Source organism: Bradyrhizobium sp. LA6.8, assembly GCF_040547935.1.
Classification (GTDB): Bacteria; Pseudomonadota; Alphaproteobacteria; order Rhizobiales; family Xanthobacteraceae; genus Bradyrhizobium; species Bradyrhizobium barranii.
Genome location: NZ_JBEPQQ010000016.1, coordinates 1 through 54,994 on the forward strand (window position 1 = coordinate 1; position 54,994 = coordinate 54,994).

Below are 54,994 nucleotides of genomic sequence, written 5' to 3' on the forward strand. Positions count from 1 at the left end.
AAGCTCGGCTGTCCCGTCCGCTTGACCGCCATCGCTACCCTCCAAGGCTTTGCCCTAGGGAATCACAATTGACGAATTACGCAACAGGCCCACAAGGGGAGAAGGAAGAAGGCGCGACCTACTCCGACATCGGCTTGTCTGAGATGTCCCAGTCCTTGCCGCTGAAGGTGGAGATGAAGAGCGTCTTCATCGGCGTGTAGTCCTCGGGCGTGTAGCTGTAGGTGACGCCGTCGAGGAAATAGGGCGAGTGGAAGCCTGCGAGCGTGGACGCCTGCTTCAGCACGTTGGCGCGGGTGAGATCGTCGCCGCAGCGGCGCAGGATCTCGCCCATGGTGACGGCCTGGCCGTAGCCGGCAAACGCGATGGTGTTGTCTTGATCGATCGCCGGCGTGTACTTCTTGCGCAGCTCCTCGAACGCCATCACGTCGGGGTCCTTCTCCCATTTGGGCAGGCCGACCTCCTTGTTGTAGCGGATGGCGACGATGCCGGTGGCGTTCTCGAGGCCTGCTGCGTTGAGGATCGAACGACCGGTCGAACCGGCTGACAACAATTGCAGCGGCTTCCAGCCGAGCTCGGCCACTTTGCGGATCGACTGCGACGACGCCTTGCCGGTGGAAATGTTGTAGAAGACGTCGGCGCCCGATTTCGAGAGATTGATGAGCTGGGAATCGACGGTCGGATCGGTCAGATCGTAGGTCTGCTCCATGATCACCTGCGCGGTGCCCCCGGCATCCGCCAGCACCTTCTTGAACGGACCGAGGAAGTCGCGGCCGAAATCGTCGTTCTGGTAGAGGATGCCGACCTTGGCATTCGGCTTCACGCTGAGGACGTGCCGCGCCAGGATGCGCGCTTCGGTCGGATAGAGCGGCAGGCCCGCCATCGTCCATTTGAACTCTTTTGGATTGTTCCACTTGGACGCGCCGGTGTTGAGCAGCAGTTGCGGCACGCCCTTGGAATTGAGATATTTGTGCACGGAGGTCTGCGGCGCGGTGCCGAGCGAGCCATAGAGCGCCAGCACCTCTTCCTGCTCGACCAGGCGCCGCGTCGCCTCGACGCATTTCGGCGCGCTGTAGGCGTCGTCCATGGTAAGGAACTTGACCTTGCGTCCGTTGATGCCGCCCTTCTCGTTCAGCATCTGGAAATAGGCCTCGCCGATGCGCCCCAACACCCCATAGAGCGAGCCGGGACCGGAATGCGGCACGGTCTGTCCGATCTTGATCTCGGTGTCGCTGGCGCCCGCATCGTATTTCTTCTCCGCGGCCCAGACATACGGCGCAGGCAAGGTGGATGCAGCGACGGTGGCGAGCGCGCCGGCGCTGAAATCGCGCCGCGATGGATTCTTGGTCATTATTTGTTTCTCCCTAGTGCGCGCATTGTGCTGGCAACGCAGCACGGCTCGCAAGTAGGAAGACGCCGCTTTGCGACGCAATGACGCTTAAATCGCGGGGTTTTTAGCGCCTAAACTCAAGTTTTCTCGGCGACGACGACGAGGCCGCGCACCGGCTCGTTGTTCTCGATGCGTGGCGATGCCGGCTCCAATGTCAGCAGCTTGAGCCCGGCCTTCGCCATCGCGTCACGCACATATTCCGCCGAATGGGCATAGCGCAGGCCTTCGCCGAGCACGATGCCGCTGCCGTCATGCGTCTCCAGCGTGAAAGCGAGCACGCCGCCGGATACGAGCACGCGCTGCGCTTCCGTGAGCACCGGCGCGAGATCGGAGAGATAGACGAACGCATCTGCGGCGACGACGAGGTTCGCGCTCGTATCGCCCTTGGTGCGCAGGCCTTCGATCATGTCGGCGACCTCGAGCTCGGCATAGAGCTCGGTGGCGCGCGCCTCCTTGATCATGCCGGTCGACAGATCGATGCCGATGAAATGATCGACCTGCTTGGCGAAGGCGGCGGCGGCGAGCCCGGTGCCGCAACCGAGATCGATGGCGCGCTTGAACAAGGCCGGCTTCTTGGCGACGACGCGCGCGGCCACCACCGCCTTGAAGATCAGCGACGGTGCGCGATAGTCGAGATCGTTGATCAGCGTGTGCTCGAAGCGCGGCGCATATTGATCGAAGAGGGCCTGCACATAGGCCTTGGGCATCTCCGCCATCTGCGCGTCGCCGAGCCGCATCAGATGCAGGCCGGCGCCGTGCTGGTCCTCGGGGTCGCAGTCGCATGCTTTCCGGAACGCCGCGATCGCCTTGTCGCGCTCGCCGAGCTGCTGGCGTATCTCGCCGAGCGTGAACCACGCCGAAGTGAAGTCAGGCGCGAGCTCGATCGCCTGCTCGATGAGGTCGGCGGCGGCGGGCAGATCGCCCTTGAGCTGGAGGTCGCGCGCGAATTCGAAACGGCGGTCGGCCATGAGATCGCCGGAGGAGTGGAACAGGCGCAGGGGCATAGGAACTCGGCTCGTCATCGTCGGGCTCGACCCGGCAATCCATCAAAAAGGGAACTGTTTAAAAGGATGGAGGCGCGGGTCCCGCCTCCGCCAATTGGCTTCGGCGGGCTTTTACACCGCCGGGCCGGCGAAGCCTAGCGGAGACGGCAAGCCCGCGAAGACGGGTTCATTTGGGGTGGCCGCTCCCTATATGACGCACATGCGTCCGCAAGACATCCTGCTGCCAACTGCTGACGGCCTGTGCTGCAAGCCCGGCAACTTCCACATCGACCCTGTCCGCCCCGTGGAGCGGGCCGTGATCACCCACGGCCATTCCGACCATGCCCGCGCCGGCCATGGCGCGGTGCTGGCGACGCAGGAAACGCTGGACATGATGCAGCTGCGCTATGGCGAGAATTTTGCCGGCTCGACCCAAGCGATCCGCTATGGCGAGGAGATCCGGCTCGGCGACGTCCGCGTGACGTTTCACCCGGCCGGTCATGTGCTGGGCTCGGCGCAGATCGCTGTGACCTGCAAGGACACCTGCATCGTCGCCTCCGGCGACTACAAGGATGCGCCCGACCCGACCTGCACGCCGTTCGAACTCGTGCCCTGCGACGTCTTCATCACTGAAGCCACCTTCGGCCTGCCGGTGTTTCGCCATGGCGATGCCGCCGGCGAGGTGAGGAAGCTGCTGGCCTCCGTTGCATTGTTTCCCGAACGCGCACATCTCGTCGGCGCCTATTCGCTCGGCAAGGCGCAGCGCGTGATCGCGCTGTTGCGACAGGCCGGCTATGACGCACCGATCTACCTGCATGGCGCGATGGAGAAGATCACCGAGTACTATCAGAGCCGAGGGATCAATCTCGGCGAGCTCAAGCCGGTGCTGGGCGTCAAGAAGGCGGCGCTCGCCGGCACCATCACGCTGGCGCCGCCGTCGGCCACCTCGGACCTCTGGACGCGGCGCTTTCCCGACCCCGTCACCGCCTTTGCCTCGGGGTGGATGCGGGTGCGTGCCCGCGCACGGCAGCGCGGCATCGAGCTGCCGCTGGTGATCTCCGACCATGCCGATTGGGATGGCCTCACCAAGACCATCGCCGCGACCGGCGCCGGCGAAATCTGGGTGACGCACGGCCAGGAAGATGCGCTGGTGCATTGGTGCAAGTCGCAAGGTCTTCGCGCGCAGCCGCTCGATCTCGTCGGCTATGGCGACGAGGAGGAGAGCGAGACGCCGCTTCAAGATGAGGCCGAAGCATGAACCGCTTCGCCGAACTGCTGGACCGCCTCGCCTACGAGCCCGGCCGCAACAACAAGCTGCGGCTGATCACCGGCTATTTCCGCGAGGTCGGCGATCCCGACCGCGGCTACGCGCTGGCCGCGCTGACCGGCGCGCTGAGCTTCAAGCATGCCAAGCCCGCGCTGATCCGCGATCTGATCGCGGCGCGCACGGATGAGGTGCTGTTCGGGTTGTCCTACGATTACGTTGGCGATCTCTCGGAGACGGTGGCGCTGATGTGGCCGCGGCGCAGCGCAAACAACGAAGAATCTTTTCCGGGCTACCCCTCTCCCCCGCCCTCCCCCGCAAGGGGGGAGGGAGCGCAGCGGGGCGCGCGGCGGCCGGTGAGCATCACGATTGACAGTGATTCAGCGAGTGATGGAGGCACCACTCTCTCCGTTCCCTCCCCCCTTGCGGGGGAGGGGCAGGGAGAGGGGTACCGCGGGCGGGATGCTCCTGAGTCCACACATCCAGGCAACCACAACAACCCACCACCCCCAACCCTCACGGACGTCGTCACCACGCTGCGCACGCTCGGCAAGACCGAGCTGCCAAAGCAGCTCGAACGCTGGCTCGACGAGCTCGACGAGACCGGCCGCTGGGCGCTCTTGAAGCTCGTCACCGGTGCGCTGCGCATCGGCATCTCCGCGCGGCTGGCGAAGACCGCGGCCGCTGCGTTCGGCGACAAGGACCCGCATGAGGTCGAGCTGATCTGGCCGGGCCTCAGCCCTCCCTATCTCGACCTGTTCGCCTGGCTCGAAGGCCGCGGCGAAAGGCCGGTCAATCGCGATCCCGCGCCGTTCCGGCCGGTGATGCTCGCGCACGCGATCGAGGACACGGATTTCGCCACACTCGATCCCGCCGACTACATCGCCGAATGGAAGTGGGACGGCATCCGCGTGCAGGCGGTGGCGGGCCGCGATGAGCGCGGGCAGATCACGGCGCGGCTCTATTCGCGCACCGGTGAGGACATCACGGGGAGCTTTCCGGACCTCGTGCCGTCGCTGCGGCTCGCAGGCGCAATCGACGGCGAGCTTCTGATTCTGCGCGAAGGCCGCGTGCAGAGTTTCAATGTTCTGCAACAGCGCCTCAACCGCAAGGTCGTTTCGCCGAAGCTGATCAAGGAGTTTCCGATCCATTTGCGCGCCTATGATCTGCTCGGCGACGACGAGAACGATCTGCGCGAGCTGCCCTTCACGGAGCGGCGCGAACGGCTGGAGACGTTCATCGGCAAGCTCGACGATCCCCGCATCGACCTGTCGCCCACCGTGCCCTTCGCAAGCTGGCAGGCGCTGACCGCGGCGCGCGCCGATCCCGCGAGTGCCGGCGCGGGCGAAGATGCCGATGCCGTCGAAGGCGTCATGCTGAAGCGGCGCGATGCGCCTTACCTGCCGGGGCGGCCAAAAGGCCAGTGGTGGAAGTGGAAGCGCGATCCGCACATCATCGATGCCGTGCTGATGTATGCGCAGCGCGGCCACGGCAAGCGCTCGTCCTATTACTCCGACTACACGTTCGGCGTCTGGACCGAGGGCGAAGCCGGCGACGAGCTGGTGCCGGTCGGAAAAGCCTATTTCGGCTTCACCGACGAGGAGCTCTTGCAGATCGACCGTTTCGTCCGCCGCAACACCACCGAGAAATTCGGCCCCGTGCGCCACGTCGTGCACGAGCGCGACAAGGGGCTGGTGCTGGAGGTGGCGTTCGAGGGGCTGCAGCGTTCCCCGCGGCACAAATCCGGCGTCGCCATGCGCTTTCCCCGCATCAGCCGGCTGCGCTGGGACAAGCCGCCGCGCGAGGCTGACCGGCTGGAAACGCTGGAAAAGATGCTGAAGGCTGACGAATCCCTACCAACAATTAAGGTTGCGGCTTCCGCCGACAGCCATTGACGAGGGAATGCGGGTTCCCCATGTGCCCCGCCGTGACCTATAATGGGGTCGAATCCCCGCGAGGAGTTTGAGATGGTCCAAGACGTCAGAGATTTGCCGGCCGGCCGCAGCGATGGGCTGAACCGCTTTCTCGGCGGCTCGCCGCTGGCGGTCGCGTTTCGCCTGGTCCTGCTCTCGATCCTGGTCGGCGTCGTGCTCGCCGCGATCGGCTTCGATCCCTGGAATATCATCTACAGCATCCGCTTGCTGTTCCAGCGCCTCTGGGATCTCGGCTTCGACGCGGTGAACTGGCTGTGGCGCTACTTCCTGCTCGGCGCCGTCATCGTGATTCCGATCTGGCTGCTGTCGCGCGTATTCGGCGCGCCGCGCAACAGGTAAGGATTTGGGAGCCCGCAGCCGATGCAATTGCGCTTTGTCGGCTGCGGCGACGCCTTCGGCTCGGGCGGCAGGCTCAACACCTGCTTCCACATCTCGGGGCGCGCGGCCAACTTCCTGATCGATTGCGGCGCGTCGGCTCTGCCGGCGCTGAAGCGGCTCGAGATCGACCGCAACGAGATCGACCTCATTCTCATCACGCATTTCCACGGCGACCATTTTGCCGGGCTGCCGTTTGTCCTGCTCGATGCGCAATTCTCGCGGCGGACCCGGCCGCTGACGATTGCGGGCCCGCAAGGCCTCGAGATGCGGCTCGGCCAAGTGATGGAGGCGCTGTTCGAGCACTCCTCGAAGACCAAGCAGCGCTTCGAGCTGAACCTCATCGAACTCGCACCCGGGCGAAGCCAAACCTTTGGCGGGGTGAATGTGACGCCCTACCCGGTGGTGCACGGCGAATCCGGCGGGCCGCATCTGGCCTACCGCGTCGAGGTTGAAGATCGCACGCTCGCCTACAGCGCCGATACCGAATGGACGGAGGCGCTCATTCCGCTGGCGCATGGCGCGGACCTTTTCATTGCGGAAGCCTATATGTACGAGAAGGTGGTCAAGAACCATCTCAGCCTGAAGACCTTGGAACAGCACCTCCCCGCCATCGGCGCCAAGCGGCTTGTCCTCACCCATATGAGCGACGACGTGCTGTCGCGCCTGGACGACGTACCGCATCTCGCCGCCGAAGACGGCATGGTGGTCGTGTTCTGACATGCACGCGCCCGTTCATCCCAGGATCGGCTCTCGCCAGGTCTTCACCATCGCCGGTCCCGCGATGGTCGCGAACCTCACCACGCCGCTGATCGGCGTAGTCTCGACCACCGCGATCGGGCGGCTCGACGATGCCGCGCTGCTTGGCGGTGTCGCGATGGCCTCCGTCATCTTCGACTGCCTTTTCTGGCTGTTCGGCTTCCTGCGCATGAGCACACTCGCCTTCACGGCGCAGGCGATGGGCGCGGGCGAGACGCGCGAGCAGACCGTGATCCTGGTGCGCGGCTTCATCGTCGCGGGCCTGATCGGCGCCGCGCTGATCGTGCTGCAACTGCCGCTGGCCGCCGGGCTGTTCGACCTGATGGGCGGCAGCGAAGGCGTCACGCGCGCGGCAAAGACCTATTTCATGATCCGGATCTGGTCGTCGCCGTTCGCCTTCGCCAACTACGTCATTCTCGGTTGGCTGGTGGGACAGGCGCGCGCCAATCCGGCGCTGCTGCTGCAGGTCGTCATCAACCTCATCAACATGGCGGCTACGATCTTGCTGGTGCTGGTCTACGACACCGGCATTGCGGGCGCGGCGATCGCCGCACTGCTCTCGGAGACGATTGGCTTCGTGCTCGGCGTGATCGTCTGCCGGCGCTATGCGGATGGCGGCTTTGCGGTGCCCCTTGCGACGCTGTTGGACCGGGCAAAACTGATGCGGCTGCTAGCGGTGAACTCCGACATCATGATCCGCACCGCGGCGCTGATCGCCGTGTTCCTGTTCTTCACCGCCAAGGGCGCACGCGCCGGTGACGTCACGCTGGCGGCGAATTCCGTGCTGAACAATTTCCTGCTGGTCAGCGCCTTCTTCCTCGACGGTCTTGCGAACGCAGCCCAGCAGCTCTGCGGCCGCACGTTTGGCGCGCGCGATTCCAGGGGCTTTGCGGACTCGACCCGGCTGGTGCTGCTGTGGGGCCTCGGCTTCGCGCTGGTCGTCGCGGTGCTTTTCGCGCTGTTCGGGCCGAACCTGATCAATGTCATGACAGCGAGCGAGGACGTCCGCCACGCCGCGCGCGAATTCCTGCCGTTCATCGTGCTTGCGCCGATCCCCGGCGTGTTCGCCTTCGGCTTCGACGGCATCTATGTCGGCGCGACCTGGGCGCGCGAGATGCGCAATCTAATGCTGTTATCGTTCACGATCTTTATCGGCGCCTGGTGGGCGCTGCAATCGTTCGGCAATGCCGGGCTGTGGAGCGCGCTGATCGCCTTCTACGTCGCCCGCGGCGGCTTGCAGGGCGCGCGCTATCCGGCGTTGTATCGGGCGACGTTTCCGAAATCGTAGATTCGTAGCCCGGATGGAGCGCAGCAAAATCCGGGATCTTCGTGCTCGCGGAAAGATTCCCGGATTGCGCTGCGCTCCATCCGGGCTACTGGACGGTGGCTACATCCCCGGCCAGTCTTCCGCCGTCAGCGTCGCCGCATCGGCACCGACGATCTCCGACAGCGAATCCCGCCCTGTCCGCAGCAGCGTCGAGGTGAGGTCGCGCTTGATCTCGTCGACGAGGCCAAGGCCCTTGTAGACCAGCGACGAATAGAGCTGGATCAGGCTCGCGCCGGCGCGGATCTTCGTCAGCGCGGCTCCGCCCGAATCCACGCCGCCGACGCCGATCAAGGGGAAGGCGCCCTCGACGCGCACATAGGTCTCCGCGACCATGCGCGTCGACAGGCGGAACAGCGGCCGGCCGGACAGACCACCCTGCTCCTTGGCGCGCATTTCCTCGCGCAGCGTGCTCGGCCGCGCGATCGTCGTGTTCGCCACGATCATGCCGTCGACCCGGCGCGAGCGCGCCACCTGCACGACGTCGTCGAGCTGGGCGAGGCTCAAATCAGGTGCGATCTTGAGCAGCACCGGCGTGTCGCCGGCCTTCTGGCGCACCCGCTCGCGCGCGTCGATCACCCTGGCGAGGAGATCGTCCAGCAGCGCGCCTTCCTGCAAATTGCGCAGGCCCGGCGTGTTCGGCGAGGAGACGTTGACGGTGAAATAGCTTGCGACCGGCGCAAAGGTCTCGATCAGCTTGACGTAATCGCCAACGCGATCCGGCGAATCCTTGTTGGCGCCGACATTGACCCCGACGATGCCGCCGTGCTGCGCACGCGCCGCGAGCCTACGCAGCGCGACTTCAGCGCCGTCATTGTTGAAGCCCATGCGGTTGATCACGGCCTCGTCGCGCTCCAGGCGAAACAGCCGCGGCCGCGGATTGCCGCTTTGCGGCTTCGGCGTCACCGAACCGATCTCGACGAAGCCGAAGCCGAGCCGCAGCAGCGCATCCGGCACCTCGGCGCTCTTGTCGAAGCCCGCGGCCATGCCGATCGGATTGGGGAAGTTGAGCCCGAAGGCACGCACTGCCAGCTTGGGATCGTCAGGCCGCGGCTTGACCGGCGGCAGGAAGCGCAGGCCCTGGATCGCGAGGCGATGCGCATCCTCCGGATCGAGCCAGCGCAGCACCGGCAGCGAAAAGGCGTCGAAGGCGCGGATCACGGCATAAGCTCCGGAACGTCGTGGCCGCCATCGGAGCGCATGTTGAGGTTCATCACCGACAGCACCGCGCCGAGATCGAGCTCGCCATAGAGGTGCGGAAACAGCTCCTCATTGCGCGAGCGCTCCCAGCGCAATGCGCTGCCGAGCGCGTCGCCGTCGACCTCGACCAGGAACAGCGCGCGCTGCCCGAAATAGTGCTTGCGCAAGGTCTCGGGAACCTGGGGCGCGGTCGAGAAATGGATGAAACCGTCGCGCGAATCGTCCGCGCTGCCCCGGTAGACACCCTGCCGTTCCGCCTCGCGCCAGGCCGAGGCCGGACAGATTTTGTAGATCTTGACCACCGCTCACGCAGCCCTGTTTGCTCTTTGAGTCTTTTGGGTTTTTTCGTCTCGTGCGGGTCCTCAAAACCCGGGCGCGACCGTAATGGCCGCCCCCTCCGAACTCAAGGCTTAGAGCCATTTCCGTTCCGATGAAATCGGAACGGGGCTTTAAATTCTTGTTTTGACGCGTTTTCTTGACGCGAACCGGTATCCGCTTCGCTTGAAAATGCTTCCCCCACCACCCCTTGCGCGAAAAACGGAAAACCGGTTGATTTGAGGACAGTTTTCCTGAGTTGCGACGGGCTGGACCTTCCATGGTCAGACAGGCCAAAGCGCAGAGGATACTGACTCACGACCAGATCTGGGGAGCGCTGGATCGGCTGGCGGAGCGTGCCGGCCTGTCGCCGTCCGGCCTCGCCAAGCGGGCCGGGCTCGATCCCACCACCTTCAACAAGTCCAAGCGCGTCACCCCCGACGGGCGTGAGCGCTGGCCATCCACCGAATCGATCGCGAAAGCGCTGGCGGCGGCCGGCTCCTCGATGGACACCTTTGCCGGATTGACCGGTGACGACGCCAGCGACGGCCACTCGGTGCCGCTGCTCGGCCTCGCGCTAGCCGGCGCGAGCGGCGCTTTCGACGAGTCCGGCTTTCCATCGGGCAAGGGCTGGACCGAACTCGCGCTTCCCACCGCCGAGGACAGTCGCGCTTTTGCGCTGGAGATTTCCGGCGATGCGCTTGCCCCGGCCTATCGCGACGGCGACGTCATCCTGATCTCGCCCCGCGCACCGATCCGCAGAGGCGATCGCGTGGTGGTGAAGACCAAGGCGGGCGAGGTGACGGTCGCGACGCTGAAGCGCCGCACGGCAAAGGCACTGGAATTGCAGCCGCTCGATGCATCGCAGGCGGAGCATACGATGGCGCCGAGCGACGTCGGCTGGATCGCGCGAATCGTGTGGGCGAGCCAGTGATTGCGTCGTGACCGGACCATGACGCCGGCCGCGCCGCTTCTCGCCTCGGCGACCTTGCGACTCACCGTCCCTCTCGCATAGGTTGCGGCCGATTTTTCCGATCAAATTCATCACAGGGGGATATGATGAATCGCCGTCACGCATTGAAGGCCCTGGCGGGTCTCGCGCTTTGTCCGCTGTGCAAGCCGGCCTTTGCCGCCGAAGGCACGCATTGGAGCTACGAGGGCGCCGGCGGCCCGGCCAAATGGGGCGATCTCGACGCGGCGAACAAGGCCTGCGCGGTCGGCCTGCAACAATCGCCGATCGACATCGAGGGGACGATCAAGTCGCAATTGCCTGTTCTGAAGCTGAACTGGGGCAAGAGCGCCGACACCATCGTCAACAACGGGCACACGATCCAGCTCAACTTCGCCGAAGGCAGCACGCTCACGCTCGGCGACGTCAAATACAAGCTGCTCCAGGTGCACTTCCACCGGCCGAGCGAGCACATGATCGGCGGCAAGAACTTTCCGATGGAAGCGCACTTCGTGCATCGCAACGATGCCGGCGGGCTCGCCGTGGTCGGCGTGCTGATGGCGGAAGGCAAGCCGAACACGGCCTTCGGCAAGATCGTCAAGACCATGCCCGCGGCGGAAGGCCCCGCGGTGAAAGCCGACGCGGCCATCGATCCCCACGCCATGCTGCCGCACAGGCTGAGCTACTTCCGCTACTCCGGCTCGCTGACGACCCCGCCCTGTTCGGAGGTCGTCGAATGGCTGCTGCTGACCGACCCGATCCAGGTGTCAGCCACCGACGTCGCCGCGTTCGCAAGGCTCTATCCGATGAACGCGCGCCCGGTGCAGAAGGACAACCGGCGCTTCGTGCTACGCTCGATCTGAGGCGCGCTTCAAATCTGTAGCCCGGACGAGCGTAGTGACATCCGGGCTACGGCATCTACTACGCGCTTCGCGCCAGCGCGCCGTCGATCATGTTCACCGCGTTCTGCACGCCGTAGACCGCGACGAAGGAGCCGAAGCGCGGGCCCTTCTCCTGGCCGAGCAGCACCTGGTAGAGCATGTTGAACCAGTCGAGCGTCACGCCCGGACGGCCGTCCTTGCCCTTCTTGACCTGGTCGAGGAACGGCTCGCGGCGGCCGATCTCGTAGACGACGTTCTGGATGTCCTCGGCCGAGGATTCCTGCGGAAGCTGCGACAGCGCATCGCGCAGATCCTGCAACGCCGCGCGCTCAACCTCGGTCGGCTCGCGGAACTGCTTCGTCGGCGCCACGAAGTCACGATAGTAGTTGATGGCATAGCCGACCATCGCATCGAGCTTCGGATGCGTCTGCGGGCTGACGCCGGGACGATAGCGGCCGATGAAGCCCCACAGCGTCTCGGCATTCTCCGCATTCGACGACGACACCAGCGTCAAGAGGAGCTGGAACGTGACGGGCACGTCGCCCTTCGGCGGATGGCCGTTGTGGATGTGCCAGACCGGATTGCCGAGCTGCTGCTTGCCATCCTGCTTCGCAAAGCCGTCGATGAACTGCTGGTAGTCGTCGACATTGCGCGGGATGACATCGAAATACAGCCGCTTGGCCGCCTTCGGCTCGCGATACATGAACAGCGACAGCGATTCCGGCGACGCGTAGCGCAGCCATTCGTCAATGGTAAGGCCGTTGCCCTTCGACTTCGAGATCTTCTGGCCCTTGTCGTCGAGGAAAAGCTCGTAGTTGAAGCCTTCGGGCGGCGTGGCGCCGAGCGCCTTGGCGATCGCGCCTGACAGCTTCACGGAGTCGATCAGGTCCTTGCCTGCCATCTCGTAGTCGACGCCGAGCGCGACCCAGCGCATCGCCCAGTCGGCCTTCCACTGGCACTTGACGTTGCCGCCCGTCACCGGCGTCTCGACTTCCTGGTTGGTATCGGGATCGACATAGGTCACGGTGCCGGCCGCGACGTCGCGGCGGATCATCGGGACCTGGAGCACGACACCGGTGGTCTTGCTGATCGGCAGGAACGGCGAATAGGTCGCGCGGCGATCGGGCCCGAGCGTCGGCAGGATGATTGCCATCACCTTGTCGTAGGCCGCGAGCATCTTCAGCAACGTCGCGTCGAAGCGGCCGGACGTGTAGTAGTCGGTCGAGCTCGCGAACTCGTAGTCGAAGCCGAAATGATCGAGAAAGGCGCGCAGACGCGCGTTGTTATGGTGTCCGAACGACGGATACTCGTTGGAGAACGGATCGGGCACCCGCGTCAGCGGCTTGCCGAGATGCGCGGCCAGCATCTCCTTGTTGGGGACGTTGTCGGGCACTTTCCGAAACCCGTCCATGTCGTCGGAGAAGGCGAGCAGGCGCGTCTTGATCTTGTCCTCGGTCAGCACGCGGAAAGCATGGCGCACCATCGAGGTGCGCGCGACCTCACCGAACGTTCCGATATGCGGCAGGCCGGACGGGCCGTAACCGGTCTCGAACAGCACCTCGTCCTTCGGGCTTTTCTTCAGCCGCGCGACAATGGCCTTCGCCTGCTCGAACGGCCAGGCGTTGGATTGTTCGGCGAGCGCACGCAGGTCGCTCGGGTTCGCGGCAAGATCGATGACAGACATTCAGGGGCCTCCGGGCCGCGGAAAATAGCGATTTCCGGGCAGAATGCAAAAGTAGCAGCGCCTTTATCGTGGAATCGTAGGGTGGGCAAAGCGAAGCGTGCCCACCACTGCCAAAGACGGTGGGCACGGCGCTAGCGCGCCTTTGCCCACCCTACGGCACTAAAACGGGCTCACCGAAAAATACCGCAGCCACAGATCGGTGTAGCGGCCTTTCTCCCAGACGCGGAACAGGGCCCAGTTCAGGGCCTGGCGCAGCACGTCGTTGCCCTTGCGGACGGCGATGCCGATGCCCTCGCCGAAGAAGCGGCTCTCGACGAAGGGACCGCCGGAGAAGGCGCAGCAATCGCCGGAATCCGTGCCGTTGATCCAGAACGCGAGCGAGATGGCGTCGCCGAAGATGAAGTCGACCTCGCCCTTGCGCAAGGCGGCGCGCATCGCGTCGTCGTTGGGATAGGGATGCAGCTCGGCGTCGGTGAACATCGCCTTGAGATACGCTTCGTGCGCGGAGCCGGCGATGACGCCGACTTTCTTGCCCTCGAGATATTCAGGCCGGATCTCCGGCATCACCGCATCCTTGCGCGAGGCGAAGCGCGCCGGCACGCGATAATAGGGGTCGGTGAAATCGACGCGGACGCGGAGCTGCGGACTCACCGCCATCGAGGCAATGATGGCATCGCCCCGGTTGGAGGAGAGCGCGTCGACCAGGGTCTCGAAGCGGCGCATCTGCACCGTGCAGGTGACCTTGATCTCCTCGCACAGCGCGCGGGCGAGATCGACGTTGAAGCCGGCCGGATTGCCGTCAGCGCCGGTGTAGTTGAACGGCGGATAGTCGGTCTCGGTCAGGAAGCGGATCACGGTCAGGCGCGACAGGTCGGGCCGCTCCGGCCGCCGCCGCGGGTCCCAGAAGCCGGGCACGGCCTGCGGGGCCGCCTGAGGCGCGACCTGTGGCGTGGCCTGGGATGCCGCCGGAGGCTGCTTGGCCGGGGCCTGGGCCTTTGCGGAGGGCAGGCCTGCGAGCAGACATGCGCAGGCGACCAGCCCGGTCAGGACGCGGCGCACGGTTTTGGACGATTTTGCCTGTCGTGACGGGGCCATCGGCGGGAAATGAACGAATTTCGTTGGGATCGGAAGGCGTTATAGACCATCCCGCCGGGAACGCGAGCGCCGATTGCGGGATGGGTAAAGGTCTCTCAGCCGTCATGCCCGGGCCCGTCCCGGGCATCCACGGACTTTCTCGCCCGCCCAAGAACGTGGATGGCCGGGACAAGCCCGGCCATGACGATGTGGAGAGGACTGCGCCCGAAAGGGCCCTCAGAGATACCGCTTCAAATCGGCCGCGGCCTCTTCCGGCGTCCGCTTCATGTTGAACGGCGATACGAACCGCCCGTCGCGGTCCATCAGGTAGATCAGCGCGGTGTGGTCCATGGTGTAGTCGCCGTCCTTGGTCGGGACCTTCTTGGCATAGACCCGGTAGGAGGTGATCACCTTGGCGGTCTCGGCGGGGTCGCCGCTGAGCCCTTCGAGGTGCGGGTCGAAGCTCGACAGATAGTCCTTTATCGTCGCCGGCGTATCGCGCTCGGGATCGACCGAGATGAAGACGGCATTGACCTTGTCGGCATCCTTGCCCATCGCGCGCAGCACCTCCGAAATCTCGAACAACGAGGTCGGGCAGACGTCGGGGCAATGGGTGTAGCCGAAGAAGATCAGGGTCGGCTTGCCCTTCAGGTTCTTGTCGGTGACGGCCTTGCCGTGCTGGTCGGTGAGCTGGAACGGGCCGCCGATCGCGGCCGGCTGCGCCACCTTGCTGACCCCGCCCATCGCCCAGAACACGATCAGCAGTCCGACGACGAGGCTTGCAGCGAAGGCGGTCGCGATCACCAGCGGACGGGCAGTGGAGCTCATGAGCGGAAAACTTCCTGTCGCAGGTCAGAAGCAGGCGGCAAAGCCGGTCCTGATCATTTCGAAGAACACCTGGCTGCCGTAGTGGAACCAGAGCGTCAGCGCGCCGAGCACGACCAGACCGCCGATCCCCGCGCCAGCCAACAGCAGCACGAACGGCAGCCGGCCGGCAGTGGGCGAATTGTCCTGTAGCGGTTGGGCCGGGTGCAGTGGTTGAGCCATAACAACGATCGGGGCGAAGGCCCCGGTTCCCTTGCCATTCAAATAGGCGTTGGCCCGGGCCCGGGCAAGCGCCGCGGGTGTTCCAAGGAATACTTCACGGAGTCAGATCGCGCCGATGACGTCAGCGAAGCAGCTGGCCCCGAGCGGACTCTAGCTCTTCCGCTTGCGGGAGAGCCCGGCGCAGGGGTCGGTTGGTCGAGGCCTGCGCGTCGAGGTAGCAGGGCTTGTACATGGCCTGGAGCTGCTTGCCCCTCAGGAAGAGCATGTGCGGGGTGAGGCCGCCGCGCTGGTTGATCCAGCGCTTCACCTGCGAGGGATACATCGCATAGAGCATCTGGGTCGCTTCGGGATTGGTGACGGCGCGGCCGTTGGTGCCGAAATCCCAGGCGGCGTGGAAGCCGAGCGTCGCGTGCGAGGTCACACAGATGCGGTCGCGCGGGATGGCGCCGAGGACGATGGTGCAGGCCGAGGCACAGAGGCCGTCGATGATGACGGTGTCGCCTGACTGGCGCAGATCCTGGTATCTGTCGACGTAGGTTCCGATCCGGCCACCGCGGTCATCCGCAATCCGAACCACTGCGTGAGAAGCCCCCATGCCCGCGATCAGGAGAACCGCCGCGAACAACCCCGTCAGAAACTTCATTGTCCCCCGCCCCAGTCGAATTCGAATCTGCGTGTCAGGTGGTGATGCGTTGCTAGCGTCTGTCGTAACCGTGGTTTTGTCTAGGCACGCCGGCTGGCTCAAAACAAATTCAAATCCAGTGTTGCGCCCGCGCTGCACCAGGCCCGACTCGGTCCCAAACCGGAACAAGTTAACGATGTCTTACGCGCCAAGCCCTTGATCTCAGTTGCAACGGCTGGCTTCAATCCGGACAACTACAGGGGGGGAACCTATGGCGGAAGAGACAGACGTCATCGTCGTCGGCGCGGGACTATCGGGACTGGTGGCCGCAACCGAGATCGCCGACGCCGGCAAGCGGGTGATCGTGGTCGACCAGGAAGGCGAGCAGTCGCTCGGCGGCCAGGCGTTCTGGTCGTTCGGCGGCCTGTTCCTGGTCAACTCTCCCGAGCAGCGCCGGCTCGGCATCAAGGACTCCTTCGATCTCGCAATGCAGGACTGGCTCGGCACCGCCGGCTTCGACCGCGACGAGGATTTCTGGCCGCGCCAATGGGCCGAGGCCTATGTGGCGTTTGCCGCAGGCGAGAAACGCGACTGGCTGCGCGCGATGGGGCATCGCATCTTCCCGGTGGTCGGCTGGGCCGAGCGCGGCGGCTATGACGCGATGGGCCACGGCAATTCGGTGCCGCGCTTCCACGTCACCTGGGGAACCGGCCCCGGCATCGTCGAGCCGTTCGAGCGCCGCGCGCGCGAGGCCATGAAGAGCGGCCGGCTGACTTTCAGGTTCCGCCATCGCGTCGATGCGCTCTCCATCACCAACGGCACGGTGGACGGCATCAGCGGCGCCGTGCTCGCCCCTGACAATGTCGAGCGTGGCAAGAGCTCGTCGCGCAACGTGGTCGGCGAGTTCGCGCTGAAGGCGCGGGCCGTGATCGTGGCGTCCGGCGGCATCGGCGGCAATCACGAGCTGGTGCGGCAGAACTGGCCGAAGCGGCTTGGCGAGCCGCCGAAGTTCATGATCTCCGGCGTGCCGGAGCATGTCGACGGCCGCATGATCGGCATCACCGAGAAATCGGGCGCGCGGCTGATCAACCGCGATCGCATGTGGCATTACGTCGAAGGCATCCAGAACTGGAATCCGATCTGGCCGCGCCACGGCATCCGTATCCTGCCCGGCCCGTCCTCGATGTGGTTCAACGCAACAGGCACGCGGCTGCCGGCGCCGTTGTTTCCCGGCTCCGACACGCTCGGCCAGCTCCAGTACATCATGTCCACCGGCTATGACTATTCCTGGTTCATCCTGACCCAGAGCATCATCAAGAAGGAATTTGCGCTGTCGGGCTCGGAGCAGAATCCTGATCTGACCGGCAAGAGCTGGCGGATGACCCTGCGCCGCGCCACCAACAAGGGCGCGCCAGCGCCGGTGGAGGCATTCAAAAGCCATGGTGTCGACTTCATCGTACGCGACAAGATCGAGGATCTCGTCGCGGCCATGAACAAGCTCGCCGGCAGCGACCTCCTCAAGCTCGAGCACGTCAGGATGCAGATCGAGGCGCGCGACCGCGAGATCGCCAATCCCTACGTCAAGGATGCGCAGGTGATGAACATCCACAATGCGCGGCGCTATATCGGCGACAAGCTGATCCGCACCGCCTCTCCGCACCGCATCCTCGATCCCGTGCACGGACCGCTGATCGCGGTCAAGCTCAACATCCTCACCCGCAAGACGTTGGGCGGTTTCGAGACCGATCTCGACTCGCGCGTGTTCGGCAGCGAGGGCAGCGTCATTCCCGGCCTCTATGCGGTCGGCGAAGCCGCAGGCTTCGGCGGCGGCGGCGTGCACGGCTATCGCTCGCTGGAAGGCACCTTCCTCGGTGGCTGCCTGTTCTCGGGCCGCAATGCCGGCCGCGCCGCGGCGAAGGCCGTGGGCTAGATCATGCGGAGGTGGATGCAGATCGGGGCGCTTCTTGCGGCATCGGCCGCAGCCTCGGCCGCATCCGCCGATACGATCGACGTCAACGGCGTGAAGCGATCCTACACCGCGCAACTGCCGGCGAAGCGGCTGGTGCCGCTCGTGGTCGTGCTGCACGGCAAGACCCAGCGCGGCGCCGACATGGTCGCGCGAACGGCGTGGCCACAGGTCGCGAAGCGCGAAGGTTTTGCCGTGGTCTTTCCTGATGGCCTCAACCATGCCTGGGCCGATGCGCGGACCAAGGCTGGACCGGCGCTGCGTGGCCCGCCCGAGGGCACCGACGACATCGCCTTCATCGCAAAGCTGGTCGAGACGCTGGTGACGAACGGCACGGCGGACCCGAAGCGTGTCTATGTCGCCGGCATCTCCAATGGCGGCGCCATGGCGATGACGCTGGTTTGCGCGCGCGCCGATCTGTTTGCGGCGGGCGCGAGCGTGATCATGAACCTCACGGATGAGGCCGCAGTCACCTGCCATCCATCGCGGCCGCTGCCGATGCTGCTCATCAACGGCACGGCCGACCCGCTGGTCCCCTACGAGGGCGGACGCGGATCGAGCTATTATGCCGCAGACGGGTTCTGGTCCACCGAAGAGACGCTGGCCTTCTGGCGCGAGCTCAATGGCTGCGAGACCGACGACGCCGAGGTGACCGATTTGCCCGAGAAGGCGCCCGCGGACCAGTCCACGGTCACACGGATCTCCTCACGCTGTCCCAAAGGGCACGACGTCGTGCTCTATCGCATCAACCATGGCGGCCACCGCATGCCCGGCTTCGCTCCGGATGCCCGCTTCCCGAAGGTTGCAACCAGCCTGCTCGGGCCGCAGAACCGCGACATCGACGGCGCCGAGACGATCTGGTCGTTTTTCAGTCAGTTTCCGTGAACGACGCGTGCGTCAGCGGGCAACGCATGCGTGCCTGGCAACGCATGCGTACCGGGCAACGCATGCGTGCCCGGGGTGGCAGAGCAGGGGGCGCTGGGTTAGACAGAGCCGCCATTCCCACCAGGAGATCCCTCAATGAGCATTCAGCGTTTCGAAACCGGCCCGCGCATGAGCCAGGTCGTCGTGCACGGCAACACCGTCTATCTCGCCGGCGTCGTCGCCAACAAGGCCGCCGGTGAAAGCGTCACGAAGCAGACCCAGGACATCCTGGCGACCATCGACAGCCATCTCGCCAAGGCCGGCACCGACAAGTCGAAGCTGCTCTCGGCCACGATCTACATCACCGACATGAAGACCTTTGCCGAGATGAACGCGGTGTGGGACGCCTGGGTCTCGCCCGGCAACACCCCGGCTCGCGCGACCGTCGAAGCCAAGCTCGCGGCGGCTCAGTACACCGTCGAGATCATGGTCACCGCGGCGAAGTAAATTCGCGCTGAAATTGTTGCGAACGTCCGAAGCGCGATGAGAGCATCATCGCGCTTCTTTTCTGCGTGCGCATGACCTCCGAGGTAATCGATCTGCGCGTGCGAACCTTCGATAGTCGAGACAGCCGAACACGGCGCCATCGAAGGAGAACACCATGACCGACCCCGTCACCATCGCCCGCCGCTACATCGAGCTCTGGAACGAGCGCGCCGCAGGCCGCCGTCGCGAACTGCTCAGCGAAAACTGGACGGCAGATGCGAGCTATGTCGATCCCCTGATGAAGGGCGACGGCCGGGACGGCATCGACGCGCTGATCGCGGGCGTGCAGCAGCGTTTCCCCGACTTCAAGTTCACGCTGATCGGCGAGCCCAACGGCTACGGCGAGCATGTCCGCTTTTCGTGGGGCCTCGGTCCCGACGGTGTCGACAGCCCGATCAAGGGCACCGACTTCGCCGTGCTTAAGGACGGCCGCATCAGGAGCATCACGGGATTTCTGGACCAGGTGCCCGCGGGCGCGTGAGGGCGTTGCCCGTTGCTGTGCCCTCTCCCCTTGCGGGAGAGGGCAACTCCGCTCGTAGACAGAGGCTCACTGGGTGAGGGATATCTCTCCGCGAGTGAATCTCTCAAATTCGAGTTTGCTGAAATAACCCCTCATCCGGCGCTTCGCGCCACCTTCTCCCACAAGGGGAGAAGGGGCAACGAGTTCGCGGCTTACGCAATCGACAACCGATACGCAGCCTTCGCATTCGCCCCGAACGCCTTCTCGCGCACTTGAGAACCCAGCTTCGCCAGGCACGCTTCCAGCGCCCCCTTGATCTCGCCATAACTCCCGGCAAGCAGGCACACCGGCCAGTCCGAGCCGAAGATCAGGCGATCCTCGCCAAAACATGTTGCGGCATGTTCGACGAACGGAAACAGCCGCTCGGCATCCCAGTCACTCCACACCGCTTCCGTCGCGAGGCCAGAAATCTTGCACCAGACATTACCGCAGGCCGCGAGAGCCGCGATGCGATCGGCCCATTCGGCGCTTCCGCCATCGGCGATCGGCGGTTTTGCGGCGTGGTCAAGCACGAAACGCGCTTGCGGAAAGGCCTGCGCAGTTGCGATCGCGGCAGGCAATTCGCGGGTGCGGACGAGAAAATCGTAGGCGAGATCGCGGGCGAACGTTGCAGTGAGGCCGCGTTGAACGTCCTCGCGCAACAACCAGTCCGAATCGGCCTCGTCATGCACCTGGTGACGAATGCCGACCAGCTTGTCGCCGCCGGGCGAAGCGCGCAAGCGGTCGAGCGTGTCGCCAAGCGCACCGTCCGTCAGATCAGCCCAGCCGACGACGCCAATCACCGAGGGCGTCGCATGCGCGATCCGCAAGAATTCCTCGGTCTCCTCCAGCGTGGAGCGGCACTGCACCACGATGCTCGCGTCGATGCCGTTTGCTTTCAACAGCGGCGCGAGATCGGCGGGGCCGAAGGCGCGGCGGATCGAGGCCAATTCCGGCGCGTCCATCCAGGGATAGTCGGCGCGCGACGGATCCCAGAAATGCTGATGGCCGTCGATGATCATGCCCTCACGCTCCGCCCGGCAACGGCGCGCGTGCGTCGACGAGTTTGCGCGCACGCAGCTCCTGCCAGAAGGCTTGTGGCACCGCCTTCTCCGACATCGCGATGTTGTCGGAAACTTCCGCGGCGTTGCGCGCGCCCAGCACGGCAATTGTGACCGCCGGATGGGCCATGCAGAACTGGAGCGCGGCGGCCTTCAGCTCGGTCCCGTGCTTGCGGCAGAGCTCGTCGAGCTCGAGCGCACGCGCGATCAGCGCCGCGTCGGCGTCCTGATAGTTGAACTTCGCGCCAGGATGCGGATTGGCCAGAATGCCGCTGTTGTAGATGCCGCCGAGCAGGATGCCGATGTTCTTCTCGCGGCAGACCGGAAGCAGCGCATCCAGCGCACCCTGGTCGAGCAGCGTGTAGCGGCCGGCGAGCAGGAAGCAGTCGACCGGAACGGCCTGAGCAAAACGGACCAACATTTCCGACTGGTTCATGCCGGCACCTATCGCCTTGACCGTACCGTCGGCGCGCAGGCGCTGGAGCGCGCGGAAGGCGCCGGCCACGGCGTCGTCATAGTGATCGTCGGGATCATGCACGAGCAGGACATCGATGCGGTCGAGCCCAAGGCGCGTCAGGCTCTCCTCCACCGAACGCATCACGCCGTCATAGGAGAAGTCGAACACCGGCCGTTCGCGCGACGTACCCTTGTAGTGCGCGTCCTCGGCGGCCGCGCCATCAGGCGCGCGCAGCAGACGACCGACCTTGGTCGAGATGACGTAGGAGTCGCGCGGCTGCTGCCGCAGGAAAGCGCCGATCCGCCGTTCGGCGAGGCCAAAGCCGTAGAGCGGCGCGGTATCGTAGAAGCGGATGCCGGCCGACCAGGCGCGCTCGATCGTGGCGAACGCATCGGTATCGCTGACGGCGGTGAACAATCCGCCGAGCGGGGCCGAACCGAGACCGATTGAGGTGACGTCGACGGAGCCGAGCCGCGATCGTTTCATTCCCATTGCCTTCCAAAAGTCTTCCTTCCAACCGTCCAAATCATCTCTCCCGCTTGCGGAAACCGCAAGCGGGAGAGGATCGCAGGAGCACGGGGCTGGCGACGCTCCTACTTCAACATCTGCGCAACGTTGTCCTTGGTCACGAGATCGAGGCCGGTATAGACGATCTCGGGTACCTTCTCGCCCTTCTTGATGGCGAGCAGCGTATCCATCGCCTTCTCGCCCATCTCGAACGGACGCTGGCCGACCAGCGCATTGGCGTAACCGTCGCGCAGCAGTTCGAGCTGCATCTTCAGCGTATCGGCGACGACCAGCGTGAACTTGCCGGAGTCGATGTCCTTCTTGTTCCTGGAGGCGAAGGCCTTGAAGCCTTCGGGAGCGAACATCGGCCAGCCGCCGATGGGAACGATCGAGGCGAGGTCGGGCGTTGCGGTGCGCATATCCGTCATCTGCTGGACCGCCAGCGCCGGATCGTCGTTGCAGAAGGTCGGCGAGCCCGCGACCTCGGTCCATTTCGAGCCCTTCAGCGCCTCGCGGACGCCGTCGACGCGCTCGGCGAGATTCTTGGCGCCCGGACCGCCCGAGACCATCGCGTATTTGCCGCCATCGGGCCGCAGCTTCAAGAGCTCCTTGCCAAGCGCGACGCCGAACTCCTTGTTGTTGGTGCCGATATAGGCGATCCGCTTGGAGCCAGGCGCATCGGCATCGAAGGTGATGACGGGGATGCCGGCCGCGGTCGCCGCCTCGATCGACTTGGTCATGGCCGCAACGTCGGCGACCGAGATGGCGAGGCCGTCGACCTTCTGGGTGACGAAGTCCTGGATGATCTGGGCCTGCGTCGCCGGCTCATGCTCCACCGGCCCCTTGTAGATGCACTCGATGTTGCCAAGCTCCTTGGCACGCTTCAGGCAGCCGTCGCGCGCGAAGTCGAAGAACGGATTGTTCATCGCCTTGGGCACGATCACGAAACGGTAGTTCGCGGCAAACGCCGGCGTCGCCATCATCGCGACCGCGATGCCGGCAAGAAGAAGTTTCCTCATTGTTTCCTCCACCCTTCTCTGGCGCCCATCCTCTTAAGATCGTCCGGGGAGCGGACAGGCGACATTTTCGGTGCCCTCCCGGAACGACGTCAGTTCAGATCATCCGCGAGCGGATGCGATCGACCAGCACCGCCAGGATGATGATCACGCCAACCAGCGTCTGCTGCCAGTACGAGCTGACCTGTGCCAGCACGAGGCCGTTGCGGATCACTTCCAGCAGCACGCAGCCGACGATGGCCCCTAACGGACCGCCGATGCCGCCGGCGAGGTTGGCACCGCCGATGACGGCCGCTGCGATCACGTTGAGCTCGTAGGACGTCGCCATGTTGGCGGGCGCCGATCCGAGCCAGCCGGAGATGATGATGCCTTGCAGCCCTGCGGCAAGCGCGCAGATCACATAGACCTCGATCTTCACCCGCACGACCGGTATGCCCGTGAGCTCGGCGGCCTTCTCGTTGCCCCCGAGCGCGAACACGTGGCGGCCGAACGAGCTGTGGTGCAGGACCACGGCCATCGCCAGCGCGAGGACCACGAGATAGATGAAGGGCACGGGCACGCCGAGCACATCGCCCGAGGTGAGCGCGTAGAAGTAATCAGCGTCCGGCCCGCCCGGAAAACTGCCGCGGCCGTTGGAGACGACGTAGCCGAGCCCACGCACGATCGAGAGCATGCCGAGCGTGGTGACGAAGGGCGACAGGCCGAGCACGGCGATACAGAAGCCGTTGACGAGGCCCGCGATCAGCGCGACGCCGAGCCCCGCGAGGATCGAGATCAGCAGGATCAGACCCGGCACGTTGGCCAGCACGGTCTTGCCGTCAGCGGCCATATGCACGAACAGCGAGCCCGCGGGCGAGCCGGGCGCCGACAGCTCGGTCATGACCATTGAGGTGATCATGGCGGAGAAGCACATCATCGAGCCGACCGACAAATCGATGCCGCCGGTGATGATCACGAAGGTGACGCCGAGGGTGGCGATGGCGATGAAGGAGAAATTCTTCGCCACGTTCTGCATGTTGCCTTCGGTGAAGAAATAGGGACTGGCGAAATGCATGACCACCAGCAGCATCGCCAGCGCGAGCAGCACATAGCCGGTCTGGGAAGCGAAGATGCCGCGCTGCCACCATTTGATCTTGCCGACGTTCGAGAAGCTGACCGGGGATTCCAATGGCATGGCCATCACGCCGCCTCCTTCGCGCCAGTGATCAGGGCGGTGACTTCCTCGGGCGACGTCTGGTGGATCGGCTTGTCGGCCCGCTTCTCGCCGCGGCGCATGACGATCACGCGATCGCACACCGCGAACACGTCGGGCATACGGTGCGAGATCAGCATGACGGCGACGCCCTGCTCCTTCAGCCGGTGGATCAGGCCGAGCACCTGCTCGACCTGGCGCACCGAGATCGCGGCGGTCGGCTCGTCCATCATGACTAGCCGCGCGTTGGACAGCCGCGTCCGCGCGATCGCAACCGCCTGGCGCTGGCCGCCAGACATCTGCTTGACGAGATCGTCGGGGCGCGTCTCCGAGCGCAATTCGCCGAACAGCTCCAGCGCACGCGCCGCCATCGCCTTGTGGTCGAGCAGTGCGAGCGGGCCGAACCTGCGCTTCAGCTCGCGGCCGAGGAAGACGTTGGCAGCAGCCGTCAGATTGTCGGCAAGCGCGAGGTCCTGGTAAACGACCTCGATGCCGACGCCGCGGGCATCGACGGGCCGGTTGAAATGGACCGCGTTGCCGGCAAAGCGGATCTCGCCATGGCTGGGACGGAAATTGCCGGCGATGATCTTGACCAGCGTGGACTTGCCCGCGCCGTTGTCGCCCATCAGGCCGACGACCTCGCCGGGCTGGACCTGCAGGTCGACGCCGTGCAGCGCGCGGATTGCGCCGAACTCCTTGCCGATGCCAGTCAGCTCGAGGACCGGTGTCGCTTCAGCCTTTGTCATCAGCGGCCTTCCTCAGACGTAGCGGTTTACCAGGGATTCCAGATATTCCTGCCGTCCCGAGCGCGGCCGCGGGTCGAAGCCGGGGCTGAGCGCACGGTCGGCAAGTTCGGCGAGCGAGCGCTGGCCGCCGAGAATGGCCCGGCCTTCGGGTGCCGCCCATCCCTCGTAGCGCTGCGCGAGCGGTGCGGTGAGGGCGCCGGCATCGAGCATGTCAGCGGCGGCGAGGAACGCGCGCGCGCAGGCATCCATCGAGCCGACATGGGCATGGATCAGATCGTCGGGGTCGATCGACTGCCGCCTGATCTTGGCGTCGAAATTGAGCCCGCCCGAGGTGAAGCCGCCGCGATTCAGGATCTCGTGGAACACCAGAGCCAGCTCCGGCACGTTCATCGCGAACTGGTCGGTGTCCCAGCCAAGCAGATCGTCACCGCGATTGACGTCGAGCGAGCCGAAGATTCCGAGCGCCTCGGCGAGCGCGACCTCGTGATGAAAGGAGTGGCCGGCAAGGATGGCGTGGTTCTGCTCGATGTTGAGCTTGACGTCGTTCAGGAGGTCGTAGCGTTCCAGGAAGCCATAGCAGGTGGCGACGTCGAAATCATATTGATGCTTGGTCGGCTCCTTCGGCTTCGGCTCGATCAGGATCGGGCCCTTGAAGCCGATCTTGTGCTTGTGCTCGACGACCAGCGAGATGAAGCGGCCGAGCTGGTCGAGCTCGCGCTTGAGATCGGTGTTGAGCAGCGTCTCGTAGCCCTCGCGGCCGCCCCACAGCACGTAGTTCTGGCCGCCGAGCCGGTGCGTCACCTCCAGCGCGGCGCGGACCTGGCCGGCGGCATAGGTGAAGATTTCGGGGTCCGGATTGGTCGCGGCACCAGCCATATAGCGGCGATGCGTGAACAAATTGGCCGTGCCCCAGAGCAAGCGGACTTTTGCGGAGGCCATCTTCGCTTCGAACAGATCGGCGACCGCGTTGAGATTGGCGACGGACTCGCTGAGCGAAGTGCCTTCCGGCGCCGCATCGACGTCGTGGAAGGTGAAGAAGGGCACGTCCAGCAGGCGGAACAGCTCGAAGGCGACATCGGCCTTGGCGCGTGCCTGCGCCATCGCATCAGCACCTTGATGCCAGGGGCGCAGAAAGGTCTCGCCGCCGAAGGGATCGCCGCCCGGCCAGCAGAACGAATGCCAGTAGCAGACCGCAAAGCGCAGATGATCCTCGAGCCTGCGGCCATGCACGAGCCGGTCCTTGTCGTACCAGCGGAAGGCGGGCGTGTTTCCCGCATCCTTGCCGCCGAAGGCGACAGGGGCGCTTGCATCGAAGAATTTGGCTGGTGCGTTCACTTAAGACTCTCCTTCAACGCAGGATAAAGTTCGCGCCATCGCCGATAGGCGTCGTCATAGGCCGCAGTGACGGATGCGCGGGGCGCAAAGCTCGCGAGCCGCCGCGGGCGCTTGCACACTTCCGCGGGATCTTCGCCGGTGGCGGCGAGCCGGCCGAGCCTCGCGGCGCCGAGCGCCGCCCCGACCTCGCCTTCCTCGACGCGGTGGACGGGAATGCCGAGCACATCGGCGCAGATCTGCGCCCACAGCGGCGAGCGCGAGCCGCCGCCGACGAGATCGACCTCCGCGATTGGCCCGCTGGCCGCGCTCAGCGCCGCGAGGTTGTCGCGCGCGGCGAAGGCGACGCCTTCCAGCACGGCCTGCACGATCTGGCTGCGCCCGGTCGCACCGCGCAGGCCGACGAAGGCGCCGCTGGCGGCGGCATCGTTGTGCGGCGTGCGCTCGCCGTCGAGATAGGGCAGGAATTTTATGGAGCTCGGTCCGTCGACACGCTCGCCGAGCGGCGCCAGGAGCGCGGCCGCCGGCGTCTCCATCACGCCCGCGAGCCAGGCCAGCGAAGCCGCGGCCGACAGCATCACGCCCATCTGATGCCAGAGGCCGGGCAGCGCATGGCAGAACGCATGCACGGCCGACGCCGGCGCCGGTGCAAACCGATCGGTGACGCGGAACACCACGCCGGAGGTGCCGAGCGACAGGAACGCATCGCCCGGCGCGATCGCGCCGAGCCCGATGGCGCTCGCGGCATTGTCGCCGGCACCGCCGGCGATCACGACATCATTCGCCATGCCCCAGCGCCGCGCGAATTCCGGCGCGAGCACTGCGCTGACCTCGCTGCCCTCGACGAGGCGGGGCATGTGGTGGAGATCGAGCCCGACGGCATGCAGCAGCAGCGCCGACCAGCGGCGCAGACCGACATCGAGCCACAGCGTGCCGGCGGCGTCGGACATGTCCTCGACCATCTCGCCGGTGAGGCGATAACGCACATAGGCCTTCGGCAGCAGCACCTTTGCCACGCGCTCGAAGATCTGCGGCTCGTGCCGCGCGACCCAGAGCAGCTTTGGCGCGGTGAAGCCGGGCATCGCCAGATTGCCGGCGATCGTGTGCAGCGACGGGCAGCGCCGCTCGAGCGCGACGCATTCGGCGTGCGAGCGGCCGTCGTTCCACAGAATAGCGGGGCGCAGCGGCCGTCCATCCTCGTCCAGCAGCGTCGCGCCATGCATCTGGCCGGACAGCCCGATGCCGCGCACCTGCGCGACCTCGCGCGGATGGCGGGCGGCGAGATCGTCGACGGCGCCAACCGCCGCGTCGACCCAGGCGTCGGGATCCTGCTCGGACCACAGCGGCGCGGGATGCGACAGCGCAAGCTCGCGCGCGGCCGTCGCGACAATTGCGCCGGTTTCGCTCACGAGCACCGCTTTCACACCGGATGTGCCGATGTCGATACCGAGATACACGCTATCCTCCCTTTCGCCTATTGCGGTGCGCGATCTCAGAGTCGCCCTTTCCGCATCGGACCGTTTCGAAATCCACCCGCCCCTAGGGCAAATTGTCCCGCATCACGATGTCGATCCTGATCTTCTCCTGTTCGCGCAAGATCGGCTCGCCGCGCGCAAGCGCGAGCAGCACGCGCACGGCGGCGCGCGCTTCATGCCCGGGGTTCTGTGAGATCGCGGCATCCATCACGCCCTGCAACAGCAGCCGGCGCGTCAGTGCGGTGACGTCGTGTCCGACGAACACCACCTGCTTGCCGCGGCCGGCATCGCTCAACGCTTTGGCGACGCCTTGCGTGCCGGCGCCGACGTTATAAAGGCCGACAATGTCAGCATGCCTGCCGAGCAGCTGCGCCAGAACCTGTTCCGAACGGCCGTCTTCGTCGCGCCCTTCCAGCGCCGGCAGCACGCTGAGATCGGGGAATTCCGACGCCATCACCTGGCTGAAGCCGAAGATGCGTTCGGAATGGTCGCGCAGGCCCTGCGAGCCCGCGACGATCGCGACCTTGCCGGACCGTTGGCCGACCAGCCGACCGACCAGCGCGCCGGCGGTGCGTCCCGCCGCGATGTTGTCGATGCCGACATAGTGGTGGCGACGCGAGGACGGCACGTCCGAGACCAGCGTCACGACCCTGGTCCCGGCGTCGACGAGATCGTTGATCGCGGCGCGGACCCCGGGATGGTCCAGCGCCACCACGGCGACGCCGTCGTAATCGCCGGACAGCGCCTCCAGCGAGGCCGCGAGCACCGACGGGTCGAACACATCCGTGGCGACCACCTCGACGCCGAGACGGCGGGCCGAGAGCCAGGCCGACATCTCGCCGAGATAGGCCTCGATCTGCTGCATGAAGGGGTTCGACCCCGCCGGCATCACGAAGGCAAAGCGGCGGGCACGGCTGCGGGCGAGCTCCGCGGCGGCAACGTGCGGCTGGAAGGCGTTGCGCTCGATCGCCGCCTTGACGCGCCGGACCGTATCGGGCCGCACGCCCGGACGGTTGTGCAGGACGCGGTCGACCGTCGCAAGGCTGACACCCGCCTCGCGGGCGATGTCCTTCAGCGTCAGCGCGGTCGCGGTGAGAGTATCGGCCATGGCTGAAGGTTATCGAGGTGTTTTGAGGTACGCAACTCATTTTGAGGCGCAGGGCGATGTTTTCGGGCCCGGGTTACACCGCGCGGCCTCAGCCGCCGGTCAGGTCGAGCGTCAGGAACAGGCTGTTGGGATCCTCGACATACCCCTCGAACGGGCCACAGAGCACAAAGCCGTGTGCCTGATAGAGCGCATGCGCGGGCTTGAAATAGTCCCAGGAGCCGGTCTCGAGGCTGAGCCGCTGCAAGCCACGCGCGCGGGCCTCAGCGATGATGCGGCGGAGCATTTGGCCACCGAAGCCGCGCCTCCGCGTGGCTTGCAGCGTGTGCATCGACTTCACCTCGCCATGGTCGGCCGAGAGCAGCTTCAGCGCGCCGGTGGCGACCAGCGTCTCGCCGTCCCAGCCGGTCCAGAACGCGACGTCGCTCGCGCGGAGCCCCGCGAGATCGAGCGCATGGGCGCTGCCCGGCGCGGTCTGCGCCCGCGCAGCCGTGACGTGATGGTCGAGCAGCGCAATGACGCGCGGATCGAAGGTATCGCCGGTGCGGACCTGCATCGTCACGGCCTCACCTCACTTGAAAGCCGCTTCTGCATGAGGACCATATCGAGCCAGCGGCCGAACTTGCAGCCGACCTCAGGCATGCGGCCAACCTCGGCAAAGCCGAACGACGCGTGCAGCCCGGTCGAGGCGGAATTCGAGGCCTCGATCGCGGCGACCATCGTGTGCTTGTTGAGCGCGGTAGCGCGCTCAATCAGCGCGGCCATCAGGCTGCGGCCGACGCCGAGCCGATGATGTTGCACGCCGACATAGACCGAATTCTCCACGGTGTGGCGATAGCCGGGCCAGGGGCGGAAATCGCCGAATGATGCGAAGCCGACGACGTCCCTGCCCTTCATCGCGACCAGCACGGGATAGCCGGCCGCTTGCCGTGCGCGCATCCACTCGCGCCGCGAAGCCAGATCAGCCGGTCCGTCGGTCCACACCGCCGTGGTGTTGATCGCGGCGTAATTGTAGATGGCCAAAATATCTTCGGCATCCTCCAGCGTGGCGTCCCGCACGATCAGCGACATCACATTTTCCCGTACGATGTGCCGCGCCGCGTGATGATGACGTAGCGCGCATCCTGTTTGGTTTCGTTCTCGAAGGTCACCGCCCGCATCACGTCGAAATCGAGACAGTCGCCATCGCGCAGCCGCACGGTCTTGGCGTCGATGTGCACGCAGACCGCCCCCTCCAGCATCAGGAGCTGCTGGGTGAACGCGTTGCGGCCCCAGGGGCTGTAGGAGACGCGCGCTCCGGCCGGCAGATCGACGACGATGATCTCGATGCCACTTGCCGCATCCGGCGGCGAGGCGTGCCGCCGACGGTAGCCGCTGTCGGGATCGCGCCAAAGCGGCTGGTCGGCAAGCCGCATCAACCGCTCCGGCGGTTTCTCGGCGAGCGCGACGACGTCACTGAGGGTGACATCGAGCGCCGCGCAGAGCTTGTTGAGCAGCGCAGCGGTGGCGCTGCTTTGCGCCCGCTCCACCCTCCCGATCATGGCCCGGCTGACACCGGAGCGCGTCGCGAGTTCGTTCAACGTCATGCCCGCCTGCGTCCTCAACGTCTTCAGGCGACGACCGATCGCGCGGTCGAGTTTCTGCTGGTCCATGGCTTTCATCCGAATATTGCCCGACAGGAGGACCGCACCCATCAGGGCGGGAGAAGCTTAAGCCGGGCGGGGCGCGCATGCCGGATGCGAAGAGCTAATATATTAGAATTTTTGCGCGGCAAATTCCCTGGCGAATTGCCACAGCCCGCCTGGACATGGCGGGCTCGGCAAAGTGTCCTTGGGGAAATTCGCTAGACAAGAAAATCCGGCGCCGCGCCATGGGCTTGCGGGATCAAGGATCCAGGCGCGAGGTGAAGTGTCATCGCATGATGATCCGCATCGGTCAGTGTCAAAATACCGGTCTGAGCGTCAAATGCCGCGTTCACCTTGGTGTCGAAGCCATCCAGCACCAACGTTGTGCCTGGCGTATAGTTTGAGATGACGCCGGATGTTTGTTTGGCATCGGGTCCGAAGACAAATGAGTCCGTACCCGTCAGAACGACATTGCTGCTTAGATTGCCAGTGACCACCAATGTCCCGTTGTTGACGTTGACAGCGCCAGTCCCGCTTAAATTATCGACCTTGAGCACGCCACTATCCAGGACAGTGCCGTTGTTGACGAGGTTGCCCGAAACATCCACCTCACTGCCGGTGTGCACATTGACGATACCGCCATTGGTCAATCCATTCTTGAAGTCGATCGTGCCGGCCTGATCGGCGGTGATCGTTCCAATGGTGTTGAAAACGGCGTCGTCGAAATCGAGCGAGCCGTGCACGGCTTCGATCAGGCCGCTGCTGGTGACGGAATTGCCGGTGTTGACCGCAAGCGGCTGGGACCCGTTCGCCTCGAGCGTGCCGGAGAAGCCGATATCCAAGGTGAGGCTGTGATCTCCGTTTCCGATCGTGCCGGCGCCGTCGATCGTGCCGCCGTCAAGGTCGAGCGTGTGATGCGCACCGCTGTTCAGGATCGAGGAGCCCGGATCGAGCTTGATCTCGCCATTGCCAATGACCGTGGCGTCGCCGGTCAGGATGACTTTCGCGAAATTGAAGAACTCGATCTTGCCGCCGTTGTTCAGCGTGCCGCTGACAAACAGACCGCTTGCGGCACTGACGTCAAACACGGCGCCGGCCTTGAGCGTCACATTGTTGAAACTGTTGGCGCTGCCTGCAACGGATTCGATGAGTCCGCCTGATGTCGCATCCAGCGACGTCCCGTCGAGATGCACATTGTCGAAGGTGATGGTGCCGCCATTGGCGACGATCGCACCGAGGGAACCGCCGGCGATCGTATCGTTCACGAACGCGAGCATCGCCTGGGTCTCGCTCAGTGAACCGAGATTGTTGATCGTGCTGTTGCTGATCACACCGGCGCTGGCGGTCTCGTGCAAATTGCCGGTCACGCTGACATTGATCGTGGCCCAGTCAATCGACGTGAAGCCGGTCGAGCCGGTGACAGTCAGAACGCCACCGCCGCCGCTGGTGTCATTCACGTCAGTGACCGTGATCGCGACGTTCTTTGTCGTGATTTCCGTCCCGTCGCTGACCGCGACGGTGACGTCATAGACGTTGTCGTGGTTCGCGTCTTTCGGCGCCTCGAAGTCGGGCGCGGACTTGAACGTCACACCGCCCGTCGCCGACACGTCGAACAGAGCCGCGTCAGTGCCGGACAGCGAATAGGTCAGCGCGGGACTGTCCACATCGGTCGCCGCGACGTGGTAGGCGACGCCAGAGCCATTCTCCGCGAAGCTTGCCGTCGTGCCCGAGCTGATCACGGGCGCATCATCGATTCCCGTCAGCGTCACGGTGATGCCCTGTGTCCCGTAGAAGCCGTCGAGGACCAAGATGAAGATGTCGGTATGGGTCTGTCCGGCCGCGAGCGGAGCGATGTTGGCATGAGAGACATCATAGCTCCACGTCACCTTGCCATCGGCAACGTCGATGGTGGCCGTGAGTGTGCCGAGATTGCCGTCTTGCGGTGCCACCGCGACCGTGTGGGCACCGGCAAAGAAACCCGCCTGCGATGTCGAAACATGGGCAGCGCCATTGTCCGTCAGCTTCGCTGCGGTGAAGGAAGGCGTAGTAAGATCTCTTACAAAGATGTCGTAGGTATGGTTGGTATCGCCCGGCACCAGAATGCTGGATAAAGACTCGAATGCCACCTTGGTGCCATCAGGCGAGAACACGGGAAGCCGGCTGCCGCCTCCGAATTCCCACGGCCTGCCCCCATTGGTCGAGACGGCCGTGATGGCACCCGTGGCCAGGTCCTTCACATAGACGACCTGATCGGCATTGACACCCGGCACGAGATTGGTGGCACTGGAATAGAACGCAATCTTGGTGCCATCAGGCGAGAACACGGGTTTCTGGGCTTCGCCGTTGTTCTGCGGGACTCCGTCGGCATCGGTCGATACCAGCGTGACCGCGCCTGTGGTCAGATCCTTAATGACGATGTTGCCGATTAGGTTGTTAGAACTACCCGGCACAAGATTGTCGGCAAAGGTATAGAACGCCACCTTGGTGCCATCTGGCGAGAACACCGGGTCGAAGCTGCCGCGATCCCCACGAGCGCCGCTGGCGCTCTCCGACACCAGTGTGGTGGTCCCGGTGGAGAGGTCCTTGATGTAGATCTCGGTGGTGTCGCCGCGCACTGTGGCCGACCCGAACACGATTTTGGTGCCATCGGGTGAGAACGAGGGGGGGAAGGTAAAGCCATTCTCAAGCCCGCCGCCGCCGGGTCCTCCGTTGTATGGACTGGGCGCCACGAGCGTTATCGCGCCAGTGGTCAGGTCCTTCACGAAGATGTCGCGCACGTGGTCGGTATCATCAGGCACGAGATTGTCGGCATCGGAATAGAACGCAACCTTGGTGCCATCAGGCGAGAATATCGGGTTGGTGGTCGATAAGCCGTCCGCCTGTTCCCCACTGGCACTCGTCGATACGCGCGTGAGGGCACCGGTGGCCAGGTCCTTCACGAAGATGTCGGCGCCCGTTGCGAACGCCAGCTTGGTGCCATCGGGCGAAAAAATCGGCTGGTAGCCACCCAGCTGAACCCCGCTGGCATCGGTCGACACGAGCGTGATCGCCCCGGTCGAAAGGTCCTTCACGAAGACGTCGGGTGCACCGTTGGTATCGCCGGGCACCAGATTGTCGGCATAGGATGCGAACGCCACTTTCGTGCCGTCGGGCGAGAACGCTGCCTGGACACTCGCGCCATCCGCCTGCGCCCCGGTTGCGCTGGTCGACACGCGCGTGAACGCATCGTCGCTGCCACCGCCAGCGGTGAAAACAGGTGCTGAATTCGTCATCAATGCCTCCGTTTGCCCGGCAACAGGCCGGGTCCGAATGTTTTGCACGACAATCAGAAACAGAAACGCGGCACCAATGAGTCCCTGCTGTCCAAGGCAAGTTTAGTGCCCCTAGATGACGAACGCTTGATGCAGCCGCGAAGGATCAGATGAAGGATCAGATTGAGCGTCGTTGGCTGCGCCGCTGCACGACAGGCAATCAAAACTGCGCCAGCAGTCTTTCACGATACGCAGCCGCGCCGAACTGCGAGAGCGCATAGCATCCCTCAGGGTGATCTCGTGTCGTCGGGATGAATAAGCCGCTCCATTCTGAAATGCAGCGCGAGCGGTGATCCGTTACATCACCAAGAATTGCCATCGCCAAAAATTGGCCACTTTAACCGACGCTGGGGAGACCGACGCCATTTGGCGGATCTTTGGCCCCTTCATGCTTCCGGCATACGCTAAAATGAACTTGGCCATGGGTCGGAGAAACATCCAACACGCCAAATCAGCGGCCATCAATTTTTGAATGGAGCGGGCGAAGGGAATCGAACCCTCGTATGCAGCTTGGGAAGCTGCCGTTCTACCATTGAACTACGCCCGCGAATGCGCGTCTCGCGCCAACCCTGATTAGCCGAGACGGCGCCGCTCGCCAAGCGTTTTGGCGCGGCCGGCCGGATGGTTGTTAATGTCCTGGCAAGATTCCAGGTGCGCCGGATTGTGGCGGTGTTATGATCGCGCGTCTGGGGAGAGACGTGCACTGAGTGGGGCGTGTGCATGGTGGGGCGTGGCTACGCGATATTCAACACGGCCATAGGGCGCTGCGGCATCGTCTGGAGCAGCACCGGCGTGGTCGCCGTGCAATTGCCGGAGGCGCGGGAGATCGATACCCGCCGCCGGATTTTCGCGGTCCATCCCGAGGCGCGCGAGCAGCAGCCTCCGCTGAATGCCGAGCTTGCGATCGAGGGCATCGCAGGCTTGCTGCAGGGCGGCGACCCTGATTTTTCCGAGGTCAGCCTGGACGCCGGCGGCGTCCCCGGCTTCCACCGGCGCGTTTATGAAGCCGCCTGCGCCATTCCGCGCGGGGAGACCCGCACCTATCACGAGATCGCCAAGGCGCTGGGCGCCTCCGGCGCCGCGCATTCGGTGGCGCAGGCGATCGCCAAAAATCCCTACATGCTGATCGTGCCCTGCCACCGGGTGCTGGAGGCCGGCAATTACGCCGACCGGCTCTCGCCTTACGGCGGGGTGATCTCCAAGCGGCGGCTGCTGGCGCTCGAGGGCGCCCATCCGGTCGCGAGCAAGACGCTGTTCGAGGTGCTGCTGCCCGTTGCCCCACCGAGGCCCAGCTAAGGCGCGATCGCAATCGCACCTTAGCTTTGTTTTTTTGGGCATGATCTTGTCGGACAAGCGCTACACACTTGTCCGGATCATGCCTAGATAGGTGGCATGGACGCGACCACGCTGCTGACCACGCAATCGATCACGGTCTCCGAGTTTCGCTGCGATGCGGGACCGGACGACAAGCCGTTCGCGGAGTGCCGCACCGGGCATTCCATTGCCTATGTCCGCTCCGGCAGCTTCGGCTGCCAGTGCCGCGCCGGCTTCTTCGAGCTGGTGGCGGGCTCGATGCTGGTCGGCGCTCCCCGCGAGGAATACACCTGCACGCATGAGCATGTCAGCGGCGACGTCTGCCTGGGCTTCTTCTTCAGCGAAGACCTGGTCGATGCTCTCGGGGGACGACGCGAGATCTGGCAGGTCGGCGCGACACCGCCGCTGCCGGAGCTGATGGTGCTGGGCGAGCTCGCCCAGACGGCGGCAGATGGCAACAGCGACCTCGGTCTCGACGAGGTCGGTCAAATTCTCGCCGGCCGCTTCATCGATGTCGTCTCGGGCAAGGCGCGCAAGCCGGCCACGCCCACCGCACGCGACCGCCGCCGCGCAGTCGAAGCCGCGCTGTGGATCGACGCCAACTCGCATGCCGAGGTCGACCTCGAACAGGCGGCGCGGCAGGCGGGCCTCAGCCCGTTCCATTTCCTGCGGCTGTTCTCGGCCGTGCTCGGCGTCACCCCGCATCAATATCTGGTGCGCTCGCGGCTACGCCACGCGGCGCGGCTGCTGACAGATGATGACATCGCGGTCACCGACATCGCCTATGACGTCGGCTTCGGCGATCTCTCCAATTTCGTCCGCACCTTCCATCGCGCCGCCGGCGTGTCGCCGACGAAGTTTCGGCAGGCGTCGAAGGGCGAGCGCAAGATTCTCCAAGAGCGCGCGACCCTCAACTGAATAGGGTCGTCTCCGGCGCGCGCCAGTTGCGGCGCGCTTTGCAATGGAGACGATCATGTACGACCACATCGGACTGCGTGTTGCCGACCTCGACGCCGCCACGCGCTTCTACACCGCGGTGCTGGCGCCGCTCGGCTACGCCCTGTGCTCGAGCGGCGACGGCTATGCGGGCTTCGGGCCGAAGGGCGAGCCGGCGCTCTGGCTGCACCTGAACAAGGGACGCAAGGCCGACGGCGCGCATATCGCGTTTCGCGCCAAGGACCATGATGCGGTCAAGGCATTCCACAGCGAAGGCTTGAAGAGCGGCGGCCGTGACAATGGCGGCGCCGGCCCGCGCAAGGACTATAGCCCGACCTACTACGCGGCGTTCCTGATTGATCCCGATGGCAACAACATCGAGGCGGTTTGCGTGTGAGCGTCGGCCGCCATCGCCTCACACGCTGTCATGCCCCGGCTTGACCGGGGCATCCAGTACGCCGCGGCTTCTCGATTCAATCACAGCGGCCTCTGGAATACTGGATCGCCCGACCAAGTCGGGCGATGACACCTGAGATGATGGCTCGCTTGTTTCTCCAAATTATAGGAATCAACCATGGCCTCCATCCACAACGACATCCCCCTCCCCGTTCCCGCCCGCGACGTCTGGGACGCCGTACGCGATTTCGGCGCGCTGCCTCAGCGACTGGCGCCGGGCTTCGTCACCGCCTGCACGCTCGACGGCGATGCACGCATCGTCACCTTCGCCAATGGATCAGTGGCGCGCGAGGTGCTGGTCGATTGCGACGATGCGCGGCGGCGGCTGGTCTACGCCATCAACAACGAGCGGCTCAGGCATTACAGCGCCTCGGTGCAGGTGATCGCCGAGGGCGAGGCGAACTGCCGCCTTGTCTGGATCATCGACATGCTGCCGAACGAGCTTGCGGCTTACGTCCAGGGGCAGACCAGGGACGCCGTCGCCGCGATACACCGCGCGTTCCCGGCTGTGGCTGCGTGATCTTTCGCACAGAGCCCCGCCCTCGCCGGCCCTAACCATGGCCGCGTGCGTCCGGTTGGCTCCGCTCTCCCGGCGGAGCCACGCACGCGAGGAGCAGGCCATGAGAGGTGCGGATAAGGTGATCTGCCAGGCGGCCGCCGTGCTGCTGCTATTTTCGATCTCGAGCGCGCCGGCAAAGGCGCAGTTCCTCGGCGGCGGAGGCGCCGGCGGCGAGGACATGATGACCCAGATGGCGCCGATGCTGGAGATGATGAAGGCGAAGATGGGCAAGCGCCGCTTCGCCATGCTGATGCAGACCATGGGTCCGATGATGAGCCGCATGATGGAGAACGGCGGCGGCGGGCTCGGCGGCATGATGGGGGGCGGCGGCAGCCTGAGTGGCGGCAATTTCGGCGGTGGCTTCGGCGCGCCGAACTACGGCGACTACACGCCGATGGGCGCAGGCGGCACCATGCCGATGGGGCTCGGCGGCATGGGCGGCGGCGATATCATGGGCATGCTCGGCGGCTCCGGTGGCGGCGACATGATGGCGATGATTCCGCAGCTGATGCGGCTCGCCAATGTCGGCGGCGGTGGCGGCCATCGCCGCCACAGGCACCGCTAATCGGCAGCCGACAGAGCCGGCCTGATCGCAGGCTTGCTCTCGCGCGGCCCCCAGCGTGTCAGCACCACGCTGGAGCACGAGAGCAGGCCGAGCACGACCATCGAGCTGGCGGCCAGCCAGAAGAAGCTCTGCGCGGTGGCGTCGTGCGTCGACAGCCACCAGCCGATCGCCGCGATGTAGATCAGGCGCGCGGTCTGCGCCAGCACCGGCCCGATCACCTTGGCCGCGCCCTGCGACGAGAAATACATCGTCGAGGCGAGCCCGATGAAGGCGTAGAACGGCGCCACCGTCGACAGATATTCATGGCTGGTCGCGCGCACGGTGGCGCTGTCGGTGAAGATGTTGACCCAGAGATCTGGGAACAGCGCGACGAGGCACGCCGGCGCGCCGACGGCGACGAACGCGCTCGCACCGGCGATCCAGGCGATGCGCCGGGCGCGCGCGATGCGGCCGCCCCCGACTGCCATGCCGATCATCGGCACCGAAGCGATGCCGAACGAGAACGCGATCGAGGTCAGCAAAAATTCCAGCCGCGCGCCGATGCCGTAGCCAGCGAGGATCGCAGTGCCGAACTTTGCGAGCATGTGGGTGAAGATCGAGATCGTCAGCACCGATTGCAGCGGCGAGAAGCAGGCGATGGCGCCGACCTTCAGGATATCGAAGAACATCGCCCATTGAACGCGCAGCCCGCGCAGTTTCGGTACGATTCGGGCGCGGCCGGAGAACAGGTACCAGCCCATCACACAGATGTTCATGGAATAGGCGATCAGCGAGCCGGCCGCGACGCCGCGCATGCCGAACTGCGGCACGGGCCCGAGCCCGAGGCCCAGCGTGCCGCCAAGCACGACCTGCATGACCGCGGAATTCAGCATCAACAGCGAGGGCAGCTTCATGTTGCCAGTGCCGCGCAACACGCCGGCCATGGTGTTGAGCAGCCACGGCAGCACGGCCCCGCCAAAAAACACCTGTGTGTAGGCGACCGCATGCGTCAGCACATCCCCGCGTCCGCCGAGCATCTCCAGCACCTTGGGCCCGAAGATCAGCATGCCCAGCATGAAGACGAGGCCGAAGGTGATGCCGATCAAGAGCGCATGCGCGGCGAGCGCGCCGGCGCGCTCGCGATCGCCTGCGCCGAGCGCCCGCGCGATGGCCGACGCCACGGCGCCGCCCATGGCCCCGCCGGACATCGTCATGGTCAGGATCACTGTCGGAAACACCAGCGCCATTGCCGCCAGCGCTTCGACGCCGAGCCGGCCGATATAGGAGGTCTCCGCGATCACCACACAGGTGCCGGCCGACAGCGCGACCACGTTCGGCCAGGCGAGGCCGAGCAGCGTGCGCAGAATCGGCCCGTCCATCAGCGCGCTTCGTACCGGCCGCGGAGGCGGCGGCAACGGACGCTCTTGTTCATCGACCGGGATTTCGGCGATGTCGGACATGTCCTCTCCCGGGCGCAGGCCATTCGCGGCGCGGCAATGCGTAGGTGTGCCAATAAATTTCTTCGCGCGGAAGGCGCGGCGACAGGCTTAGCACGGCAATTGCCGATTCCTCCTGCGCCGGATGCAGGCGTGCCCTGCGGCAGCGCATTTCAAGTGGTGGAATTACTCAATGGTCCACACCAGCGGCGGCCGACCGCCCGCTGTCGGGCGCAGGTGCACGCCGATGTGCCGCCCGCATCCGGCAGCGAGCCCCTGGAACAACCCTTCCAGCACCCTGGTGCAGGCGCGATGATAGTCGGCGACGTCATCCATCAGCTTCCAGCTCTGCTGGCGAAATTCAAACGTGCCTTCTGATGCCGTCGTCTCGGCAGAGTCATCCTGCGCGGCAAACAGCGCATTCAGGAACGCTGCGAACTCGCTGGCGCCACCGCGGCGCATGGACAGCGCTGCCGCGACCTCGTCAAAATACTGCATCCCAATCAGCTTGCCGGTGAGGTGCAGGAGATAGCCGGCGTCTTCCGGGCCGAACAATTGCACCATGACGGGCGCGGCGGTGCGCACATATTCCATCGCGTAGTTGCGGTAGGCTTTTTCCAGCCGCGGCTTCGGCCAGCTCGCGACGGGCAAGGCAGGCGCGGTCTTGGCGTCGAACAACGGCGCTTCCAGATGGCGCGCGAACACCAGGCGTTGATCCAGCTCGAGCGGGTGGTCGTACTGATGATAATAGCCTTCGAGCCCGTCCTGACCGTCGACGCTCTGCTTGGTGCAGACGAAGCCGAGCCTGGTATCGCCGAGCGCGACGCCATTGTTGGCGTGCCAGCCGCGCAGCATCGCGCGCGAGACCTCGCCCGGCACGCCGCAGATCGCGGTGCCCTTCCAGATCCAGCGCGGCGGCGGATAGCGGATCCAGGCTTTGTGGTCGCTCTCATACATGTACTCGACATGCACGCCACCGATCCAGTTGGAGAGATAGTGATATTGCGCGGCGGCCACCGCCGGCGGCAGATGACTGAGACCGAGCTTTTCGAGCCCCGGCAGGAAGCGCTCCTGCTGCTGGCGGCGAAACACGCGGAAGACGAATTCGGCGGCATCCGCCGTGCCGCGCCGCGTGACGACGGTGAGGATGAGGCCGGTGAAATAGGCGTGATAGAGGTCGGCGACCGCACGCCAGCGCTTCCATTGCGCTTCCTGTGCTGCGTCTGTTGCGGCGGTCATGTTCGCTCCCGATCGTTGTTTTGATCGAGTGTGTCACTGCGCCCTGTACGAGGCAACCTGACGCTCAAGCAGAGCGCCCTGCACGCCAGCCCGTCAATTCCGCATCACGAATTTTGCGCAAGCCTGGCCGCGCGCTCGCGCTCGACGCGTTCGGTGACGTCGCGCGCCATCGCGACCGATCCGACCACGGCACCACCGGCATCGCGCACCAGCGCGAAGGTCATCTCGATATAGAGCTTGCGTCCGCTTTTGTGCAGCGCGCGGGTCAGCGTCGGCTTGCCCGCAAGCTTCATCGCCCCGGTGGCAAGCGCAGCTTCGAAGCCCTTCCAGTGCGCGGCGCGCAGATGTTCGGGAATGATCAGATCGAGGTTCTGGCCGAGCGCTTCGGCGGCGGAGAAGCCGAACAAGGCGGTCGATGCACGATTCCAGCGCGTGATGGTGCCAGAGCGATCCGAATAGATCAGCGCGTCCGCGACGTCGTCGAGGATTCTTGCGTCGAGTTCGGATTGAACACTCATCTCGCCACCTCGCATACAGCCCGGATTTCAGCTTGCATCCCGACACACATTCGGTGTCATCGCCCGACTTGCCGCCTTCGCTAAGGCTTAGGCGGCCGAGTGAGTTCTTGGCCCGGCGAAGCCTTGGCGGAGACGGGATCGGGCGATCCAGTATTCCGAGACGGCAGTAGGTAATCGAGAGGCTGCGGCGGACTGGATGCCCCGGTCAAGCCGGGGCATGACAGTAGGGTGTGTAGCTACACCCGAAAATGCTTCGATAGTTTGAGGCCCTGCGCCTGGTAGTTCGAGCCGATGCGCTGGCCGTACATCGCGTCGGGGCGCGCCAGCATCTTCTCGTAGACGAGGCGGCCGACGATCTGGCCGTGCTCGAGGATGAACGGCACCTCGCGCGAGCGCACTTCGAGCACCGCGCGCGATCCCTGCCCGCCAGCGCCGGCATAGCCGAAGCCGGGATCGAAGAATCCGGCATAGTGCACGCGGAACTCGCCGACCAGGGGATCGAACGGCACCATCTCCGCGGCGTAATCGGGCGGCACCTGCACAGCTTCCTTGGAGGCGAGGATGTAGAACTCGCCGGGGTCGAGGATCAGGCTGCCGTCGGGACGCGCCGAGATCGGCTCCCAGAAATCCTCCACCGCATAGCCGGAGCGGCGGTCGACGTCGACGACGCCGGTGTGGCGCTTGGCGCGATAGCCGACGAAGCCGTTGGCCTTCTCGCCGGAGAGATCGACGGAGACGGCGACGCCGCCCGTGAGATCAGCATCGTCGAGATCGACGAGACGCTCGGTTGCATGCAGCGCCTCGAGCTCGTCGATGTTGAGGATGGCATCTCCGGTGCGGAAGCGCACCTGGCTCAGGCGCGAGCCCTCGCTGACCAGCACCGGAAACGTCTTCGGGCTGATCTCGGCGTAGAGCGGGCCGTGATAGCCGGCGCCGATCATGTCGAAGCGGCGGGTGCCGTCGGCGATGACGCGGGTGAAGACATCGAGCCGGCCGGTCGAGCTTTTCGGGTTGGCGGCCGCGACGATCTCCGGCGGCAGCGCCAGGCTTTCCAAGAGCGGCACGATGTAGACGCAGTTGGTCTCCAGCACCGCGCCATCGGCGAGGCTGAACTCGTGCAGCTTTAACTCGTCGATGCGCTCGGCGACGGTCGCGCCGGGCCCCGGCAGAAAGCTGGCGCGAACGCGATAGGCGATGTCGCCGAGGCGAAGGTCGAGGCTCGCCGGCTGGATCTGGCTTTCGACGAAGTCATAAGCGGGCAGGATGAGGCCCGCCTTCGCCATCGCCGCGATCATGCGGTCGGGCAGGATACCATTGGCGTCGGCGGCAACCGTGAAGCTCAACCGGGGGTCCTCGTCAGGGGTCAAATGCATCCGGACATGCGGGAAATAGCAGCCTTTTACGGCTATCCGATGGACGCCTTGACGGAAAGGCCATTGCGGAATATGAGCATCACTTATCCCGTGGTGATTTGAGCCGGCCGGCTTGCAGCCACGTTAAATAAGTCGCTAAACAGGCCGGGGACCTCTGTGATCCCGGCCCGTGGAAGTTATCCAGGCCGGTTTTTTTGTGACCATTTTCGATGGTCACGCAGAGGAGGTCCTATGTCGAAGTCCCCGGCGTCCACCACGCAATACCGTCCCGAAACCCGCCTGGTCCATTCCGGCACCCTGCGCTCGCAATATGGCGAGACGTCGGAGGCGCTGTTTTTGACCCAGGGCTACGTCTACAACAGCGCCGAGGAATGCGAGGCGAGGTTCAAGGGCGAGGACCCCGGCTTCATCTATTCGCGCTATTCCAACCCGACTATCTCGATGTTCGAGCGCCGCATGATCGAGCTCGAAGGCGCCGAAGCCGCCCGCTCGGCCGCGACCGGCATGGCCGCGGTGACGACCGCGATCCTGGCGCCGCTGAAGGCCGGCGATCATGTGGTGGCCTCCCGTGCCCTGTTCGGCTCGTGTCTCTACGTCATTCAGGATCTCTTGCCGCGCTACGGCATCGAGACCACACTGGTCGACGGAGCCGATCTCGACCAGTGGCAGCGCGCCTTGCGGCCGAACACCAAGACGTTCTTCCTGGAGAGCCCGACCAACCCGACGCTCGACGTGCTCGACATTCCAGGGATCGCCGAGATCGCGCACAGCGGCGGCGCGCGGCTCGTCGTCGACAATGTGTTCGCGACGCCGATCTGGCAGAGCCCGCTCGCGCTAGGGGCCGACGTCGTGGTCTATTCCGCGACCAAGCACATCGACGGCCAGGGCCGTTGTCTCGGCGGCATCATCCTGTCGTCGGAAGCGTTCATCGCCGAGCACATCCACAATTTCATGCGCCAGACCGGCCCATCGATCTCGCCGTTCAACGCGTGGGTCCTGCTGAAGGGCCTGGAGACTCTGGGCGTGCGCGTGCGTGCGCAGACCGAGACGGCGGGACGCATGGCCGACGTGCTGGCGAGCCATCCGAAGATTTCGCGGCTGGTCTATCCCGGCCGCGCCGATCATCCGCAGGCAGATCTCGTGAAGAAGCAGATGCGCGGCGGCTCGACGCTGGTCGGCTTCGAGGTCAAGGGCGGCAAGCAGGGTGCGTTCCGCGTGCTCAACGAGCTCAAGCTTGCAAAAATCTCGAACAATCTCGGCGATGCCAAGAGCCTCGTCACGCATCCGGCGACCACGACGCATCAGCGCCTCAAGCCGGAAGACCGCGCCGCGCTCGGCATCAGCGAGGGCTTCATCCGCTTCTCGGCGGGGCTCGAGCATGTGGATGATCTGATCGAGGATCTGACCGCGGCGCTGGAGAAGGCGTGAGGGCTTCACGAGCTCGGAATCGTAGGGGGGCAAAGCGACTTGTCCGCCGTAGCTCGAAGAGCGAAGGCGGAAGCGTGCCCACCATTCACGATCATATCGCCGATAGATGGTGGGCACGGCGCGCGAAGGGCGCGCCGTTGCCCACCCTACGGAAGCTCACATCGGCCGATACGTTCGCACGTCCGCGGGCACGTTGACGCCGAGCTTGATCTGGCCGACGGAGCGGATGATGTCGTCGCCGAGGATCTGCGCGAAGCAGGCATAGCCCCAATCGTTCATATGCAGGCCGTCGGCGATCACGAAACTCTCGACCGGGATCGATTGATTCTCGTGCCAGTCGCGCATCACCTCGAAGCGGGGGAAGATGCCGACGTGACGGAGCTCGGCGACCTTGCCGAGCAGGTGCACCATCTTGCCGGCGCTCTCCTTGCGCTGGTTGACGGCTGGCGAATATTGCGGATCGACCAGCACGATGTCGGCGCCGCCAGCGGCCTGGATGCGGGAGATGCCGTCCTCGACCATCTTGGCGGTGTCGCCGGGATCGAGATTGCGCAGCACGGCGTTGGTGCCGACCTGCCAGATCACGAGATCCGGATGCACGTCGATCACCTCCTTCTGGAGGCGCTTCATCATCTCGGGCGCGTCCTCGCCGCCGACGCCGGCGTTGATCACGGTGATGTCGGCGGTCGGATATTGCCGGCGGAGCTGCGCGGCGAGACGGTTCGGATAGTTGAAATCGGGCGAGCTCGCGCCATAGCCTGCCGTCGACGACGAGCCGAACGCAACGATCACGACGGGTTTGCCGGCGACGAGCTTGCCCGCGACATGCGGCAGCGAGCCCATCGCCTTCGAGCCACCCTTCGGCGTGAGGCAGGGCACGCGGCTGAAAATGTCCCCGGCGGATTTCGCGACCTGCTTCACCTTGTCGATGGCGCGGGCGGTCACGCCGCGCTGCTCGTGGGACGTCGCGGCGACGGTGGTCTGGGAGGGCGAAGCGGAAGCCGGACTAGCGGCCTGCTGCGGCGCGGGCGTCGCCTGCGTGGCCTGCGCCTGCACTGGTGCCAGCGACACCGGCGTCAGGAGCAGCAGAGCCGCCGCGGGCGCAGCCAGCCATGTCGTCAACCAAAAAGGGCGGAGAGAACTCATTAACGCTAGACCTCAATTTTGCTGCTGGGCCGGCCCCAGATGGGCTGCGTCGATCACAAACTGTGCCAACGCCCGGCCAAGGCAGTCATGGACCTGTTTCGCCAGCTCTGGCCCGCGGGACGGGCTGAACAGGTCGAACTGACCCTGATCATTCCACTGCCGCATGATCGCGAAACGGTCGAACAGCGGGATGTCATGCTCCTGCGCCACCACCCGCATATTGTCGAGATAGGGCGGCACCGAGATCATGGTTTCGGTACGCGGGCTGTACTGCAAGTTCATCAACACGACGTCAGCCCCTGCTTTTTGCAGCGCGGAAACCCCTTCGGTCACCGCCCCGCGAAAATCATCGGGATCAATCGCTCGGATAGCATCCACAGTCCCGGTCTGCCAGATGACCAAAGTAGGCCTTTTTGCTTCCATCAGCTTAACGAAGGTGGCGGCCGCCTCCTCGGCCGTCTTCTTGCTCTGTATTTCTACGGAGACGTGCACAGTCTCCGACGGCAGCAGCCTGTCCTGCAGGATGGCCTGCATGCGCGCCGGATAGGAGCTGTCCTCTGAGGCCGGAATCGTGGTCGAACGGCTGCCGATGACCAGGATTTCCAGCGGTTTGCCGGCCTTGATGGCATCGGCGACCCTCGGAAGCTGGCTTTCAGTGGTGAGCAGATAGGATGGCAATTCGCAGGCCGGGGGCGCGGCCGGAGCAGCCGGCACGGCATCGCCCGCGCGCGCCAGGGGCGCGGCGAGGTTACCGCACAGCAGGACCAGGCTCAGGAGAACCTTCGCCTTCATCAGCCCCCTCCCGCCAGATCGGCGTTGCCGACGGCGTTTTTGGTTTTCGCACCGCTCTTGTCAGCCACGCGCTTGTACCACGAAATCACCCAGGCAACGCCCCACATGATCAGGATTCCGGAGAGACTAATCAGCGCATGCATGGCTGCGCCGCCGGAGACTTCGGCCAGGATGAAATGGCCGGCGAAGGCGAGGAAGACACCGAGACAAAAGATCTCCAGGGAATGCTGGCCGCAGAGGATCAGCGGCCGCAGCCAGGGCGATTTCAGGCCCGGCCATTCCCGGGGCAGGAAGCGAACGGTGAGCGCGGCGAACGCCAGGAAATGCGTGAAGCGCAGCACGTCGAGATCGGCCTTGTCGATCGGATACATCCACTGCTCGAGCCGCCTCGGCATGAAGTGGGAGAGCTGCGGCACATACCAGGTCAGCGTCACGTAGAACGCCGCGACCAGATAGGCGATCGATATCCACATCGTGACGCGGGACGCCAGGATGCGCGACATGCGTCGCGCACCTCCGAGCGCACACCATGCACCGAATACGAAAAGCAATTGCCAGGCGAAGGGATTGAACGCCCAGAAGCCGTTCGGATAGGCCGACAGATAGAGGTCGTATTCCCAGGTCACCGCGTAGAGCAGAACCGAGAGGCCGAGCGTCACGTCGGGCCGCCATTTCATCAGCCACAAGATCAAGGGCAGCGCCAGCATCAGCACGATATAGAGCGGCAGCACGTCCATGTTGACCGGACGAAAGCGCAGCAGCAGCGCCTGCACGATCGTGACGTCGGGCTGCTTGAGGAAATCCATGATGCCCATCTCTTCGGTGTAGAGCGGGTTCTCGAACCTGGTCGCAACGTAGGAGATTTCGGCGAGGAAGATCGTGAACAGAAAGACGTGGGCGACATAGATCTGCCAGACGCGCCGCAGGATGCGCGCGGTGGCGACGACGAAGCCGCTTTCGAGCATGGCACGACCGTAGACGAACGCCGCGGTGTAGCCGGAGATGAAGATGAAGATCTCGGTGGCGTCGCTGAAGCCGTAATTGCGGATCGTGAACCAGGTCAAAAGGCTCGGCGGCAGATGGTCGACGAAGATCAGCCACAGCGCGAGCCCGCGGAACAGGTCGAGCCGGAGCTCGCGCTCGCCGATGGCGGGCAGCGTGATGGCCGGCGCGGCGGAGCGCGGCTTCGCCTCCGCAGGTCTGGCCTCCGCAGGCTTGCCGGTTCCCGCGATCGTCGATCCCGTCACTTGGTCGGCAATGGTCATCGGGGGTTCGAAACCCTTCCGCAAATCGCGACGTGTCATGGAGTGTACAGGTCCGGCCGTCGTCTCGCAAAGCGGCCGGATCACATTGGGTCTACTTCCTCGGCAATTCTGGCGGCACGATGTCACCAAAACCGCCTGCGGGCGTTGGTTCCCGGCCGGGTTTTCGTTATGATGGCAGCCATGTATCGCGCCGTGACCCGCCAGATCGAAGTGACCGTCGAGCCGAACTTTGTTCCGGAGCAGTCGTCGGCTGACCGCTCCCGCTATTTCTGGTCCTACACCATCGTCATCACCAATTCCGGCAACGAAACCGTGCAGCTGAAGACGCGGCACTGGATCATCACCGACGCCACCGGCCGCCAGCAGGAGGTCAGGGGCGAGGGCGTCGTCGGCGAGCAGCCGACCCTGGCTCCCGGCGAGCGCTTCGAATACACCTCCGGCGTGCCGCTCGCGACCGCCTCGGGCTTCATGACCGGCCGCTACCAGATGGTCAGCGAAAGCGGCGAACGCTTCGAGATCGACGTGCCGACATTCTCGCTGGACAGCCCGGACAACAAGCGGGTGTTGAACTAGCGCGGTGCCGTAGGGTGGGCAAAGGCGCAAAGCGCCGTGCCCACCATTCCAAACGTGGCGCATAAGATGGTGGGCACGCTGCGCTTTGCCCACCCTACGGCTGGATTGCTTCGCTGCGCGCAATGACGGAGGATGCGACGCCTACGCGTCTTCCGCGCCCGCCTCGTGCGGCGTGAACTGGTACACCGACGAGCAGAACTCGCAGGTCACGACGACCTTGTCGTCCTTGACCATGGCGGCGCGGTCGTCGGGCGAGAAGCTCTTCAGCATCGCACCAACCGCGTCGCGCGAGCAGGAGCATTGCGCCTTCAGCACCAGCGGATTGAACACACGCACGCCGCGCTCGTGGAACAGGCGGAACAGCAGCCGTTCGCCGGAGAGCTCGGGGTCGATCAGCTCGACGTCCTCGACGGTCTCGACCAGCGAACGCGCCTCGACCCAGGCGTCGTCTTCGGCGACAGCATGCACCTCCGCGCCTTCGGGCGCATCGCCGGGATGCAAATCGGCCTGCCGGGCGCGCTCGGGCGCCTTCGGCAGGAACTGCATCAGCATGCCGCCGGCGCGCCAGCGATGCTTGCCGCCGTCGTTCGAGCGCCACTCCTCGCCGACCGCGAGACGCACGCGCGTCGGGATCTGCTCGGAGCGCAGGAAATATTCGTGGGCGGCATCTTCCAGGCTACCGCCGTCGAGCGCGACCAGGCCCTGGTAGCGGCTCATGTCGGGACCCTGGTCGATGGTCATGGCGAGATGACCGTTACCAAGGAGCGCGCCGGAATCTTTTGTCTCGCCGAGGCGCTCGGCATCGTAGCGCGCATAGGCGCGCAGGCGATCCGGCGCCATGTAGTCGACGACCAGGAACGACACCGGACCGTCGGTCTGGGCCTGGAGGATGAAGCGGCCCTCGAACTTCAGCGCCGAGCCGAGCAGCGTCGTCAGCACGATGGCCTCGCCGAGCAGCTTGCCCACGGCAGGGGGATAATCGTGCTTGGTCAGGATCTCGTCGAGCGCGGGACCGAGCCGCACCAGGCGGCCGCGCACGTCGAGTGCGTCGACCTCGTAAGGCAGCACGGCGTCATCGATGGGAACCGCTGATGGTGCGCGAACCGGGCCTTCAGGCCCGGTATTCATGTCAGGGGATTGGGAAACCATGGCGCTTTATCTGGGGTCGATGGAGGAAAATGGAAGAGGGCTCAAGGGTGGTGTGTTCCGGATGCACTTATGATCGCACAGGATCCTGCAAATTCGATGTCGTCCCGGCGCGCGCAAAGCGCTGATACGGGACCCATAGCCACAGGATTACGCGATAGCCCGCGTAGCCCGGATGGAGCGTAGCGCAATCCGGGACCACTCCAACTGCGGACACAAACCCGGATTTCGCTGCGCTCCATCCGGGCTACAAGTGAGATTACTTCACCGCGTCAAAGCACCAGGCCAGAATGCCCTTCTGCGCATGCAGGCGGTTTTCGGCCTCGTCGAACACGACCGATTGCGGGCCGTCGATCACTTCGTCGGTGACCTCCTCGCCGCGATGGGCGGGCAGGCAATGCATGAACAGCGCATCGGGCTTGGCCAGCGACATCAGCTTCGAATTGACCTGATAGGGCTTCAGCACGTTGTGACGGTGCTCGCCTTCCTTGTCGCCCATCGACACCCAGGTGTCGGTGACGACGCAGTCGGCCCCCTTCACGGCGGCCTCAGGATCGGTGCCGAGCACGATCGGCGCGCCGGTGGCCTTGATGAAGTCCCGCATCACCTTTTTCGGCGCAAGCTCCGGCGGCGTTGCGACATTGAGCTTGAACTTGAAACGCTCGGCGGCATGCGCCCAGGACGCCAGCACGTTGTTGTCGTCGCCGGTCCAGGCCACCGTCCTGCCCTCGATCGGGCCGCGATGCTCTTCGTAGGTCATGAGGTCGGCCATCACCTGGCAAGGGTGCGAGCGCCGTGTCAGGCCGTTGATGACGGGCACCGTCGCATATTCCGCCAGCTCCAGCAGGGCCTCGTGATTGAGGATGCGGATCATGATGGCGTCGACATAGCGCGACAGCACGCGCGCCGTGTCGGCGATGGTCTCGCCGCGGCCGAGCTGCATCTCGGCGCCGGTCAGCATGATCGGCTCGCCGCCGAGCTGGCGCATGGCGACGTCGAACGAGACGCGGGTGCGCGTGGAGGGACGCTCGAAGATCATCGCCAGCGTCTTGCCTTCCAGCGGCTTCACCGGCTGGTGCGCTTTCTGCTTCGCCTTCATGGCGGAGGAGGCCGCGAGCATGCTCTTGAGCTCCGACAACGGGAGCTCGTTGATATCCAGAAAGTGCTTCGGGGACTTGCTCATCAGCTTGTCGCCCGCTTGGTCTGACTGGACGAGATCGCGGCGCAGGCGCGTTCGAGCCGCCCGACGCTGTCCTCGATCTCGGCTTCGGTGACGATCAAGGGCGGCAGGAAGCGCACGACATTGTCGCCGGCGCCGACCGTGAGCAATTTTTCGTTGCGCAATGCCGCGCCGAGATCGCCTGACGGCACCACGGCCTTGATGCCGATCAGAAGGCCTTCGCCGCGCACTTCGCTGACGATGTCAGGATAACGATCGATCACGGAGGCGAGCTTCTGCTTGAGCAGCAGCGACATCTTCTGCACGTGATCGAAGAAGCCGGGCTTGAGCATGACGTCGAGGACGGCGTTGGCAGCCGAGATCGCGAGCGGATTGCCGCCGAAGGTCGAGCCGTGCGAGCCGGGCCCCATGCCGGCAGCCGCGTCCGCGGTCGCCAGCACCGCGCCGATCGGGAAGCCGCCACCGAGCGCTTTGGCCAGCGACATCACGTCAGGCGTGACGCCGGTGCGGCGATGCGCGAACAGATCGCCGGTGCGGCCCATGCCGGTCTGCACCTCGTCGAACGCGAGCAGCAGGCCCTTCTCGTCGCAGAGCTGGCGCAACGCCCTCAGGAAGGCGGGCGTTGCCGAACGCACGCCACCCTCGCCCTGGATCGGCTCGATCAGGATGCCGGCGGTCTGCGGACCGATCGCCTTCTTGACGGCTTCGATATCGCCATGCGGGACCTGGTCGAAGCCGTCCATCGGCGGGCCGAACCCCTCGAGATATTTTGCCGAACCGGTCGCGGCGAGCGTTGCCAGCGTGCGGCCGTGGAAGGCGCCTTCGAAGGTGATGATGCGGTAACGTTCCGGATGACCCTTGGAGAAGTGATGATGGCGGACCAGCTTGATCACACCTTCCAGCGCTTCGGCGCCGGAATTGCAGAAGAACACGAAGTCCGCGAAGCTTTCATTGCACAGACGCGCGGCAAGCTTCTCGCCGTCCGGGCTCTGGAACAGGTTCGACATGTGCCAGAGTTTGGTGGCCTGCTCCTGCAACGCCTTGACCAACGCAGGATGAGCATGGCCGAGCGCATTCACCGCCACGCCCGAGGTGAAATCGAGATAGCGGTCGCCATTGGTCGCAATCAGCCAGCAGCCTTCGCCGCGCTCGAAACCGAGGTCGGACCTGGCGAAAACGGGGAGCAAATGCGGCGCTGCGCTGTTAGTCATGACGATCACTTGAATGTTGCGGACGGTGTGAGCGTGCATTGCGCAACGCACCATTGACCGGCCCGGAAAACGAAACGTGCCGCCTTTTAAGGGCGGCACGCGAGACTATCTTATGCCTGGTGAAACCGGTGTCAATGCCGCCCGGAAAGCCTCGCGAAACGCAGAATCCGTAGTCTTGCGGTGGCGATTTTGCGTATTTCCGCCACGGAACATGTGGAAGCGAGTCGGCGGACTCTTGCGCGTGAGTCACGCCATATTGTAGCGTTTGGCTTGTCAGATACGACATCTCGTGCAGCAGTTCTGATCCTCTAAGTCCTCATGTACCGGCGTAAGCGTTCGGGCGCATCTGGTGCGCCCGGCGAGCCTTAAGGGATTCTGGCGGCACGGGTTTTTCGAAGCTTAGGCATTCGCCGTGCGGCCGCCAGGATGGCAGGCGCCGGCGAAGGAAAGGGTGCAATGACCGTTTTGACCTGGTCGGATGATCGCGTCGAGCAGCTGAAAAAGCTCTGGGAGGCCGGACTTTCGGCCAGCCAGATCGCCGCTGAACTCGGCAATGTGACCCGCAATGCCGTGATCGGCAAAGTGCACCGGCTCGGCCTGTCGGGCCGCGCCAAGAGCCCTTCGTCGGCAGCGCCGCGGCCGCGCAAGGCGCGCCCCGCCCAGCACATGATGCGGGTGACACGCCCGATCGCGCGCGGCAACACCGCGCTGGCGCAGGCCTTCGAAGTCGAGGTCGAGGCCGAACCGGTCACCTACGACAACGTCGTGCCGATGAGCCAGCGGCTGTCGCTGCTGGAGCTGAACGAGGCCACCTGCCACTGGCCGGTCGGCGATCCCTCGAGCCCGGATTTCTTCTTCTGCGGCGGCAAGGCGCTCTCCGGCCTGCCCTACTGCGCTCAGCACTCGCGCGTGGCGTATCAGCCCGCGGCCGATCGCCGGCGCGCGCCGGTGAAGCCGGGTCCGCGCTGAGGTCGTTCTGAGCTCGGAAAGGAGCCGTCACACGATGGCGGCTCAACAAATCCGATGTCGTTCCGGACAAGCGCGCCTCAAACGCGCGCAGATCCGGGACCCTTAACCACCGCAAGATGTGGCTACGGGGACTCGGAGTTACCTTTTGGCACAATAATCACTCGCGGTGGGTGTCCCGGACCCGCGCTTACGCTTGTCCGGGACGACACCGAGACTGTGGCCGCAGCTCACCGAGCTTACGCCTGCTCCGCCTTCGCAAAGCGATCGTCCAGTGCGTAGCCCGCGCCGCGGACGGTGCGGATCGGGTCCTGCTCGCGGCCGAGATTGAGCAGCTTGCGCAGGCGGCCGATATGGACGTCGACGGTGCGCTCGTCGATGTAGATGTCACGGCCCCAGACGCTGTCGAGCAGCTGCTCGCGCGAGAACACGCGGCCGGGATGCTCCAGGAAGAACTCCAGCAGGCGATATTCGGTCGGGCCGAGATCGATCGGCCGGCCCGAACGCGCCACGCGACGCTTGTCGCGGTCAAGCTCGATGTCGCCATAGGCGAGCACGGTGGCGAGCCGCTCCGGGCTGGCGCGCCTGAGCAGGCCCTTCACGCGTGCCAGCAGCTCCGGCACCGAGAACGGCTTGACGATGTAGTCGTCGGCGCCGGTCGCAAGGCCCCGCACCCGCTCGCTCTCCTCGCCGCGCGCGGTGAGCATGATGATCGGGAGCTGCTTGGTCTCGGGCCGGGTGCGCAGCCGCCGGCACAGCTCGATGCCGGAGAGGCCCGGCAGCATCCAGTCGAGCACGATCAAATCGGGGATGTGCTCCTTGAGGCGGGTGTCGGCATCGTCGCCGCGCATCACCGTCTCGACGTCATAGCCGTCGCCTTCGAGGTTGTAGCGGAGAAGCTCGGTGAGAGCTTCCTCGTCCTCAACCACCATAATGCGTGCGCCCATGGTGTTCGTCGCTCCTTAAGTGTTCGGGACCGTCGTGGCGAAGGTCGTCATGTCGCCCTTCGGCCGCTTGTCAGTGATCGCCTGGCCCTCGATCATGTAGAACACGGTCTCGGCGATGTTGGTGGCGTGGTCACCGATGCGCTCGATGTTCTTGGCGCAGAACATCAGATGGATGCAGAACGAGATGTTGCGCGGATCCTCCATCATGTAGGTGAGGAGCTCGCGGAACAGCGAGGTGCAGATGGCGTCGACTTCCTCGTCGCCCTTCCACACCGCCATTGCCGCCGGCAGATCGTGCGCGGCATAGGCGTCCAGCACCGACTTGACCTGCTGCTGCACGAGGTCGGTCATGTGCTCCAGGCCGCGGAACAGCTTGAGCGGATGGAAATCCGTCTCCAGCGCCGCGACGCGCTTGCCCATGTTCTTGGCGAGGTCGCCGATCCGCTCGAGATCGGTCGCGACGCGCATGGCGCCGACGATCTCGCGCAGATCCACCGCCATCGGCTGGCGGCGCGCAATGGTGAGAACGGCGCGCTCCTCGATCTTCTTCTGGAGCGCGTCGAGCTCGGCGTCGATGGTCACGACGCGCTGGCCGAGCGCGACGTCGCGGCGGATCAGCGCGTCGACGGAATCGACGATCATGCGCTCGGCGATGCCGCCCATCTCGGCGACCAGGCGCGTGAGCTCCTGGAGGTCGGTGTCGAAGGCCTTTGCGGTATGTTCAGAACCCATGTTCCGTCTCCTCAGCCGAACCGGCCGGTGATGTAATCCTGCGTGCGCCGGTCGGTCGGCGACGTGAAGATCTTGCTGGTGTCGTCGAACTCGATCAGCTCGCCGAGATACATGAAAGCGGTCTTGTCGGAGACGCGCGCCGCCTGCTGCATGTTGTGGGTGACGATCGCGATCGTGTAGTTCTCGGACAGCTCCTGGATCAGCTCCTCGACCTTGGCGGTCGAGATCGGGTCGAGCGCCGAGCAGGGTTCGTCGAACAAGATCACCTCGGGCCGCACCGCGACCGTGCGGGCGATGCAGAGGCGCTGCTGCTGGCCGCCGGAGAGCGACAGGCCGGAGGCGTTGAGCTTGTCCTTGACCTCGTTCCACAGCGCGCCGCCGCGCAGCGCCTTCTCGACGCGGTCGTCCATCTCGGACTTCGAGATCTTCTCGTAAAGGCGGATGCCGAAGGCGATGTTCTCGTAGATCGTCATCGGGAACGGCGTCGGCTTCTGGAACACCATGCCGACGCGAGCGCGCAGCAAATTGAGGTCCAGCTTGGGGTCGAGGACGTTGGTCTGGTCGAGCATGAGCTGACCGGTGACGCGCTGGCCCGGATAGAGGTCGTACATCCGATTGAAGATGCGCAGCAGGGTCGACTTGCCGCAGCCCGACGGGCCGATGAACGCCGTGACGCGGTTGGTGCCGAGCGCCAGATTGATGTTCTTCAGCGCGTGGTGCTCGCCGTAATAGAAATTGAGGTTGCGCACCGTCACCTTGGCCGGAGCTTCGGGCAGCACCGGCGCCTGCGGCAAACCACCGGCCGCGCTCATCGATACGGAAAGATCACTCATTTTGCGGTCCTCTCGGCGCTCAGAATGCGCGCGCCAATATTTAGGGCAAGAACGGTCAGGGTGATGAGCAGCGCGCCGCTCCAGGCGAGCTGCTTCCAGTAGGCGTAGGGGCTCTGCACGAAATTGTTGATGGTGACCGGCAGGTTCGCCATCGTCTTGTTCAGACCCAGGCTGAAGAACTGGTTCGACAGCGCGGTGAAGAGCAGCGGCGCGGTCTCGCCGGCGACGCGGGCGGTGGCCAGCATCACGCCGGTGATGAGGCCCGAGCGCGCCGCGCGATAGGCGATGCGCTTGATCACCAGCGAGCGCGGCAGGCCGAGCGCCGAGGCCGCCTCACGCAGTGCGTTCGGCACCAGCAGCAGCATGTCCTCGGTCGTGCGCAGCACCACCGGGATGACGATCACCGCAAGCGCGAGGCAGCCGGCAATCGCCGAGAAGCCGCGCATCGGAACCACCACCGCACCATAGATGAACAGGCCGATGATGATCGAGGGCGCCGAGAGCAGGATGTCGTTGATGAAGCGGATCACCGAGGTCAGGCGGTCGTTGCGGCCGTACTCGGCGAGATAGGTGCCGGCGAACAGACCGAGCGGCGCGCCGATGCCGACGCCGAGCACGGTCATGATGATCGAACCCACGATGGCGTTGCGCAGGCCGCCCTCGGTCGAGCCCGGAGGCGGCGTGTCCGCAACGAAGAGCTCCAGGTTCAGGCCGGCAATGCCGTTGTAGAGCAGCGTCATCAGGATCAGCGCGAGCCATGTGACGCCGAAGGCAGCGGCAGCCAGGCAGAGCACACGGATGACGATGTCCATGCGGCGGCGGCGTGCGTAGATCGGGTTCATGTTACTTCCCCGCCTTCTTTTCAAGACGCATCAGCATCAACCGTGCAGCCGCGAGCAC

The 54,994-nt window shown here is 65.0% G+C and carries 55 protein-coding genes, 1 tRNA gene and 1 riboswitch (1 of these 57 cut by a window edge); of the genes, 19 read left to right on the forward strand and 37 right to left on the reverse strand.

Annotated features, from left to right (window positions below):
• Positions 1–118 precede the first annotated feature (118 nt).
• A complete protein-coding gene (locus ABIA90_RS43335) occupies positions 119–1,348 on the reverse strand; it encodes an ABC transporter substrate-binding protein (RefSeq protein ID WP_071909163.1) in 1,230 nt (409 codons plus the stop codon).
• A 116-nt stretch (positions 1,349–1,464) separates the two neighbouring features.
• A complete protein-coding gene (locus ABIA90_RS43340) occupies positions 1,465–2,391 on the reverse strand; it encodes a class I SAM-dependent DNA methyltransferase (protein WP_354119226.1) in 927 nt (308 codons plus the stop codon).
• A 199-nt stretch (positions 2,392–2,590) separates the two neighbouring features.
• Here ABIA90_RS43340 and ABIA90_RS43345 point away from each other — a divergent pair, with 199 nt between their 5' ends.
• The 5 genes from ABIA90_RS43345 to ABIA90_RS43365 all read left to right on the forward strand — a co-directional run bounded on the left by ABIA90_RS43345 (position 2,591) and on the right by ABIA90_RS43365 (position 7,990).
• On the forward strand, positions 2,591–3,628 hold the full coding sequence (locus tag ABIA90_RS43345) for a ligase-associated DNA damage response exonuclease (protein ID WP_354118880.1): 1,038 nt from the start codon (positions 2,591–2,593) through the stop codon (positions 3,626–3,628).
• Positions 3,625–5,529: a cisplatin damage response ATP-dependent DNA ligase gene (locus tag ABIA90_RS43350; RefSeq protein ID WP_354118881.1), complete on the forward strand. Its 1,905-nt coding sequence runs from the start codon at positions 3,625–3,627 to the stop codon at positions 5,527–5,529. The genes ABIA90_RS43345 and ABIA90_RS43350 overlap by 4 nt, the downstream gene beginning before the upstream one ends.
• Positions 5,530–5,601: 72 nt before the next feature.
• Entirely contained in the window at positions 5,602–5,907 is a 306-nt protein-coding gene (locus ABIA90_RS43355; RefSeq protein WP_014491345.1) for a DUF6460 domain-containing protein, read from the forward strand.
• A 21-nt stretch (positions 5,908–5,928) separates the two neighbouring features.
• On the forward strand, positions 5,929–6,663 hold the full coding sequence (locus tag ABIA90_RS43360; protein ID WP_354118882.1) for an MBL fold metallo-hydrolase: 735 nt from the start codon (positions 5,929–5,931) through the stop codon (positions 6,661–6,663).
• 1 nt (position 6,664) lies between these two features.
• Positions 6,665–7,990, forward strand: a complete 1,326-nt coding sequence (locus ABIA90_RS43365) for an MATE family efflux transporter (RefSeq protein WP_354118883.1) — start codon at positions 6,665–6,667, stop codon at positions 7,988–7,990.
• Between the two features lie 99 nt (positions 7,991–8,089).
• Here ABIA90_RS43365 and ABIA90_RS43370 read toward each other — a convergent pair whose 3' ends face one another.
• Positions 8,090–9,187, reverse strand: a complete 1,098-nt coding sequence (locus tag ABIA90_RS43370) for a quinone-dependent dihydroorotate dehydrogenase (protein WP_063979852.1) — start codon at positions 9,185–9,187, stop codon at positions 8,090–8,092.
• Entirely contained in the window at positions 9,184–9,528 is a 345-nt protein-coding gene (locus ABIA90_RS43375; protein WP_354118884.1) for a DUF952 domain-containing protein, read from the reverse strand. Before ABIA90_RS43375 ends, ABIA90_RS43370 begins: the two co-directional genes overlap by 4 nt.
• Before the next feature lie 293 nt (positions 9,529–9,821).
• Here ABIA90_RS43375 and ABIA90_RS43380 point away from each other — a divergent pair, with 293 nt between their 5' ends.
• Entirely contained in the window at positions 9,822–10,475 is a 654-nt protein-coding gene (locus tag ABIA90_RS43380; protein WP_354118885.1) for a S24 family peptidase, read from the forward strand.
• Positions 10,476–10,600: 125 nt separating this feature from the next.
• The gene (locus ABIA90_RS43385; RefSeq protein ID WP_354118886.1) at positions 10,601–11,353 is read left to right on the forward strand and encodes a carbonic anhydrase; all 753 of its coding nucleotides are present in this window, start codon (positions 10,601–10,603) and stop codon (positions 11,351–11,353) included.
• 58 nt (positions 11,354–11,411) lie between these two features.
• On the opposite strand, the gene ABIA90_RS43390 is transcribed toward ABIA90_RS43385, so the two are convergent.
• From ABIA90_RS43390 to ABIA90_RS43410, 5 genes are all read right to left on the reverse strand, one after another.
• Entirely contained in the window at positions 11,412–13,055 is a 1,644-nt protein-coding gene (locus tag ABIA90_RS43390) for a lysine--tRNA ligase (protein WP_354118887.1), read from the reverse strand.
• A 159-nt stretch (positions 13,056–13,214) separates the two neighbouring features.
• Positions 13,215–14,150, reverse strand: coding sequence for an ABC transporter substrate-binding protein (locus ABIA90_RS43395; RefSeq protein WP_247312666.1), 936 nt, complete (start codon positions 14,148–14,150; stop codon positions 13,215–13,217).
• Between the two features lie 216 nt (positions 14,151–14,366).
• Entirely contained in the window at positions 14,367–14,957 is a 591-nt protein-coding gene (locus tag ABIA90_RS43400; RefSeq protein ID WP_247312669.1) for an SCO family protein, read from the reverse strand.
• Between the two features lie 24 nt (positions 14,958–14,981).
• Positions 14,982–15,176, reverse strand: a complete 195-nt coding sequence (locus ABIA90_RS43405) for a hypothetical protein (RefSeq protein ID WP_354118888.1) — start codon at positions 15,174–15,176, stop codon at positions 14,982–14,984.
• A 121-nt stretch (positions 15,177–15,297) separates the two neighbouring features.
• The gene (locus ABIA90_RS43410) at positions 15,298–15,819 is read right to left on the reverse strand and encodes a Clp protease/crotonase-like domain-containing protein (RefSeq protein WP_354118889.1); all 522 of its coding nucleotides are present in this window, start codon (positions 15,817–15,819) and stop codon (positions 15,298–15,300) included.
• A 250-nt stretch (positions 15,820–16,069) separates the two neighbouring features.
• Here ABIA90_RS43410 and ABIA90_RS43415 point away from each other — a divergent pair, with 250 nt between their 5' ends.
• The 4 genes from ABIA90_RS43415 (at position 16,070) to ABIA90_RS43430 (ending at position 19,655) form a co-directional block, all read left to right on the forward strand.
• Positions 16,070–17,728 (forward strand): FAD-binding dehydrogenase, encoded by a 1,659-nt coding sequence (locus ABIA90_RS43415; RefSeq protein ID WP_354118890.1) that lies wholly within the window; start codon positions 16,070–16,072, stop codon positions 17,726–17,728.
• A gap of 3 nt (positions 17,729–17,731) precedes the next feature.
• Positions 17,732–18,649, forward strand: coding sequence for a CE1 family esterase (locus ABIA90_RS43420; RefSeq protein ID WP_354118891.1), 918 nt, complete (start codon positions 17,732–17,734; stop codon positions 18,647–18,649).
• A gap of 135 nt (positions 18,650–18,784) precedes the next feature.
• Positions 18,785–19,135, forward strand: coding sequence for a RidA family protein (locus ABIA90_RS43425; protein ID WP_014491332.1), 351 nt, complete (start codon positions 18,785–18,787; stop codon positions 19,133–19,135).
• 154 nt (positions 19,136–19,289) lie between these two features.
• The gene (locus tag ABIA90_RS43430) at positions 19,290–19,655 is read left to right on the forward strand and encodes a nuclear transport factor 2 family protein (RefSeq protein ID WP_028147997.1); all 366 of its coding nucleotides are present in this window, start codon (positions 19,290–19,292) and stop codon (positions 19,653–19,655) included.
• A gap of 191 nt (positions 19,656–19,846) precedes the next feature.
• Here the strand turns inward: ABIA90_RS43430 and ABIA90_RS43435 are convergent, their stop codons facing one another.
• The 13 genes from ABIA90_RS43435 to ABIA90_RS43495 form a co-directional block, all read right to left on the reverse strand.
• On the reverse strand, positions 19,847–20,695 hold the full coding sequence (locus ABIA90_RS43435; protein WP_354118892.1) for an amidohydrolase family protein: 849 nt from the start codon (positions 20,693–20,695) through the stop codon (positions 19,847–19,849).
• Between the two features lie 4 nt (positions 20,696–20,699).
• A complete protein-coding gene (locus ABIA90_RS43440; protein WP_354118893.1) occupies positions 20,700–21,677 on the reverse strand; it encodes an aldo/keto reductase in 978 nt (325 codons plus the stop codon).
• Positions 21,678–21,784: 107 nt separating this feature from the next.
• Complete coding sequence (locus ABIA90_RS43445; protein ID WP_063985925.1) at positions 21,785–22,717, reverse strand: sugar-binding protein; 933 nt, start codon at positions 22,715–22,717, stop codon at positions 21,785–21,787.
• A gap of 94 nt (positions 22,718–22,811) precedes the next feature.
• A complete protein-coding gene (locus ABIA90_RS43450; RefSeq protein WP_071909150.1) occupies positions 22,812–23,894 on the reverse strand; it encodes an ABC transporter permease in 1,083 nt (360 codons plus the stop codon).
• Positions 23,894–24,652: an ATP-binding cassette domain-containing protein gene (locus ABIA90_RS43455; protein ID WP_014491326.1), complete on the reverse strand. Its 759-nt coding sequence runs from the start codon at positions 24,650–24,652 to the stop codon at positions 23,894–23,896. The genes ABIA90_RS43450 and ABIA90_RS43455 overlap by 1 nt, the downstream gene beginning before the upstream one ends.
• Before the next feature lie 12 nt (positions 24,653–24,664).
• Positions 24,665–25,987 carry a xylose isomerase gene (gene xylA / locus ABIA90_RS43460; RefSeq protein WP_354118894.1) on the reverse strand — a complete coding sequence of 441 codons (1,323 nt, stop codon included), beginning with the start codon at positions 25,985–25,987 and terminating at the stop codon, positions 24,665–24,667.
• Positions 25,984–27,441, reverse strand: a complete 1,458-nt coding sequence (gene xylB / locus ABIA90_RS43465; RefSeq protein WP_354118895.1) for a xylulokinase — start codon at positions 27,439–27,441, stop codon at positions 25,984–25,986. The genes xylA and xylB overlap by 4 nt, the downstream gene beginning before the upstream one ends.
• A gap of 82 nt (positions 27,442–27,523) precedes the next feature.
• Positions 27,524–28,567 carry a LacI family DNA-binding transcriptional regulator gene (locus tag ABIA90_RS43470; RefSeq protein ID WP_354118896.1) on the reverse strand — a complete coding sequence of 348 codons (1,044 nt, stop codon included), beginning with the start codon at positions 28,565–28,567 and terminating at the stop codon, positions 27,524–27,526.
• Between the two features lie 88 nt (positions 28,568–28,655).
• Entirely contained in the window at positions 28,656–29,120 is a 465-nt protein-coding gene (locus ABIA90_RS43475) for a GNAT family N-acetyltransferase (protein ID WP_354119227.1), read from the reverse strand.
• A gap of 2 nt (positions 29,121–29,122) precedes the next feature.
• Complete coding sequence (locus ABIA90_RS43480; protein ID WP_166348189.1) at positions 29,123–29,635, reverse strand: GNAT family N-acetyltransferase; 513 nt, start codon at positions 29,633–29,635, stop codon at positions 29,123–29,125.
• The gene (locus tag ABIA90_RS43485; RefSeq protein WP_028160282.1) at positions 29,635–30,216 is read right to left on the reverse strand and encodes a helix-turn-helix domain-containing protein; all 582 of its coding nucleotides are present in this window, start codon (positions 30,214–30,216) and stop codon (positions 29,635–29,637) included. Before ABIA90_RS43485 ends, ABIA90_RS43480 begins: the two co-directional genes overlap by 1 nt.
• A 191-nt stretch (positions 30,217–30,407) precedes the next feature.
• Entirely contained in the window at positions 30,408–33,461 is a 3,054-nt protein-coding gene (locus tag ABIA90_RS43490) for a DPP IV N-terminal domain-containing protein (RefSeq protein ID WP_354118897.1), read from the reverse strand.
• 512 nt (positions 33,462–33,973) lie between these two features.
• Positions 33,974–34,047: transfer RNA gene (locus tag ABIA90_RS43495), tRNA-Gly, on the reverse strand.
• Between the two features lie 173 nt (positions 34,048–34,220).
• On the opposite strand from ABIA90_RS43495, the gene ABIA90_RS43500 reads away from it, so the two are divergent.
• The 5 genes from ABIA90_RS43500 to ABIA90_RS43520 all read left to right on the forward strand — a co-directional run bounded on the left by ABIA90_RS43500 (position 34,221) and on the right by ABIA90_RS43520 (position 37,330).
• Complete coding sequence (locus tag ABIA90_RS43500; RefSeq protein ID WP_028148010.1) at positions 34,221–34,796, forward strand: methylated-DNA--[protein]-cysteine S-methyltransferase; 576 nt, start codon at positions 34,221–34,223, stop codon at positions 34,794–34,796.
• A gap of 96 nt (positions 34,797–34,892) precedes the next feature.
• On the forward strand, positions 34,893–35,732 hold the full coding sequence (locus tag ABIA90_RS43505) for a helix-turn-helix transcriptional regulator (RefSeq protein ID WP_038933390.1): 840 nt from the start codon (positions 34,893–34,895) through the stop codon (positions 35,730–35,732).
• Between the two features lie 55 nt (positions 35,733–35,787).
• Positions 35,788–36,147 (forward strand): VOC family protein, encoded by a 360-nt coding sequence (locus ABIA90_RS43510; protein ID WP_038933391.1) that lies wholly within the window; start codon positions 35,788–35,790, stop codon positions 36,145–36,147.
• 177 nt (positions 36,148–36,324) lie between these two features.
• Positions 36,325–36,726 carry an SRPBCC family protein gene (locus tag ABIA90_RS43515; RefSeq protein ID WP_354118921.1) on the forward strand — a complete coding sequence of 134 codons (402 nt, stop codon included), beginning with the start codon at positions 36,325–36,327 and terminating at the stop codon, positions 36,724–36,726.
• 100 nt (positions 36,727–36,826) lie between these two features.
• On the forward strand, positions 36,827–37,330 hold the full coding sequence (locus ABIA90_RS43520; protein WP_354118922.1) for a hypothetical protein: 504 nt from the start codon (positions 36,827–36,829) through the stop codon (positions 37,328–37,330).
• On the opposite strand, the gene ABIA90_RS43525 is transcribed toward ABIA90_RS43520, so the two are convergent.
• The 4 genes from ABIA90_RS43525 to ABIA90_RS43540 all read right to left on the reverse strand — a co-directional run bounded on the left by ABIA90_RS43525 (position 37,327) and on the right by ABIA90_RS43540 (position 41,875).
• Positions 37,327–38,769 carry an MATE family efflux transporter gene (locus tag ABIA90_RS43525; protein ID WP_354118923.1) on the reverse strand — a complete coding sequence of 481 codons (1,443 nt, stop codon included), beginning with the start codon at positions 38,767–38,769 and terminating at the stop codon, positions 37,327–37,329. The two genes, ABIA90_RS43520 and ABIA90_RS43525, sit on opposite strands and share 4 nt — an antisense overlap.
• A gap of 162 nt (positions 38,770–38,931) precedes the next feature.
• Positions 38,932–39,984, reverse strand: a complete 1,053-nt coding sequence (locus ABIA90_RS43530; RefSeq protein WP_354118924.1) for a hypothetical protein — start codon at positions 39,982–39,984, stop codon at positions 38,932–38,934.
• Between the two features lie 104 nt (positions 39,985–40,088).
• The gene (locus tag ABIA90_RS43535) at positions 40,089–40,502 is read right to left on the reverse strand and encodes a PAS domain-containing protein (protein WP_354118925.1); all 414 of its coding nucleotides are present in this window, start codon (positions 40,500–40,502) and stop codon (positions 40,089–40,091) included.
• Positions 40,503–40,738: 236 nt separating this feature from the next.
• Positions 40,739–41,875, reverse strand: a complete 1,137-nt coding sequence (locus ABIA90_RS43540) for a 2'-deoxycytidine 5'-triphosphate deaminase (RefSeq protein WP_094183942.1) — start codon at positions 41,873–41,875, stop codon at positions 40,739–40,741.
• 80 nt (positions 41,876–41,955) lie between these two features.
• Positions 41,956–42,035, forward strand: a riboswitch (SAM riboswitch).
• A gap of 71 nt (positions 42,036–42,106) precedes the next feature.
• Here ABIA90_RS43540 and ABIA90_RS43545 point away from each other — a divergent pair.
• Positions 42,107–43,303 carry an O-succinylhomoserine sulfhydrylase gene (locus tag ABIA90_RS43545; RefSeq protein ID WP_354118926.1) on the forward strand — a complete coding sequence of 399 codons (1,197 nt, stop codon included), beginning with the start codon at positions 42,107–42,109 and terminating at the stop codon, positions 43,301–43,303.
• Positions 43,304–43,459: 156 nt separating this feature from the next.
• On the opposite strand, the gene ABIA90_RS43550 is transcribed toward ABIA90_RS43545, so the two are convergent.
• The 3 genes from ABIA90_RS43550 to ABIA90_RS43560 are packed head-to-tail and all read right to left on the reverse strand — an operon-like array spanning position 43,460 to position 46,506.
• Positions 43,460–44,449: an SGNH/GDSL hydrolase family protein gene (locus tag ABIA90_RS43550; RefSeq protein ID WP_354118927.1), complete on the reverse strand. Its 990-nt coding sequence runs from the start codon at positions 44,447–44,449 to the stop codon at positions 43,460–43,462.
• Between the two features lie 12 nt (positions 44,450–44,461).
• A complete protein-coding gene (locus ABIA90_RS43555; RefSeq protein ID WP_063979875.1) occupies positions 44,462–45,241 on the reverse strand; it encodes an SGNH/GDSL hydrolase family protein in 780 nt (259 codons plus the stop codon).
• Positions 45,241–46,506 carry an OpgC domain-containing protein gene (locus tag ABIA90_RS43560; RefSeq protein WP_166069104.1) on the reverse strand — a complete coding sequence of 422 codons (1,266 nt, stop codon included), beginning with the start codon at positions 46,504–46,506 and terminating at the stop codon, positions 45,241–45,243. The genes ABIA90_RS43555 and ABIA90_RS43560 overlap by 1 nt, the downstream gene beginning before the upstream one ends.
• A 180-nt stretch (positions 46,507–46,686) precedes the next feature.
• On the opposite strand from ABIA90_RS43560, the gene apaG reads away from it, so the two are divergent.
• A complete protein-coding gene (apaG, locus tag ABIA90_RS43565; RefSeq protein WP_354119229.1) occupies positions 46,687–47,079 on the forward strand; it encodes a Co2+/Mg2+ efflux facilitator ApaG/CorD in 393 nt (130 codons plus the stop codon).
• A 141-nt stretch (positions 47,080–47,220) separates the two neighbouring features.
• On the opposite strand, the gene ABIA90_RS43570 is transcribed toward apaG, so the two are convergent.
• The 3 genes from ABIA90_RS43570 to ABIA90_RS43580 all read right to left on the reverse strand — a co-directional run bounded on the left by ABIA90_RS43570 (position 47,221) and on the right by ABIA90_RS43580 (position 50,616).
• Positions 47,221–48,228, reverse strand: a complete 1,008-nt coding sequence (locus ABIA90_RS43570) for an Hsp33 family molecular chaperone (protein ID WP_354118928.1) — start codon at positions 48,226–48,228, stop codon at positions 47,221–47,223.
• A gap of 256 nt (positions 48,229–48,484) precedes the next feature.
• Positions 48,485–49,408: an ornithine carbamoyltransferase gene (gene argF / locus ABIA90_RS43575; protein ID WP_014491303.1), complete on the reverse strand. Its 924-nt coding sequence runs from the start codon at positions 49,406–49,408 to the stop codon at positions 48,485–48,487.
• Positions 49,408–50,616 (reverse strand): aspartate aminotransferase family protein, encoded by a 1,209-nt coding sequence (locus tag ABIA90_RS43580; protein ID WP_071917070.1) that lies wholly within the window; start codon positions 50,614–50,616, stop codon positions 49,408–49,410. The genes argF and ABIA90_RS43580 overlap by 1 nt, the downstream gene beginning before the upstream one ends.
• 456 nt (positions 50,617–51,072) lie before the next feature.
• Between ABIA90_RS43580 and ABIA90_RS43585 the strand changes: the two genes are divergently transcribed.
• Positions 51,073–51,585 (forward strand): GcrA family cell cycle regulator, encoded by a 513-nt coding sequence (locus ABIA90_RS43585; RefSeq protein ID WP_166348149.1) that lies wholly within the window; start codon positions 51,073–51,075, stop codon positions 51,583–51,585.
• Positions 51,586–51,821: 236 nt separating this feature from the next.
• On the opposite strand, the gene phoB is transcribed toward ABIA90_RS43585, so the two are convergent.
• The 5 genes in view from phoB to pstC are tightly spaced (at most 15 nt apart) and all read right to left on the reverse strand, a layout consistent with a single transcriptional unit that may run on beyond the window.
• Positions 51,822–52,529, reverse strand: coding sequence for a phosphate regulon transcriptional regulator PhoB (gene phoB / locus ABIA90_RS43590; RefSeq protein ID WP_014491300.1), 708 nt, complete (start codon positions 52,527–52,529; stop codon positions 51,822–51,824).
• A 15-nt stretch (positions 52,530–52,544) separates the two neighbouring features.
• Positions 52,545–53,261, reverse strand: a complete 717-nt coding sequence (phoU, locus tag ABIA90_RS43595) for a phosphate signaling complex protein PhoU (RefSeq protein ID WP_028155152.1) — start codon at positions 53,259–53,261, stop codon at positions 52,545–52,547.
• Positions 53,262–53,272: 11 nt separating this feature from the next.
• Positions 53,273–54,094 (reverse strand): phosphate ABC transporter ATP-binding protein PstB, encoded by an 822-nt coding sequence (pstB, locus tag ABIA90_RS43600; protein WP_063979878.1) that lies wholly within the window; start codon positions 54,092–54,094, stop codon positions 53,273–53,275.
• Entirely contained in the window at positions 54,091–54,936 is an 846-nt protein-coding gene (gene pstA / locus ABIA90_RS43605) for a phosphate ABC transporter permease PstA (protein ID WP_063979879.1), read from the reverse strand. Before pstA ends, pstB begins: the two co-directional genes overlap by 4 nt.
• 1 nt (position 54,937) lies before the next feature.
• Positions 54,938–54,994, reverse strand: partial view of a phosphate ABC transporter permease subunit PstC gene (pstC, locus tag ABIA90_RS43610; RefSeq protein WP_063979880.1) — the 3' portion only. It continues 933 nt past the right edge of the window; 57 of the gene's 990 nt are visible here — the last part of the coding sequence; the start codon falls outside the window, past its right edge; the stop codon is at positions 54,938–54,940.

Bases quoted from the DNA above. Each gene is read 5' to 3' on its own strand.
- ABIA90_RS43345 (WP_354118880.1), top strand. From the start codon at position 2,591: ATGCGTCCGCAAGACATCCTGCTGCCAACTGCTGACGGCCTGTGCTGC.
- ABIA90_RS43510 (WP_038933391.1), top strand. From the start codon at position 35,788: ATGTACGACCACATCGGACTGCGTGTTGCCGACCTCGACGCCGCCACG.
- ABIA90_RS43485 (WP_028160282.1), bottom strand. From the start codon at position 30,216: ATGGACCAGCAGAAACTCGACCGCGCGATCGGTCGTCGCCTGAAGACG.
- ABIA90_RS43570 (WP_354118928.1), bottom strand. From the start codon at position 48,228: ATGGTTTCCCAATCCCCTGACATGAATACCGGGCCTGAAGGCCCGGTT.
- ABIA90_RS43580 (WP_071917070.1), bottom strand. From the start codon at position 50,616: ATGACTAACAGCGCAGCGCCGCATTTGCTCCCCGTTTTCGCCAGGTCC.
- pstB (WP_063979878.1), bottom strand. From the start codon at position 54,094: ATGAGTGATCTTTCCGTATCGATGAGCGCGGCCGGTGGTTTGCCGCAG.
- ABIA90_RS43340 (WP_354119226.1), bottom strand. From the start codon at position 2,391: ATGCCCCTGCGCCTGTTCCACTCCTCCGGCGATCTCATGGCCGACCGC.
- ABIA90_RS43395 (WP_247312666.1), bottom strand. From the start codon at position 14,150: ATGGCCCCGTCACGACAGGCAAAATCGTCCAAAACCGTGCGCCGCGTC.
- apaG (WP_354119229.1), top strand. From the start codon at position 46,687: ATGTATCGCGCCGTGACCCGCCAGATCGAAGTGACCGTCGAGCCGAAC.
- ABIA90_RS43390 (WP_354118887.1), bottom strand. From the start codon at position 13,055: ATGTCTGTCATCGATCTTGCCGCGAACCCGAGCGACCTGCGTGCGCTC.
- ABIA90_RS43550 (WP_354118927.1), bottom strand. From the start codon at position 44,449: ATGAGTTCTCTCCGCCCTTTTTGGTTGACGACATGGCTGGCTGCGCCC.
- ABIA90_RS43445 (WP_063985925.1), bottom strand. From the start codon at position 22,717: ATGAGGAAACTTCTTCTTGCCGGCATCGCGGTCGCGATGATGGCGACG.
- ABIA90_RS43400 (WP_247312669.1), bottom strand. From the start codon at position 14,957: ATGAGCTCCACTGCCCGTCCGCTGGTGATCGCGACCGCCTTCGCTGCA.
- ABIA90_RS43435 (WP_354118892.1), bottom strand. From the start codon at position 20,695: ATGATCATCGACGGCCATCAGCATTTCTGGGATCCGTCGCGCGCCGAC.
- ABIA90_RS43430 (WP_028147997.1), top strand. From the start codon at position 19,290: ATGACCGACCCCGTCACCATCGCCCGCCGCTACATCGAGCTCTGGAAC.
- ABIA90_RS43490 (WP_354118897.1), bottom strand. From the start codon at position 33,461: ATGACGAATTCAGCACCTGTTTTCACCGCTGGCGGTGGCAGCGACGAT.
- ABIA90_RS43480 (WP_166348189.1), bottom strand. From the start codon at position 29,635: ATGTCGCTGATCGTGCGGGACGCCACGCTGGAGGATGCCGAAGATATT.
- ABIA90_RS43380 (WP_354118885.1), top strand. From the start codon at position 9,822: ATGGTCAGACAGGCCAAAGCGCAGAGGATACTGACTCACGACCAGATC.
- ABIA90_RS43505 (WP_038933390.1), top strand. From the start codon at position 34,893: ATGGACGCGACCACGCTGCTGACCACGCAATCGATCACGGTCTCCGAG.
- ABIA90_RS43365 (WP_354118883.1), top strand. From the start codon at position 6,665: ATGCACGCGCCCGTTCATCCCAGGATCGGCTCTCGCCAGGTCTTCACC.
- ABIA90_RS43475 (WP_354119227.1), bottom strand. From the start codon at position 29,120: ATGCAGGTCCGCACCGGCGATACCTTCGATCCGCGCGTCATTGCGCTG.
- ABIA90_RS43585 (WP_166348149.1), top strand. From the start codon at position 51,073: ATGACCGTTTTGACCTGGTCGGATGATCGCGTCGAGCAGCTGAAAAAG.
- ABIA90_RS43360 (WP_354118882.1), top strand. From the start codon at position 5,929: ATGCAATTGCGCTTTGTCGGCTGCGGCGACGCCTTCGGCTCGGGCGGC.
- ABIA90_RS43410 (WP_354118889.1), bottom strand. From the start codon at position 15,819: ATGAAGTTTCTGACGGGGTTGTTCGCGGCGGTTCTCCTGATCGCGGGC.
- ABIA90_RS43525 (WP_354118923.1), bottom strand. From the start codon at position 38,769: ATGTCCGACATCGCCGAAATCCCGGTCGATGAACAAGAGCGTCCGTTG.
- ABIA90_RS43520 (WP_354118922.1), top strand. From the start codon at position 36,827: ATGAGAGGTGCGGATAAGGTGATCTGCCAGGCGGCCGCCGTGCTGCTG.
- ABIA90_RS43335 (WP_071909163.1), bottom strand. From the start codon at position 1,348: ATGACCAAGAATCCATCGCGGCGCGATTTCAGCGCCGGCGCGCTCGCC.
- ABIA90_RS43540 (WP_094183942.1), bottom strand. From the start codon at position 41,875: ATGCATTTGACCCCTGACGAGGACCCCCGGTTGAGCTTCACGGTTGCC.
- argF (WP_014491303.1), bottom strand. From the start codon at position 49,408: ATGAGCAAGTCCCCGAAGCACTTTCTGGATATCAACGAGCTCCCGTTG.
- ABIA90_RS43555 (WP_063979875.1), bottom strand. From the start codon at position 45,241: ATGAAGGCGAAGGTTCTCCTGAGCCTGGTCCTGCTGTGCGGTAACCTC.
- ABIA90_RS43515 (WP_354118921.1), top strand. From the start codon at position 36,325: ATGGCCTCCATCCACAACGACATCCCCCTCCCCGTTCCCGCCCGCGAC.
- ABIA90_RS43355 (WP_014491345.1), top strand. From the start codon at position 5,602: ATGGTCCAAGACGTCAGAGATTTGCCGGCCGGCCGCAGCGATGGGCTG.
- ABIA90_RS43560 (WP_166069104.1), bottom strand. From the start codon at position 46,506: ATGACCATTGCCGACCAAGTGACGGGATCGACGATCGCGGGAACCGGC.
- ABIA90_RS43470 (WP_354118896.1), bottom strand. From the start codon at position 28,567: ATGGCCGATACTCTCACCGCGACCGCGCTGACGCTGAAGGACATCGCC.
- ABIA90_RS43545 (WP_354118926.1), top strand. From the start codon at position 42,107: ATGTCGAAGTCCCCGGCGTCCACCACGCAATACCGTCCCGAAACCCGC.
- phoU (WP_028155152.1), bottom strand. From the start codon at position 53,261: ATGGGTTCTGAACATACCGCAAAGGCCTTCGACACCGACCTCCAGGAG.
- ABIA90_RS43530 (WP_354118924.1), bottom strand. From the start codon at position 39,984: ATGACCGCCGCAACAGACGCAGCACAGGAAGCGCAATGGAAGCGCTGG.
- pstA (WP_063979879.1), bottom strand. From the start codon at position 54,936: ATGAACCCGATCTACGCACGCCGCCGCCGCATGGACATCGTCATCCGT.
- ABIA90_RS43450 (WP_071909150.1), bottom strand. From the start codon at position 23,894: ATGGCCATGCCATTGGAATCCCCGGTCAGCTTCTCGAACGTCGGCAAG.
- phoB (WP_014491300.1), bottom strand. From the start codon at position 52,529: ATGGGCGCACGCATTATGGTGGTTGAGGACGAGGAAGCTCTCACCGAG.
- ABIA90_RS43500 (WP_028148010.1), top strand. From the start codon at position 34,221: ATGGTGGGGCGTGGCTACGCGATATTCAACACGGCCATAGGGCGCTGC.
- ABIA90_RS43350 (WP_354118881.1), top strand. From the start codon at position 3,625: ATGAACCGCTTCGCCGAACTGCTGGACCGCCTCGCCTACGAGCCCGGC.
- ABIA90_RS43455 (WP_014491326.1), bottom strand. From the start codon at position 24,652: ATGACAAAGGCTGAAGCGACACCGGTCCTCGAGCTGACTGGCATCGGC.
- ABIA90_RS43420 (WP_354118891.1), top strand. From the start codon at position 17,732: ATGCGGAGGTGGATGCAGATCGGGGCGCTTCTTGCGGCATCGGCCGCA.
- ABIA90_RS43425 (WP_014491332.1), top strand. From the start codon at position 18,785: ATGAGCATTCAGCGTTTCGAAACCGGCCCGCGCATGAGCCAGGTCGTC.
- ABIA90_RS43385 (WP_354118886.1), top strand. From the start codon at position 10,601: ATGAATCGCCGTCACGCATTGAAGGCCCTGGCGGGTCTCGCGCTTTGT.
- ABIA90_RS43440 (WP_354118893.1), bottom strand. From the start codon at position 21,677: ATGAAACGATCGCGGCTCGGCTCCGTCGACGTCACCTCAATCGGTCTC.
- ABIA90_RS43415 (WP_354118890.1), top strand. From the start codon at position 16,070: ATGGCGGAAGAGACAGACGTCATCGTCGTCGGCGCGGGACTATCGGGA.
- ABIA90_RS43535 (WP_354118925.1), bottom strand. From the start codon at position 40,502: ATGAGTGTTCAATCCGAACTCGACGCAAGAATCCTCGACGACGTCGCG.
- ABIA90_RS43405 (WP_354118888.1), bottom strand. From the start codon at position 15,176: ATGGCTCAACCACTGCACCCGGCCCAACCGCTACAGGACAATTCGCCC.